The sequence below is a fragment of the Acidithiobacillus sp. AMEEHan genome (assembly GCF_030996345.1).
Classification (GTDB): domain Bacteria; phylum Pseudomonadota; class Gammaproteobacteria; order Acidithiobacillales; family Acidithiobacillaceae; genus Igneacidithiobacillus.
This window is the reverse complement of record NZ_CP118747.1, coordinates 905,561-960,819: the sequence shown is the minus strand read 5'-3', so window position 1 is coordinate 960,819 and position 55,259 is coordinate 905,561. Positions and strand designations below refer to the sequence as shown.

General features: G+C 60.7%; 59 protein-coding genes (2 of these 59 running past the window's edge). 26 read left to right on the top strand and 33 right to left on the bottom strand.

All coding sequences use genetic code 11. The annotated features are described in order from the left end of the window. Both glcE and glcF read left to right on the top strand, forming a co-directional pair. On the top strand, window positions 1-171 hold the final stretch of the coding sequence (glcE, locus tag ORD17_RS04935; protein WP_308389766.1) for a glycolate oxidase subunit GlcE. 897 nt of this gene lie to the left of the window's left edge; 171 of the gene's 1,068 nt are visible here — the last part of the coding sequence; the start codon falls outside the window, past its left edge; it ends in the stop codon at window positions 169-171. Window positions 172-180: 9 nt separating this feature from the next. After that, the gene (glcF, locus tag ORD17_RS04930) at window positions 181-1,401 is read left to right on the top strand and encodes a glycolate oxidase subunit GlcF (RefSeq protein WP_308389765.1); all 1,221 of its coding nucleotides are present in this window, start codon (window positions 181-183) and stop codon (window positions 1,399-1,401) included. A 122-nt stretch (window positions 1,402-1,523) separates the two neighbouring features. On the opposite strand, the gene dhaM is transcribed toward glcF, so the two are convergent. From dhaM to glpD, 6 genes are read right to left on the bottom strand one after another with little or no spacing between them, the layout of a single operon-like run. Next, window positions 1,524-3,827 (bottom strand): dihydroxyacetone kinase phosphoryl donor subunit DhaM, encoded by a 2,304-nt coding sequence (dhaM, locus tag ORD17_RS04925; RefSeq protein ID WP_308389764.1) that lies wholly within the window; start codon window positions 3,825-3,827, stop codon window positions 1,524-1,526. A gap of 2 nt (window positions 3,828-3,829) precedes the next feature. Beyond that, window positions 3,830-4,435, bottom strand: a complete 606-nt coding sequence (gene dhaL, locus ORD17_RS04920) for a dihydroxyacetone kinase subunit DhaL (protein WP_308389763.1) — start codon at window positions 4,433-4,435, stop codon at window positions 3,830-3,832. 10 nt (window positions 4,436-4,445) lie between these two features. Further along, complete coding sequence (gene dhaK / locus ORD17_RS04915) at window positions 4,446-5,447, bottom strand: dihydroxyacetone kinase subunit DhaK (protein ID WP_308389762.1); 1,002 nt, start codon at window positions 5,445-5,447, stop codon at window positions 4,446-4,448. Then, window positions 5,444-6,424: an MIP/aquaporin family protein gene (locus ORD17_RS04910; protein WP_308389761.1), complete on the bottom strand. Its 981-nt coding sequence runs from the start codon at window positions 6,422-6,424 to the stop codon at window positions 5,444-5,446. Before ORD17_RS04910 ends, dhaK begins: the two co-directional genes overlap by 4 nt. A gap of 1 nt (window position 6,425) precedes the next feature. Continuing rightward, window positions 6,426-7,931 carry a glycerol kinase GlpK gene (gene glpK / locus ORD17_RS04905; RefSeq protein WP_308389760.1) on the bottom strand — a complete coding sequence of 502 codons (1,506 nt, stop codon included), beginning with the start codon at window positions 7,929-7,931 and terminating at the stop codon, window positions 6,426-6,428. A 24-nt stretch (window positions 7,932-7,955) separates the two neighbouring features. Next, window positions 7,956-9,458 carry a glycerol-3-phosphate dehydrogenase gene (glpD, locus tag ORD17_RS04900; protein WP_308389759.1) on the bottom strand — a complete coding sequence of 501 codons (1,503 nt, stop codon included), beginning with the start codon at window positions 9,456-9,458 and terminating at the stop codon, window positions 7,956-7,958. Between the two features lie 185 nt (window positions 9,459-9,643). Here glpD and ORD17_RS04895 point away from each other — a divergent pair, with 185 nt between their 5' ends. From ORD17_RS04895 to ORD17_RS04840, 12 genes are all read left to right on the top strand, one after another. Then, entirely contained in the window at window positions 9,644-11,248 is a 1,605-nt protein-coding gene (locus ORD17_RS04895) for a hypothetical protein (protein WP_308389758.1), read from the top strand. Next, a complete protein-coding gene (locus ORD17_RS04890; protein ID WP_308389757.1) occupies window positions 11,229-12,704 on the top strand; it encodes a hypothetical protein in 1,476 nt (491 codons plus the stop codon). The genes ORD17_RS04895 and ORD17_RS04890 overlap by 20 nt, the downstream gene beginning before the upstream one ends. A 220-nt stretch (window positions 12,705-12,924) precedes the next feature. Continuing rightward, window positions 12,925-13,842, top strand: coding sequence for a ribokinase (locus ORD17_RS04885; protein ID WP_308389756.1), 918 nt, complete (start codon window positions 12,925-12,927; stop codon window positions 13,840-13,842). Beyond that, window positions 13,839-14,747, top strand: coding sequence for a substrate-binding domain-containing protein (locus ORD17_RS04880; protein ID WP_308389755.1), 909 nt, complete (start codon window positions 13,839-13,841; stop codon window positions 14,745-14,747). The genes ORD17_RS04885 and ORD17_RS04880 overlap by 4 nt, the downstream gene beginning before the upstream one ends. 11 nt (window positions 14,748-14,758) lie before the next feature. Continuing rightward, window positions 14,759-15,517, top strand: coding sequence for an ATP-binding cassette domain-containing protein (locus ORD17_RS04875; protein ID WP_308389754.1), 759 nt, complete (start codon window positions 14,759-14,761; stop codon window positions 15,515-15,517). Then, a complete protein-coding gene (locus tag ORD17_RS04870; protein WP_308389753.1) occupies window positions 15,510-16,466 on the top strand; it encodes an ABC transporter permease in 957 nt (318 codons plus the stop codon). Before ORD17_RS04875 ends, ORD17_RS04870 begins: the two co-directional genes overlap by 8 nt. Before the next feature lie 234 nt (window positions 16,467-16,700). Continuing rightward, the gene (locus ORD17_RS04865; protein WP_308389752.1) at window positions 16,701-17,972 is read left to right on the top strand and encodes a hypothetical protein; all 1,272 of its coding nucleotides are present in this window, start codon (window positions 16,701-16,703) and stop codon (window positions 17,970-17,972) included. Between the two features lie 23 nt (window positions 17,973-17,995). Then, a complete protein-coding gene (locus ORD17_RS04860) occupies window positions 17,996-19,276 on the top strand; it encodes an ABC transporter substrate-binding protein (RefSeq protein WP_308389751.1) in 1,281 nt (426 codons plus the stop codon). 73 nt (window positions 19,277-19,349) lie between these two features. Continuing rightward, complete coding sequence (locus ORD17_RS04855) at window positions 19,350-20,240, top strand: sugar ABC transporter permease (RefSeq protein ID WP_308389750.1); 891 nt, start codon at window positions 19,350-19,352, stop codon at window positions 20,238-20,240. Continuing rightward, window positions 20,240-21,082 (top strand): carbohydrate ABC transporter permease, encoded by an 843-nt coding sequence (locus tag ORD17_RS04850; RefSeq protein WP_308389749.1) that lies wholly within the window; start codon window positions 20,240-20,242, stop codon window positions 21,080-21,082. Before ORD17_RS04855 ends, ORD17_RS04850 begins: the two co-directional genes overlap by 1 nt. Before the next feature lie 3 nt (window positions 21,083-21,085). Continuing rightward, window positions 21,086-22,201: an ATP-binding cassette domain-containing protein gene (locus ORD17_RS04845; RefSeq protein ID WP_308389748.1), complete on the top strand. Its 1,116-nt coding sequence runs from the start codon at window positions 21,086-21,088 to the stop codon at window positions 22,199-22,201. 24 nt (window positions 22,202-22,225) lie between these two features. After that, window positions 22,226-23,557: a sugar porter family MFS transporter gene (locus tag ORD17_RS04840; RefSeq protein ID WP_308389747.1), complete on the top strand. Its 1,332-nt coding sequence runs from the start codon at window positions 22,226-22,228 to the stop codon at window positions 23,555-23,557. 3 nt (window positions 23,558-23,560) lie between these two features. On the opposite strand, the gene ORD17_RS04835 is transcribed toward ORD17_RS04840, so the two are convergent. The 5 genes from ORD17_RS04835 to dnaA form a co-directional block, all read right to left on the bottom strand. Then, a complete protein-coding gene (locus tag ORD17_RS04835) occupies window positions 23,561-27,040 on the bottom strand; it encodes an FAD-dependent oxidoreductase (RefSeq protein ID WP_374693390.1) in 3,480 nt (1,159 codons plus the stop codon). A 59-nt stretch (window positions 27,041-27,099) separates the two neighbouring features. Continuing rightward, complete coding sequence (gene gyrB / locus ORD17_RS04830) at window positions 27,100-29,499, bottom strand: DNA topoisomerase (ATP-hydrolyzing) subunit B (RefSeq protein WP_308389746.1); 2,400 nt, start codon at window positions 29,497-29,499, stop codon at window positions 27,100-27,102. Further along, window positions 29,496-30,542, bottom strand: coding sequence for a DNA replication/repair protein RecF (gene recF / locus ORD17_RS04825; RefSeq protein ID WP_308389745.1), 1,047 nt, complete (start codon window positions 30,540-30,542; stop codon window positions 29,496-29,498). Before recF ends, gyrB begins: the two co-directional genes overlap by 4 nt. Beyond that, window positions 30,542-31,639 (bottom strand): DNA polymerase III subunit beta, encoded by a 1,098-nt coding sequence (gene dnaN / locus ORD17_RS04820; protein ID WP_308389744.1) that lies wholly within the window; start codon window positions 31,637-31,639, stop codon window positions 30,542-30,544. The genes recF and dnaN overlap by 1 nt, the downstream gene beginning before the upstream one ends. Before the next feature lie 244 nt (window positions 31,640-31,883). Beyond that, a complete protein-coding gene (gene dnaA / locus ORD17_RS04815; RefSeq protein ID WP_308389743.1) occupies window positions 31,884-33,218 on the bottom strand; it encodes a chromosomal replication initiator protein DnaA in 1,335 nt (444 codons plus the stop codon). 144 nt (window positions 33,219-33,362) lie between these two features. Between dnaA and ORD17_RS04810 the strand changes: the two genes are divergently transcribed. Continuing rightward, complete coding sequence (locus tag ORD17_RS04810) at window positions 33,363-34,181, top strand: SDR family oxidoreductase (RefSeq protein ID WP_308389742.1); 819 nt, start codon at window positions 33,363-33,365, stop codon at window positions 34,179-34,181. Between the two features lie 211 nt (window positions 34,182-34,392). On the opposite strand, the gene ORD17_RS04805 is transcribed toward ORD17_RS04810, so the two are convergent. After that, window positions 34,393-35,124 (bottom strand): hypothetical protein, encoded by a 732-nt coding sequence (locus tag ORD17_RS04805; RefSeq protein ID WP_308389741.1) that lies wholly within the window; start codon window positions 35,122-35,124, stop codon window positions 34,393-34,395. Between the two features lie 62 nt (window positions 35,125-35,186). Here ORD17_RS04805 and ORD17_RS04800 point away from each other — a divergent pair, with 62 nt between their 5' ends. From ORD17_RS04800 to ORD17_RS04780, 5 genes are read left to right on the top strand one after another with little or no spacing between them, the layout of a single operon-like run. After that, on the top strand, window positions 35,187-35,972 hold the full coding sequence (locus ORD17_RS04800; RefSeq protein ID WP_308389740.1) for a hydroxymethylpyrimidine/phosphomethylpyrimidine kinase: 786 nt from the start codon (window positions 35,187-35,189) through the stop codon (window positions 35,970-35,972). Beyond that, the gene (gene thiE / locus ORD17_RS04795) at window positions 35,969-36,619 is read left to right on the top strand and encodes a thiamine phosphate synthase (RefSeq protein ID WP_308389739.1); all 651 of its coding nucleotides are present in this window, start codon (window positions 35,969-35,971) and stop codon (window positions 36,617-36,619) included. Before ORD17_RS04800 ends, thiE begins: the two co-directional genes overlap by 4 nt. Further along, a complete protein-coding gene (gene hemL / locus ORD17_RS04790; RefSeq protein ID WP_308389738.1) occupies window positions 36,609-37,886 on the top strand; it encodes a glutamate-1-semialdehyde 2,1-aminomutase in 1,278 nt (425 codons plus the stop codon). The genes thiE and hemL overlap by 11 nt, the downstream gene beginning before the upstream one ends. A gap of 9 nt (window positions 37,887-37,895) precedes the next feature. Then, complete coding sequence (locus ORD17_RS04785; protein WP_308389737.1) at window positions 37,896-38,285, top strand: HIT family protein; 390 nt, start codon at window positions 37,896-37,898, stop codon at window positions 38,283-38,285. A gap of 7 nt (window positions 38,286-38,292) precedes the next feature. Continuing rightward, a complete protein-coding gene (locus ORD17_RS04780) occupies window positions 38,293-38,565 on the top strand; it encodes a helix-hairpin-helix domain-containing protein (protein ID WP_308389736.1) in 273 nt (90 codons plus the stop codon). Here ORD17_RS04780 and rng read toward each other — a convergent pair. From rng to nadD, 8 genes are read right to left on the bottom strand one after another with little or no spacing between them, the layout of a single operon-like run. Then, on the bottom strand, window positions 38,562-40,067 hold the full coding sequence (rng, locus tag ORD17_RS04775) for a ribonuclease G (RefSeq protein WP_308389735.1): 1,506 nt from the start codon (window positions 40,065-40,067) through the stop codon (window positions 38,562-38,564). The two genes, ORD17_RS04780 and rng, sit on opposite strands and share 4 nt — an antisense overlap. After that, window positions 40,064-40,651, bottom strand: coding sequence for a nucleoside triphosphate pyrophosphatase (locus ORD17_RS04770; protein ID WP_308389734.1), 588 nt, complete (start codon window positions 40,649-40,651; stop codon window positions 40,064-40,066). The genes rng and ORD17_RS04770 overlap by 4 nt, the downstream gene beginning before the upstream one ends. 4 nt (window positions 40,652-40,655) lie before the next feature. Further along, complete coding sequence (locus ORD17_RS04765; RefSeq protein ID WP_308389733.1) at window positions 40,656-41,165, bottom strand: hypothetical protein; 510 nt, start codon at window positions 41,163-41,165, stop codon at window positions 40,656-40,658. Next, window positions 41,047-41,550 (bottom strand): hypothetical protein, encoded by a 504-nt coding sequence (locus tag ORD17_RS04760; protein ID WP_308389732.1) that lies wholly within the window; start codon window positions 41,548-41,550, stop codon window positions 41,047-41,049. The genes ORD17_RS04765 and ORD17_RS04760 overlap by 119 nt, the downstream gene beginning before the upstream one ends. Continuing rightward, window positions 41,547-41,981, bottom strand: a complete 435-nt coding sequence (locus ORD17_RS04755; protein WP_308389731.1) for a hypothetical protein — start codon at window positions 41,979-41,981, stop codon at window positions 41,547-41,549. Before ORD17_RS04755 ends, ORD17_RS04760 begins: the two co-directional genes overlap by 4 nt. After that, window positions 41,975-42,457 (bottom strand): 23S rRNA (pseudouridine(1915)-N(3))-methyltransferase RlmH, encoded by a 483-nt coding sequence (gene rlmH / locus ORD17_RS04750; protein WP_308389730.1) that lies wholly within the window; start codon window positions 42,455-42,457, stop codon window positions 41,975-41,977. The genes ORD17_RS04755 and rlmH overlap by 7 nt, the downstream gene beginning before the upstream one ends. A 1-nt stretch (window position 42,458) precedes the next feature. After that, entirely contained in the window at window positions 42,459-42,818 is a 360-nt protein-coding gene (gene rsfS, locus ORD17_RS04745; protein WP_308389729.1) for a ribosome silencing factor, read from the bottom strand. 18 nt (window positions 42,819-42,836) lie between these two features. Next, a complete protein-coding gene (nadD, locus tag ORD17_RS04740; protein ID WP_308389728.1) occupies window positions 42,837-43,481 on the bottom strand; it encodes a nicotinate-nucleotide adenylyltransferase in 645 nt (214 codons plus the stop codon). Between the two features lie 302 nt (window positions 43,482-43,783). Between nadD and ORD17_RS04735 the strand changes: the two genes are divergently transcribed. The 6 genes from ORD17_RS04735 (at window position 43,784) to ORD17_RS04710 (ending at window position 48,683) form a co-directional block, all read left to right on the top strand. Beyond that, complete coding sequence (locus ORD17_RS04735) at window positions 43,784-43,987, top strand: hypothetical protein (protein ID WP_308389727.1); 204 nt, start codon at window positions 43,784-43,786, stop codon at window positions 43,985-43,987. Window positions 43,988-44,140: 153 nt separating this feature from the next. Continuing rightward, window positions 44,141-45,379, top strand: a complete 1,239-nt coding sequence (locus tag ORD17_RS04730) for a carbohydrate porin (RefSeq protein ID WP_308389726.1) — start codon at window positions 44,141-44,143, stop codon at window positions 45,377-45,379. Between the two features lie 69 nt (window positions 45,380-45,448). Further along, window positions 45,449-46,369 carry a metal ABC transporter solute-binding protein, Zn/Mn family gene (locus tag ORD17_RS04725; RefSeq protein WP_308389725.1) on the top strand — a complete coding sequence of 307 codons (921 nt, stop codon included), beginning with the start codon at window positions 45,449-45,451 and terminating at the stop codon, window positions 46,367-46,369. Between the two features lie 77 nt (window positions 46,370-46,446). Then, window positions 46,447-47,262 (top strand): mechanosensitive ion channel domain-containing protein, encoded by an 816-nt coding sequence (locus ORD17_RS04720; protein WP_308389724.1) that lies wholly within the window; start codon window positions 46,447-46,449, stop codon window positions 47,260-47,262. Further along, window positions 47,262-48,161: a lysophospholipid acyltransferase family protein gene (locus ORD17_RS04715; protein WP_308389723.1), complete on the top strand. Its 900-nt coding sequence runs from the start codon at window positions 47,262-47,264 to the stop codon at window positions 48,159-48,161. Before ORD17_RS04720 ends, ORD17_RS04715 begins: the two co-directional genes overlap by 1 nt. A gap of 78 nt (window positions 48,162-48,239) precedes the next feature. Then, a complete protein-coding gene (locus tag ORD17_RS04710) occupies window positions 48,240-48,683 on the top strand; it encodes an Hsp20/alpha crystallin family protein (RefSeq protein ID WP_308389722.1) in 444 nt (147 codons plus the stop codon). A gap of 48 nt (window positions 48,684-48,731) precedes the next feature. Here the strand turns inward: ORD17_RS04710 and ORD17_RS04705 are convergent, their stop codons facing one another. The 13 genes from ORD17_RS04705 to ORD17_RS04645 all read right to left on the bottom strand — a co-directional run. Continuing rightward, on the bottom strand, window positions 48,732-49,070 hold the full coding sequence (locus ORD17_RS04705) for a thiosulfate oxidation carrier complex protein SoxZ (protein ID WP_308389721.1): 339 nt from the start codon (window positions 49,068-49,070) through the stop codon (window positions 48,732-48,734). Next, window positions 49,067-49,561 (bottom strand): thiosulfate oxidation carrier protein SoxY, encoded by a 495-nt coding sequence (locus tag ORD17_RS04700; RefSeq protein WP_308389720.1) that lies wholly within the window; start codon window positions 49,559-49,561, stop codon window positions 49,067-49,069. Before ORD17_RS04700 ends, ORD17_RS04705 begins: the two co-directional genes overlap by 4 nt. 66 nt (window positions 49,562-49,627) lie before the next feature. Beyond that, the gene (gene mnmE, locus ORD17_RS04695; RefSeq protein ID WP_308389719.1) at window positions 49,628-50,992 is read right to left on the bottom strand and encodes a tRNA uridine-5-carboxymethylaminomethyl(34) synthesis GTPase MnmE; all 1,365 of its coding nucleotides are present in this window, start codon (window positions 50,990-50,992) and stop codon (window positions 49,628-49,630) included. 1 nt (window position 50,993) lies between these two features. Continuing rightward, a complete protein-coding gene (yidC, locus tag ORD17_RS04690; RefSeq protein WP_308389718.1) occupies window positions 50,994-52,595 on the bottom strand; it encodes a membrane protein insertase YidC in 1,602 nt (533 codons plus the stop codon). After that, window positions 52,588-52,827: a membrane protein insertion efficiency factor YidD gene (gene yidD, locus ORD17_RS04685; RefSeq protein WP_308389717.1), complete on the bottom strand. Its 240-nt coding sequence runs from the start codon at window positions 52,825-52,827 to the stop codon at window positions 52,588-52,590. Before yidD ends, yidC begins: the two co-directional genes overlap by 8 nt. Continuing rightward, complete coding sequence (gene rnpA / locus ORD17_RS04680) at window positions 52,827-53,156, bottom strand: ribonuclease P protein component (protein ID WP_308389716.1); 330 nt, start codon at window positions 53,154-53,156, stop codon at window positions 52,827-52,829. Before rnpA ends, yidD begins: the two co-directional genes overlap by 1 nt. A 3-nt stretch (window positions 53,157-53,159) precedes the next feature. After that, on the bottom strand, window positions 53,160-53,294 hold the full coding sequence (gene rpmH / locus ORD17_RS04675) for a 50S ribosomal protein L34 (RefSeq protein ID WP_215872187.1): 135 nt from the start codon (window positions 53,292-53,294) through the stop codon (window positions 53,160-53,162). A gap of 89 nt (window positions 53,295-53,383) precedes the next feature. Next, a complete protein-coding gene (locus ORD17_RS04670; protein ID WP_308389715.1) occupies window positions 53,384-53,761 on the bottom strand; it encodes a hypothetical protein in 378 nt (125 codons plus the stop codon). A 4-nt stretch (window positions 53,762-53,765) separates the two neighbouring features. Then, on the bottom strand, window positions 53,766-53,900 hold the full coding sequence (locus tag ORD17_RS04665) for a hypothetical protein (protein ID WP_308389714.1): 135 nt from the start codon (window positions 53,898-53,900) through the stop codon (window positions 53,766-53,768). Continuing rightward, the gene (locus tag ORD17_RS04660) at window positions 53,900-54,121 is read right to left on the bottom strand and encodes a hypothetical protein (RefSeq protein WP_308389713.1); all 222 of its coding nucleotides are present in this window, start codon (window positions 54,119-54,121) and stop codon (window positions 53,900-53,902) included. Before ORD17_RS04660 ends, ORD17_RS04665 begins: the two co-directional genes overlap by 1 nt. Window positions 54,122-54,401: 280 nt before the next feature. Next, entirely contained in the window at window positions 54,402-54,716 is a 315-nt protein-coding gene (locus ORD17_RS04655; RefSeq protein WP_308389712.1) for a virulence factor, read from the bottom strand. After that, window positions 54,716-54,922, bottom strand: coding sequence for a DUF5397 family protein (locus ORD17_RS04650; RefSeq protein WP_308389711.1), 207 nt, complete (start codon window positions 54,920-54,922; stop codon window positions 54,716-54,718). Before ORD17_RS04650 ends, ORD17_RS04655 begins: the two co-directional genes overlap by 1 nt. A gap of 81 nt (window positions 54,923-55,003) precedes the next feature. Then, window positions 55,004-55,259: the final stretch of an O-antigen ligase family protein gene (locus tag ORD17_RS04645; protein WP_308389710.1), read on the bottom strand. 1,823 nt of this gene lie beyond the right edge of the window; 256 of the gene's 2,079 nt are visible here — the last part of the coding sequence; its start codon lies beyond the right edge, outside the window; its stop codon occupies window positions 55,004-55,006.

Below are 55,259 nucleotides of genomic sequence, written 5' to 3'. Positions count from 1 at the left end.
GCCTGGGCCGCGGCCCAAGGCGGCCATGCCACGGTCTTCCGAAACGCGCAGCAGGGCGTCGAGATCTTTCCCGACTTTCCGCCAGCGCTCCTCGCCCTGCAGCAGCGGCTCAAAGCGGCCTTCGACCCTGCCGGCATTCTCAATCCTGGCCGGTTCAAGCCGAGCCTATAGGAAAGACCGATGCAAACTCGACTCGCTCCGCGCTATCAAGGCAACCCCATCGCTCAGGAGGCAGAGGCGATTCTGCGCAGCTGCGTCCATTGCGGCTTTTGCAACGCTACCTGCCCCACCTACCAGGTCCTCGGAGACGAGCTCGATGGCCCGCGCGGACGCATCTACCTCCTCAAGGAGTTGCTCGCGGGGGAAGAGGCGCGGGAGACCACCCGTTTGCACCTGGATCGCTGCCTCTCCTGTCGCGCCTGCGAAACCACCTGCCCTTCAGGGGTGCGCTATGGTCGCCTCCTCGAGCTTGGGCGTCATCTGCAAAATTCTGCGCTGCCCCGCTCCCCGGATGCGGTACTCAAACGACGACTGATCCGCGCCATCATCAGTCAACTGCAACGCTTGCGTCCCCTCCTGGGGGTCGCGCAGGCTCTGCGGCCAATCCTTCGTGATCCTGTCGCCCGCACCCTGCCGGCCCCGACGCCTGTCCCCAGGCCCATCCCGGTCACTAGCCCTCGGCGCGGAAAGGTCCTTGCCCTCGCGGGTTGCGTGCAGAGTGTGGCAACCCCGCGTACCGAAGCGGCCTTGCAGGCGATTCTCGCCAAGCTGGGCTACACCTTGCTGCATGGCACCGGCGCGGGTTGTTGTGGGGCCCTGAGTCTACACCTGGACGCCTGGGAGGAGGCGCATGCGCAGATCCGGCGCAACATCGATGCCTGGTGGCCCGCCATCGAGGCTGGGGTGGATACCATCCTCATCAGCGCCAGCGGCTGTGGCAGTGTCGTCAAGGACTACGGCGAAATTCTCCGGAACGATTCGCACTATGCCGCCAAGGCTGCCCGCGTCGCTGCCCTGGCTCGCGATCCCTCGGAGTGGCTCTACGCCCATCGCGACGAACTCTCGCAGGCAACCGCGGAACAGGCACGGATCGCCTTCCATTCCCCTTGCTCCCTGCAACATGGCCAACGCATCCAGGGCCTCGCCGAAGCCATCCTGCAACGCCTGGGCTACCGCCTGTTGCCCGTGGCAGACAGCCACCTTTGCTGCGGCTCCGCCGGCAGCTACTCCCTCTTGCAACCGCAGCTGGCGCAGGAACTGCGGCGGCGCAAGCTGAAAAATCTCGAGGCAGAAAAGCCGCAGTGGATTGCCACCGCCAATGTCGGCTGCCAACTCTTCCTTGCCCAAGCGACGCAGACGCCCCTGCGCCATTGGTTGGAGCTGGTCGCCGAGCTTTTGTGAAAGCTGTCGCATTCCAGTGCTAACATGGCATTCCAAGCAAGCTGTTTACGGAAGCGCCCGATATGGGGCAAATATGGGCGGCGTCGCTCCCTACAGCAACTCTACGGCGATGTTCGCCTCGCTCATCTGCGCTCCTCGGCGTGCAGCGCCTGGAGAACCCCTGCGAAACGGTGGGGACTCATCGATAGGCGGCGTATGCCCAGCCGTACCAGCATCAAGGCGAGTCGGGGATCTCCCGCGGCCTCTCCGCAAACGGAAACGGGGGCATCGAGCTCTGCCAGAAGTCGCGCAATCAGACTGAGAACGGCATGCTCCCCGGCGTCAACGAGCGAACGCAGGCGGTCATCACCACGATCGGCAGCCAAAACATATTGGGTGAGGTCGTTGGTGCCCACCGACACGAAGTCCGTAATGCCACGGAAGCTGGAGGCCTCGAGCAACATCGCTGGCACTTCGGCCATGATGCCCACCGGCACGGGCCAGGCGTGTTCATGGCCCTGCGCTTGCAATTCCCCATGAACGGATGCCAGCAGCGATCGGATTTCGACGACTTCCTGCGGATTACTCACCATGGGAAGCATGATGGCAATCGCCTGACGGTAACCCGCGCGAAGAATCGCGGTTAGCTGCATTCGCAAAAAATCAGGACGCGCAAGCAAGGCACGAATGCCGCGCAATCCGAGGGCAGGATTTTGCTCTGCAGGCAAGTCGAGGAAAGGCAATGCCTTGTCGGCACCGGCGTCGAGAAGCCGGATGACCGACTGGCGCCCCGTCATGGCGAGAAGTATTTGCTGCAACTGACGGATCTGCTCTTCTTCACTCGGCATCTGCCATCGGTCCAGATAGAGAAACTCCGTGCGCAACAGTCCTATGCCGAATGCCCGCAAACGCTGGGCTTCGCGGGCCTCTGCCAGCGATCCGACATTCGCCCAGAATTCGATCTGCGTCGCATCGTCAACGCGCAAGGTGCCGGAAAAATCTGCCGGCAAAGCAAGGGGTTCGCCCTGTGCGTGGCGTGCTCGCAGCGCCTGAATCTGCTCTTCCTGAGGGGCGATGAGGATTTCTCCCGTAGCCCCATCCATCGCTGCCCAGACTCCGCTGCGCAAAGCGGAGTCACGGGCGTTGATGACGTAGGGAATTCCTGCAGCGCGAAGCAGGATTGCGGCATGGCTGTTCGCTGCACCCCGTCGATCGAGCACACCCAGCACCTGCGCCGGATCGAGATTGGCGGCCTGGGACGGCAACAAATCGTCCACCAACAGAAGGTGTGGGGTGTCCGTCGCGGTCTCCGCCTCCCTGACCCCAAGCAGTTCTTGCAATACTCGCCTGCCGAGATCACGCCAATCCGCCGCACGCGCGCGCAAGAGCGGCTGGTGCAGGGATTCGATTTCCTGCACGAGGGCTTCCACCGCCGCCACCCAGGCGTGGGCAGGTCCTTCGCCCTTTGCGAGTTCGGCGTCGATCAACTGCAGTAAACGCGGGTCTGCAAGTAAGGCGCGCTGGGCAGCGAGGATATCGTTCCCTTGTTCTTCCCCGGACACGACGCTGATTGCCTGCCGGATCCGTGCGGCCCCGTGGGCATCGGCAGGCTCTGCCTTTGGCAGGAAGTCCCGCAATCCATTCTGCGCTGCGAAGACCTGGCCCACGGCAATGCCGGGCACGACGCCCCGCGCGTGCGTTTCCTGGGCATCCTCGGCGGGGCCGCCAAACAGTGCATCCAGCCGCGCCGCCACACTCGGAGCAAGAGGCTCTTGACTGTATACGCAAAGCGTCTCGCCGCGCCGCAGCTCCAAGGCCAGTAGGGCGCTGAGGCTTCTGGCAGGCGCCAAGTTTGGTTCCGCGTTCGCCCGACCGATCCAGAGATCCACTCCCGCATCCCCCGCAAGCAGCACCAGATCGGCTGCGGGACGCAGATGCAGGCCAGCAGGGTCTTTCAGGGAATAACAGCGCTTGTGCAACGCTGCTGGCGCCGGCGTTGGCAGCCCCGAGCCCGCAGGACTGGTAGCACCTGGCAACGCACGCTGTTTTGCAGCCAGGGCATTTTCTGCTTCCTGCGCGACCACCGCGAGCTCCGCGCCAGCCTGGGCTGCCAATGCCCCAGCCATGGCGCCTTCCACGAATGGCGCCGAGCAAAGCGCCACGTTTTCCTGTTGTTCGGGCGGCAGAAATTCCAGGGCCATCTGCGCACTCAACAGGGCACTCCCCAAATCCATGAGGATCAGCACCGGCCGTGGAACGAGCGTCGCCAATGCCGCCGCGATGTGTGTGGCGTCGGTGCCGAGCTCCCGGCCATCGTCCCCCGCTCCCGCCGCCAGCACGATCGGCACGGAATCGCCCGTCACTTGCCGCAGCAGAGCTTCCGTTGCCTCGGCGAGGTCCTGGCTGTGGGAGACGAGCAACAGTGCAACCGGCAGCGAAGTTGCCACGCTCAGTCCCCCGCACGCGCCAGGCAGGTAAAGAGCAGGGCGGCGGAGGCAGCACCGGGGTCGGCATGGCCGATGGAGCGTGCGCCAAGATAACTGGCGCGACCCTTACGCGCCTGCAGGGGGATCGTCGCCGCGAGCCCGGCCTCTGCCGCCCGCGCCGCATCGGCAAAGCTGCCGCGCGCGACAAGTACCTCGACCGCAGGCATCAGCGCATCCAGCATGGTCTTGTCGCCAGCGCTGGCCTTGCCCAGGCGTTGTATGCCGGCGATACCACTCTGCAAACAATGTCCGAGATCCTCGGGTTGGAAGGTCGCCGCCGAACCCATGGCCTTGGCGGTCTCGAGGAAGAAGGTGCCATACAGTGGCCCAGAGGCGCCGCCCACGGATCCGATCAAGGTCATCGCCACTCCCTTCAGCAACTCTCCAGGGGTGCCCGAAGTGACGCTCGCCAATTTCTCCACTACCTTGCTGAAGCCACGGGAAAGATTGCTACCGTGATCGCCATCCCCGATTGCCGTATCCAACTGATCGAGGCTACTCCTTTCCTGCAACAGCCGCTCGTGAACGCAGCGCATCCACGCCATCAGGGCCTTGCTATCAAAGTCCATGGCACACTCCTCAAACACCCCAACGCAGCGCCGCGGTATGGACCGGAGCATCCCACCATCGCTGCAGATCGGGTTCCAGGCGCAGGACCGTGATCGCCACCCCGGCCATGTCCAGGCTGGTCATGTACGATCCCACCAAGCGCCGCTGGACATGCAGGCCGTAGTCACGCGCGATTGCTTCGGCCGCCCGGTACACGATGTAGAGCTCGAGCAAAGGCGTGGCCCCGAGGCCATCCACGAAAAGGAGCACGGGATCCCCTGGATGAAACGGTAGATCGCTCAGGATCGGCTCCATCAGCATCCGCGTCAGCTGATCCGCCGATGCCATGGGAATCCGTTGTCGCCCGGGTTCGCCATGGATGCCCACACCGAATTCGATCTCCTGGTCACCGAGCTGAAAGCCTTCCTGACCCGTGCTCGGATTGTGGCAGGGCCCGAGCGCCAGGCCCATGGAGCGCGCCTGCCCATTCACCCGTTTGCCGAGCGATGCCAAGTCCGCCAGCTTCATGCCCGCGGCCGCCGCGGCACCGCAGATCTTTTCCGCCAGTACCGTTGCCCCGACACCGCGTCGTCCCGCGGTGTAGAGCGAATTCTCGACGGCGACGTCATCATCGATCAGCACCTGCTCCACTGCCACACCCTCTTCCTGCAGGATATCCGCGGCCATCTGAAAGTTCAGTACATCGCCGGTGTAGTTCTTGACCAGATGCAGCACCCCGGCGCCGCCATGGGCGGCAAGGGACGCGGCCGCAATCTGGTCCGGGGTAGGACTGGTAAATACCGCCCCTGGACAAGCGGCATCCAGCATCCCTGCTCCCACGAAGCCGGCGTGCATGGGCTCATGGCCCGAACCGCCACCGGAGATGATCGCCACCTTGCCAGATATCGGCGCATCCTTACGCAAGACATAACTGGGGTCCGTGTGTACCTGCAGCAGATCCCCATGGGCGAGGGCCATCCCGGCAAGGGATTCGCTGACCACGGCCTCTGGATCATTGATCAATGCCTTCATTGTTTTGCCTCCTCTGCTTCGATTTGCGTGCGCACCTCATCCAGCGCTTTTTGCAACTTTTCCAGCTTGAAACCCAGACCCTTCTGTTCGACGCGCGGCTGCTTCTCCTGCAAGAGCTTGGCCCGAGCGCAGAGAGTGCGACTGATCATCCACTCGTAAGCATAGACGGCAATCGCCGCCCCGATGAGGGGGCCGACGATGGGTACCCACCAGTAGCCATGCGGACCGGGAAAGGCGTTGGCGCCCCAGCCCTGCAGCCAGCAAAAAAAGCGGGGACCAAAGTCACGGGCAGGGTTGATGGCGTAGCCGGTACCCACCCCAAAGGACATACCGATGGCCGCCACCGCGAAGCCGATCATCAGCGGCGCCAGATTGGCGCCGGGTCCGACATTCATGTTGTCGATGATGGCGAGAACAAAGAGCAAGAGAAAGAAGGTCGCCACTACCTGATCGAGCAGGGCGAGACCCATCTGATTGCCGTAGTACGCGGCCGGAAAGGTGGCAAAGATGCTGAAAGTGGTCAGCCCGCCGGGTGCCGCCCGCGACAGGACGTCATGGGTCAGATTCCACTTGTCGATAGCGAGAAAATAGTCGTAATAGACGATGGCGGCGCCAGCAAAGCAGCCGACCACCTGGGCAATCCAGTAAGGTGCGACCTTGCGCCAGGGAAAATTGCCGCGCAAGGCAAAGGCTAGGGTGACCGCCGGGTTGATGTGCGCCCCGGAGACTCCGCCTGCTACATAGACTGCCATGGCGACCGCCATCGCCCAACCCCAGGTGATCAGGAGCCAACCCCCGGCTCCCTGGAAAATCACCAGAGTACGATGCGACTCCGTCAAACCAACCACCGCCACCGCCACACAACCGGCGCCGAAGGCGAGCAGCACAAAACAACCCAGAAACTCGGCGATCATCTCCGCCCAGATGGAGTGCGCCCGCCAACCCGTTTTCACGCCCACAGCCACTGATGTATTCATCTCAGTTTCCCTCCACCCAAGCAAAGGAACGCTCTACCGCCTTCTTCCAGGAGTGATACAGGCGACCCCGATCGCCGTCTTCCATCTGCGGATTCCAGACATGGTCAACGCCCCAATTGGCGCGGAGATCCTCCGTGCTTTGCCACAGGCCCGTAGCCAGGCCGGCGGCATAGGCGGATCCCAGGGCGGTGGTTTCGACGATACGGGGACGTTGCACCGGCACGGCGAGCATATCGGCCTGGAACTGCATCAGCAGCTCATTCACGACCATACCGCCGTCGCTGCGCAAAGCTCGCAAACGGATACCACTATCCACTTCCATCGCCTCGACGACATCGCGCACCTGATAGGCCGTCGCCTCGAGGGCGGCGCGCGCCAGATGGGCCTTGGTGGCGAAGCGGGTCAGGCCAGCGATCACCCCACGGGCATCTTCCCGCCAATAGGGTGCGTACAGGCCGGCAAAAGCGGGAACGATGTAGACATCACCGTTATCCGGCACACTGCGCGCCAGCGCCTCGATCTGCTCGGCCAGGTCAAAAAAGTGCAGGTTATCGCGTAACCATTGGACCAATGCCCCGGCGATGGCGATGGAGCCTTCCAGGGCATAGTGGGTCGGCTCCTGGCCAAAGCGATAGGCCACCGTGCTCAACAAGCCGGCCTTGGAATGGACCGCTTCCGATCCCGTGTTCATCAGCAGAAAGCAACCGGTGCCGTAGGTATTCTTTGCCTCGCCGGGCGCAAAGCAGGTCTGCCCGACCAAGGCCGCTTGCTGATCGCCGAGCATGCCTGCCAGAGGCGCACCGCGCAGAGGGGCGGTGCGGATTTCACCATAGATCTCACTCGCAGAAACGATCCGTGGCAGACAGGAGGCGGGTATGCCGAACTCGGTGAGGAGCTCCTCATCCCAGCGGCAAAGCCGCAGATCCATGAGCAGGGTCCGGCTGGCATTGCTGACGTCGGTGATATGCAAACCGCCATCTTTGCCTCCGGTCAGGTTCCAGGCCAGCCAGGTGTTGATATTCCCAAACAGAGCGTCACCCTGCTCAGCCTTGCGCCGCGCTCCAGGAACGTTCTCCAGTAGCCAGAGTAACTTGAGCGCCGAAAAATACGTGGTGAGGGGCAAGCCAGTCTTCTCGCGAAACCACGCCTGATCCCGCTTTTGCAAGAAGCGACGCATCAACTGATCGGTGCGGGTATCCATCCAGACGATGGCCGGAGCGAGCGGCTCGCCACTGTGTCGGTCCCAAAGGACGGTGGTTTCCCGCTGGTTGGTGATTCCCACCGCAGACAGGTCGCCCGCCGTGAGGTTGGCGCGGGCCAAAGCGGCACCGACCACTTCATTGCTGTTGTTGAGGATCTCCAGAGGGTCGTGCTCCACCCAGCCTGGGTGCGGGTAGATCTGCCGGTGTTCCTTTTGCGACTGGGAAATGATCTTGCCGGCGTGGTCAAAAATGATGAAACGGGTACTGGTGGTCCCCTGATCGATGGCTCCGACGTAATTGGACATGTTATGTACTCCTTCTCGCGTTGCTCAGCGCTTGCTGATGGTTTTCTCCAGATATTGGCGCAGCCGTTGCTCGGTCCCGGAAGGTACGTGCAGGGAAAGCTTGGAACGTCGCCAAAGGATGTCCTCGGGGGTATTCGCCCATTCCTGCGCGACGAGATACTGTACTTCTGCCTCGTACAGCCCCCCGCCCAAATCCTCACCCAGTTCCTCCGGTCGCTGGTGGCCTGCCAGAATCCTCTCTGCGCGGGTGCCATAGGCGCGGGCATAGCGACGCAGCAAGGCGACCGGAAATCCGGCATATCGACTCGACAGCTGCTGCAGGAAACGGTCGAAGTCCGCGCCCGGGAAATCCCCGCCGGGCAGCGCCGCCGTCGCCGTCCAGGACTGACCCGTGGCCTTACCCAGCTCCGGCTCCAAAAGTTGCAGGGCATGTTCGGCCAGGCGCCGATAGGTGGTGATCTTGCCGCCGAAAACCGAGAGCACCGGCGCGCCGGGTCCTTTCTCAAGATCAAGGACATAATCCCGGGTCACCGCCGAAGCATTGGCCGCATGATCGTCATACAGGGGGCGCACGCCGGAATAGCTACGCACCACGTCTGCAGGAACGACGGGTTTTCGCAGATAACGGGAAGCACAGGCACAGAGGTATGCGGTCTCCTCGGGAGTGATCTGTACCTGCGCGGGGTCGCCGTCGTAGGGGATATCGGTGGTGCCGATGAGGCTGAAGGCACCCTCGTAGGGAATGACAAAAATGATCCGCCCGTCGGGATTCTGCAGGATGAAGGCAAAGTCCTCGTCATAGAGGCGGGGAACGATAATGTGGCTGCCCTTTACCTTGCGCACGCTTTTGTGGGTGGGTAGATGGAGCACCGTACCCAGGATGTCGCCCACCCAAGGACCGGCGGCATTGACCAGACAACGCCCAAGCAGTGTTTCCCGTTGGCCGCTGGCCGACTCGATTTCCGCATGCCAGACTCCATCGACGACGGCTGCCTTGCTCAGCGACGTGTGCAGCCGAATCTCCGCCCCCCGTTCCCGCGCGTCCATGGCATTGAGGATCACCAGCCGACTGTCCTCCACCCAGCAGTCGGAATAGCTGAAACCGCGCCGTATATTGTCCGCCAGAATCTCTCCCGCCGGATGTCGGGCAAAACGCAACGCCTGGGACGCGGGAAGACTCTGTCGTGGGGCGAGATGGTCATAGAGCCAGAGACCCGCGCGGAGCTTCCACCCGGCGCGGCTCCTTGGCCCTTCCGGCAGGATGAAGGTCAACGGCCAGATGATGTGTGGGGCGATGTGCAGGAGCCGCTCCCGTTCCATGAGCGCCTCGCGCACCAGGCGAAATTCATAATATTCGAGGTACCGCAATCCGCCGTGGATGAGTTTGGTACTGGCGGAAGAAGTGTGGGCGGCGAGGTCGTCCCGCTCGATCAGGGTAACGCTAAGTCCCCTTCCGGCAGCATCACGGGCTATACCCACGCCATTGATACCGCCACCGATGACCAGAATATCTTTTATATCGTTCATATCGACCCCTGGTTTTTTACTGCGGAAGCGTCCCGTCATTACGACGGGTATATTTATTGTAGAACAAAAAATAATGCGTACAGTTGGCAACTTATTTATATTCTGATAAGCACGATTGCCCCTTGTTATCCTATACTGTCAAGGATTGCGCAACGGCGCTTGGTGGAATAGCAATGACATCGGCAATGAGTCTGCTTTGGCCCGAGGGAGAGGCAAAACCGACCTCGACACCGGAAGCGGCAATTTTCCATGATCTCCATCTGCAGGAGATCTTTGACGCCGTCTGCGCGCCGGTAACGGATTTTGCGCTGGCTGATTGGTATCATGCCTTTCCCGGTAAATCGGCGGTCATTCGCCATCGCCAGGCCATTCTGCGCGATCTTTTACAGCCTTCGATGCGCAGCGTGTGGAGCAGCTTCACCCGGCGCATGCAGACCCTGCGCCGCCAGCTTGGGCAAGCGCAAAAACTCTACCATGATCGCCAGCGGCAACGCGTTCTTCTGGATGCCGTTTGCACGTATCAGACGGTCCTCCTTTCCTTGCGGGACGCTTTGGACGACGCCGCGCCAAAATCCGCTGCACTACGCAATGTACAGGAGGCGTTGCATCACGAATTACAGGCCCCGCAACGGCGGGAGATGCACGCTACTGCAACGGCGCTGCACGAGGAGCTGAATGCCCTGCGCTATGACCTGCAAATCTCCGGCAGTCACGTCAGCCTCTGGCGCCAATGTCTGCAACGCAATGTCGACCAGGAAATCATTCATACTTTTTCTCGTTTTCTGGCCACGCAAACGGACGAAGAGGACGAGCGGGAGGAACCAGGAAGCGGATGCATGGACCTCGATCCGGTGCAGGCTCGCGTCCTCGACGCCGTCGCCGAGCTGTTTCCCGAGCTGTTTGCTCGCCTGGCCAGCTTTTCTGAGCGTTGGGCACGGGCGAACCCGCAGGTTCCGTCGCAGGCCATCCCCGCCCTGGAAATGGCGCGCTACCCCTTCGTCTTTGTACCGCTTCTGCATTGGGAACGAGAGCTGCAATTCTATCTCGCCTTTCTGGACTTTCTCAGCCCCTTGGCAAGCGCGGGCCTCCCAAGCTGTGTCCCCGCACTCTGCGAGGAAGTAAAGCAGAGCCATGCCCAGGCTGCCTACGATTTGGCACTGGCTGCGCGCCTACGCGAGGAAGGACAAGAAATCCCTGTCCTGAATGATATCGACCTGTACGAGGGCGAGCGTATCCTGTTGGTCAGTGGCCCCAATCAGGGTGGCAAAACGACCTATGCCCGTTGTTTTGGGCAACTGCACTACCTTGCTGGCATCGGTCTACCAGTGCCCGCGCAGCACGCTGAACTCTTCGTTTGCGACGCTATTTATACCCATTTTGAACGCCGCGAAGACGCGGCAAGCCCGCGCAGCAAGCTCGAAGCAGACCTGCTTCGTTTACGTCACCATCTGGAGCGGGCGACGCCGCGCAGTATCTTCGTCCTCAATGAGCTGTTTCACTCCACCACCCTGGACGATGCCCGCTTTCTCAGTCAGGAATTGTTGCAGCGCCTGCGGCATCTCGACGCGCTGGTACTTTGGGTCAGTTTTCTCGATGAGCTCAGTCGCTCGGGTGCCGACGTCGTCAGCATTCTGAGCATGGTCGATGGCGAGGATGAGGACAAGCGCACCTTTCGCCTCCTGCGCAAGCCCGCCGACGGTCTGGCTCATGCCCTCTCTCTGGCCAGAAAATACGGCCTGGACTACCCACAACTCCTGGCAAGGATTGCCCATGCTGCCCCATCTTCTTGATCCGCAACTGAGTCTTTCTGCGCTTCCCACCAGCGCGCAGGAGCAGCGCCTGGTCGAGGATCTGGGACTTGCTGCCCTGTTTGCTGCCATGGCCGAGGACGATGAAGAACGCCGGGAGATCGTAGAGCGGGTGATCCTCCGCTGGCGCTCTCGCGATGCGGCAACATTACGCTACCGGCAAGATGTCTTGACCGACTTGAGCGCGCAGCCAGAACGCGCCGAAGCCATTTTCGCCATCGCCCAGAACAGTCTGGACTTACCCGGACAAAGTCATCAATTTCTGCTCTTCAGCAAATCTCCCAGTCGCCGATTACGGGCCAACACTGAGCTCCTGCAGGAATTGCTGCGCCAACTGCAAGCCTTGCGTGACCTGGGCAGAGAAGAAGGTACCTTCCATTCGGACGCCCTACGCAAGCTTTTCTCCCACCTGCAGCAAGAGATTGACGAGGGTTTTCTGCAAGCAGCGCAGGAAGCGCTGGCCGCGTTGCAACTGGACGAAGGCCTGCGCAGTGCCGCAGGGGTGGACGCCTTGGGACGCTGTGTCCCAGAGGCCTTACACGGTGGCATTGGCAGCCAGGGCTGGTTGGGAAAACTCTGGCACACCCAACACGAGGACGCCGGCTTCAGCATCGCTGACCGCGATGAGGCGGGTCAGACAGCGCTCGGCAAACTGCGAGAAGGCCTTCTTACGCAAACGGCGCAGGTTCTCGATGATGCAGTCGCGCGGGTGCTGCAGTTTTTTCGCCTGCTCCGCGACGAACTGCATTTCTATCTTGCCGCCATCACGCTACAGCAAAAACTTCAGCAACGAGAGATGTCCTGTTGTCTGCCGGAACTGCGGGATGGTGGCGGGCTGCTGAGCGTCACAGGCCTCTATTCGCCGGTCCTGCCTCTGCGCGGGGAAGACGCGGTGACCAACGACATCGATGCCAGCCATAGCTCCTTGATCATCATCACGGGTGCCAATCGCGGCGGCAAATCGACGCTACTGCGCGCCATCGCTATCGCCCAGCTCTATGCAGAAAGTGGGCTCTACACTTTCGCGAAAACCATGCAGATCAGCCTGTGCCGAGGAATTTTCAGTCATTTTCCCCAGGAGGAGGATGCTAAGCTGCAACACGGAAAATTTGCCGAGGAACTGCAACGCATGCAGGACATCGTACCCCATCTCCAGAGCGGAAGTCTGGTACTGTTCAATGAATCTTTTGCTGCAACCAACGAGCAGGAGGGAGCAGAAATTGCCAGGCAGATCACCTTGGCCCTGCGCGACGCCGGCGTCCGCCTGATCTTCGTTACCCATCTGTATCGCTTTGCCAAAAGGCTTTTTGATGAAGAAGGAGAGAATATTCTATTTTTACGCGCCAGCGGGGAGCCGGAACAACAGCGCTTCCAATTGCTTCCCGGCGCCCCGCAGGCGAGCAGCTTTGCCCAGGAGATCTATCAAAAAATTTTCTGAAGCGAAGAACTATCGCAATCAATCAATATAATTCATTGTTAACTTTATTACTCGGCAAAAATCATCAATTATTTCTATAATTGTTTTTCTTGCGCAACATCTTGCTGTGTCCTATACCTAAAAAGCCGTAAAGAAGTCGAAAAACAGGATATCGGGGAGATAATAGTGCGGATGACTCATTCCGTAGAGGATTTTTTACGCAATAATTGGCAGCAAGAAAATGTTGGCCGTTATTGGTAGTTGTAATGTTGATCTGGTGTTCCGGATCGACCGGGTACCGGGACCTGGGGAAACGCGAATTGCCAGTAATTACAGTCGGCATCATGGCGGCAAAGGCGCAAATCAAGCCGTGGCCGCGCGCCGTGCGGGAGCGGCGGTTCGGCTTATCGCCCAACTCGGCGAAGACGAGGCGGGGGAGCTTTTCTACCAATCCTTGGCTGCCGAGGGAATCGATCTCAGCGGCGTGCACCGCAGTTCGTTGCCTACGGGCTCCGCGTGTATCCTGCTGGAGGATTCCGGCGAAAACCGCATCACCGTCTACCCGGGCGCCAACCGCGACCGTCTCCAGCATGATCTCCAAACGCAGCTGCGCGATGCGGTTTTCGTGCTGGCGCAGCTCGAAATCGACCCGGAATTGGTTCTGCATGCGGCTCGGATCTGCCGCGCCCGAGGAATCCCCTTCGTACTCAATGCATCCCCGGTACAGGATCTTTCTTCAGAACTCCTGTCTTTGACCGATTTGCTCGTCATCAACGCCCAGGAGGCGGCGCAGATCGTGAATCAAGCGCTCGACCCGGGCAACGCCATGGACGCCGCCAGAGAACTGGCGCATGCACGCATGGGCGCGGTCATTACCCTTGGCGAGTACGGACTGGTGTGGGCCAGCGGCACCGAAGCTGCCCGCCTGCCCGCCTATTCGGTAGAAATAAGCGACAGCACAGGCTGTGGCGATGCCTTTGCCGGTGTTTTCGTTGCCAGCCTGGCAGCCGGGGCATCCTTGTCGGCCAGCGCTCAGCGGGCGAACGCCGCTGCTGCCCTCACAGCCACCGTCATCGGCGCGCAAGACGCCCTGCCACGACAACCCGAAATCGAACAGTTTCTCGCTTCCCACACCCCGCTAACGGAGGATCGATCATGAAAGCCAAAAAACCCGCCGCCCTGCTCCTTGCCACCCTCGGCAGTCTCGCTCTGCTTGGCACCGCCACCGCTGCGCCGCAGTACACCTTCGGTCTGCTGCTCTCGGCCATGACCCCCTATTTCGCTACCATCAAAAGTGGTGCCGAAACTGAGGCAAAAAAACTGGGAGTGCAGCTCCTGGTCGAAAACGGCAACAATGACTCCGCCACCCAGTCCAACCAGGTCGACACCCTCATCGCGCGTAAGGTCAACCTGCTACTGATCAACCCTACCGACGCCAAGGCCCTCATTCCCGCCGTGGAAAAGGCCAACGCAGCACATATTCCGGTGGTGTTCATCGATCGCAAGGCAGACGGCGGCCATGCCATCGCCTACTTTGCCTCAGATAATACCCAAGCCGGCGCCCAAGCCTGCCAATTTCTCGCCAATCGCCTGCATGGCAAGGGAAACCTGTTCCTGTTGCTAGGTATTTCCGGCGCCTCGGCCACCAATGAACGCACCGCCGGCTGTGACTCCGTGCTGCAACGCTATCCCAATATCCATGTCGTTGCCCGGCAATCTGGTCACTTCAGTAGGCGAGGCGGCCTGACGGTAACGCGCGAGGTCCTGATCGCGCATCCCAATCTGAATGCCATCTATGCCGAGAACGGTCAGATGGCCATTGGCGCCGTGCGCGCCGCCGAGGCGGCTGGACACCTCAAAAACCTCAGCATCGCCATGATCGGCAGCGGCAGTGCCGGTGAAACGCAGTTGGTCAAGGAAGGAAAAATCGCGCTCAGCGTCGCACAGCAACCGGCGGTCATGGGCGCCTTGGGGGTCGAGGCCGGATACAACTACCTGAAAACCGGTACGGTCTTCGTGCCCGTCCCGCTCCACATGGACTACGCGCCCGGCCAGCGTCCGTGAGCGCGGCGGTCATGACCGACAGTGTACCGCTCCTGGAGTTGAGAAACATCGGCAAACGCTTTGGTGCCGTGTACGCGCTGCGCGGCATCGATCTGCAGATCGCCCCGGGAGAGGTTCTCGCCCTACTCGGCGACAATGGCGCCGGCAAATCGACTTTGGTGAAAGTCATCGCCGGCGCTCACGCTCCCAGCAGCGGGGAAATGTTCCTGCAAGGGGAGCGGGTGTCGTTGTTCGATCCGCGACACGCCCACGACCTGGGGATTGAGACGATCTACCAGGATCTGGCGGTTGCCGAGAATCTCGATGTCGCAACCAACATCTTTCTGGGTCGCGAGCGTAAATCGCAGGTTCTCGGATTTCTGCCGGTCCTCGCACGGCGGGAAATGCGTCGCGAGGCGGCAAAGGCCCTGCAAAACTTGGCCATTGAGCTACCGCTGCGGCAGGTGGTGGGGGAACTGTCCGGCGGGCAGCGGCAGGCAGTCGCCATTGCCCGCGCGGCATACTGGCAGGCACGTCTGGTCATCATGGATGAACCCACGGCGGCGATCGGCGTTGGCGAGCACGAGGCCATTCTGAAACTCATTCAGAACCTTGCGCAGTCCGGGGTGGCGGTCATTCTGGTTACCCATACCATGCCCGACGTCTGGCAGGTGGCGACGCGCATCGTCGTGCTGACCCGCGGTGAAAAGGCCTTGGAAGGCAGAACCGAAGAGTTGACGGAGGAGCGCGTCGTGCGCGCCATGCTCGTCGGGAGAGAAGCTCGTGCCTAACGAACTGCGCCACCATCCCATTGTGCAGACCATTGTCGACCAGGGTGTGTTGATCGCCTTCGTGCTCCTGGTGGTATTTCTCGCCTTCGTGGCACCGCACTTCGTATCCACGGCCAACGCCTTCAGCATCCTCATCGATGCCGCGCCCCTGGTCCTTCTCGCCCTTTGCGAACTGGTCGTCATGCTGGTGGCGGGCATCGATCTCGCCGTAGGAGCCATCGCCGGATTCACCGGAGCCATCGCCGCCACCATGATGCTGCAGGGGATTCCCTGGCCCATTGCCACCCTTCTGGCGCTCCTCGCAGCGACGCTTGCCGGCACCCTGCAAGGACTCATCATCAATTACCTGCGGGTGACCGATTTCATTACCACCCTGGCGGGCTTGTCCATCTTCTCCAGCCTGACCCTGATCATCACCGATGGCGAGCCGATGAATATCAACGCCAATGGATTCAACGCCCTCGGTGAGGGGCACCTGCTCGGGGTTCCCACACAAATATGGATTGCCGCGTTCATCGTGGTTCTGGTGGCGCTTTGGCTGGGCCTCACGGCATCCGGGATGCACCTCTATGCCATTGGCGGCAACCGTACCGCTGCCTACCGCGCCGGCATCCGCGTGCGCCGTCTGCGCAGCCTCGCCTATGCTTTCTCCGGTGTCTCGGCAGGCATTGCCGGGGTGATTCTGGCGGCACAACTTGCTACCGCGGATCCCAACGCCGGACGCGGGCAGGAACTACCAGCGATCGCCGCAGTGGTCATCGGCGGCGTTTCCCTCTTTGGTGGTCGCGGTTCAGTCTGGGGCGCCGTACTCGGCGCCCTGATTTTGAGCACCATCCTCGACGGTCTGGTGCTTCTCAACATTTCTCCCTTCTACACCGAGCTGGTGGAGGGAATCGTCATTCTTCTGGCGGTCATGATGGGCCACCTGAGAAAAAGAAGCAGCAACTGATCGCTGCTCAGGAGGGGAAAACCCCTCGCGCAAAACGGAGGAGTACACCATGAACACAAAAAACCCTGCATACCCAGACTACGGCCCCGTGCCGCTCTCGTCAGCGCGACGCTGGCAGCCACCTTACTGCTGGGCGGCTTTGCCCTGCCTGCCTGCGCGGCCGATGACAGCCACTCCCTGATTCCCAGCAACAAGGTCCTGGAAAGTGATCTCGGCGGTACCAAGATCTCGGCCATGCTGGGGCTGATCAATTTCAGCTACCTCAACCATGGACACACCACGCAGGACACTCATTCCATGGCGTTGGGCGGACACCTGTACCTGCATAGTCCATCCTACGTAGGCTTGAGTCTGGGCGTGGGCGGCGATTTTGCCACCTGGACCGGCTTTTATCAGCATGAAGATCCCGAGCTCACGGGCCCCTATCCAAGCCACGGCATCGCCATCCTGCGTCTTGGCTACCTGCAGTACCATTACGGACCAGTGGTGGTACGTGGCGGGCGGGAATTCATCAACACCCCCTATGCCAACATGGACTACTACACGTTCAATCCGCGCGCCTTTACCGGGGTCGCGGCGGTCTGGGACGTTCTCGGACATCCGCAGGATGCCAATTGGGCCGGTAATGGGCCATTGACCCTGAGTGGCTCGCCCGCCACCGTCAGCGTGATGTTTGCCCGGGAGTTCAGTTATGCCAGTCGTTACAGCGCGACTTTCACTACTGGTAACCGCTATACCGACGCCCATACCAATGGCTTCTATACCGTAGGGCTACGCTATCAGTCGCCGTTCTTGGGCAATCATATCGCCGTGCAATTGTGGGACTATAATTTCTACGGCTTTGCCAACATGTTCTACGGTCAGGCGAATTTTTCCGCGCCCATTGAGCAGAATCTGGCTCTTCTGGCCGGTTTTCAGATGATAGCCGAGGGCAATTCCGGCGCCGGAACCAACTTTCTCCATGCCCTCAATGCCAATTCCGTCGACGCGCACATCTATGGCGGCCGGCTCGGGGTGGAATTTGGTACCGAACATGACACGGTGGCGTTAGTGGGTAATTACAGTCCCATCAATTACGATTCCTTTCGCCATGGCGGTCTGATCCATCCCTACAATGATCTGAGCGGGACGGAATACACCACCACCATGCAAACCGGGATCTCCGACTTTGGACCCGGATATGCCTATGGAATTGCCAGCAATTTTGGCTTTTTGCAACACAAACTGCTGGTCAATGCCAGCTTCATCCGCTACGTGGCACGCTACGGCTATGGCGGCAGCGCCTACAGTTATAATGGTGCCTATGGCTTCCCCACCGGCGAGGCGGTGCCCAACCAGAAGCTCTGGTCCATGGACGTGGGCTTCTCTTACAATCTGGCGAGCGTGCTGCGCGGCTTGACCGTGGCCGACTACACTGACATCTCTGTCGCCCAGAATGAGGCCAACTATCCGCAATACCACAATCCGTATTTCAGCAACCGTTTCTACCTGAAATACCACTTCTAAAACGAGCAGAGGAGAATACGATCATGAAACAACCTACAAAGAGATTGCTCACCCTGGCCATCCTGGGCATTGCCGCCCTCGCGGCAGAGCCGGCCCTGGCCGACCAGACTTCCCTCAGCGTCATCAATTGGTGGACGGCCGGCTCGGAAGCCAAGGCAATGAACGTGCTGGTGCAGATGATGAAAGCACAGGGGGTGAACATCAAAAACGACGCCATCGCCGGCGGCGGCGGCGCGCAGGCGCGTACCATCCTGAAAACCCGTTTGATGGAGGGAGAGACGCCCGGAGCTGCGCAGATCAAGGGTGTGGAGATCCAACAGTGGGGCCATACGGGTCTGCTTGCCAATGTCGATGCCGCGGCAAAGGCTGGTGATTGGGACAAAAACATCCCCACGGAAATCGACAATTACATGAAATATAAAGGTAACTATGTAGCGGCGCCGATGGATCTGCATCGTCTGAACTGGCTCTGGTACAACCGCGCGGTACTTGCCAAGGCGGGCATCAAGACCCCCCCCAAGGATTGGGATGAGCTGATTGCCGACCTCGCCAAGGTACAGGCCAAAGGGATGATACCGATGGCCGGAGGCGGCAATGGCTGGATGATTGCCACGGAATTTGACCCCATCGCTCTGGAAACCGGGGGACCTGCGTGGTACCGCGACGTCTTCGTCAAACTCGATGCCAAGGCCATCGACAGCCCGACCATGGTCAAGGCCTTGGAGCGCCTGCGCCAAATCGAGCAATACACCCCGAAGTCGCTGGCAGGACGCACCTGGAACTATGACACTGGCCTCGTTGCACACGGCCAGGCAGCCTTCCAGATCATGGGCGATTGGGCCAATGGCCAATTCGAGTTCCTTGGGGTGACCCCCGGCGGTCCCAAAGTCGGCTGTGTCGCTTTCCCCGGCACCGCCAACGACTTCATCTACAATGTCGACAGCTTCATCTTCTTCCGCCAGCATAGTGCCGCCGGACGGGAAGCGACGATCAAACTGGCGGAAACCATGACCAGCCCCAAGTTCCAGCTCTTGTTCAACAAATACAAGGGCTCGATTCCCGATTTGATGAACGTATCACTCAAGGGCTACAACCCCTGTCAATTGAAGTCACGTGCGCAGTTTCTCACGGCAAGCAAGGAGCACAACCTCGTTCCGAGCTTCTCGCAGAACATGTCGACCTACGGCCCGCCCACTGGCGCTTTCATCGACTCTCTCGATCAGTTCTATACTTCGAACGAGAGCCCCCAGGCGGCAGCCGCGTCGATGGCAAAGCGTGTAGAGGTGGCCAAGAGCCAGGACTAGGAAACGCAGTAGAGGGCAGGCATCCCGACCAAAACGGACGGGATGCCGTTTTGTCTCAAACAAAGGGAGCTTCATGGCACATTCAATGATGCAGCGTAGCGGTGGCAAGGACCAGGTCATAGCGGGTCTGATGCTGTCGCCTACCGTACTGGCGGCGATTTTTTTCATCTACGCCTTTATCCTGTGGACCATCTGGCTGTCGCTGACGCGATCCACGATCCTGCCCAGCAATCATTTTGTGGGTCTTGCCAACTATCGAGATCTCTTCGGCAGCAGCCGCTGGTGGCGCTCGTTGAGTAACCTGGGGATCTTTGGCGGACTGTATGTCGCTATATCCATGGCTATTGGTTTATTTCTGGCCATCCTCCTCGACCAGCGGATCCGCGGAGAACGTCTATTTCAGGTGATCTTTCTCTACCCCATGGCCATCTCCGCGGTGGTGACCGGCGTCGCCTGGCGTTGGCTGCTCGATCCCAATTTTGGTGTCCAGGCGATCGTTCGCTCCCTGGGTTTCAGTCACTTTCAGTTTGCCTGGATCGATGATCCCGACTTTGCCATCTATACCGTGGTCATTGCCGCCGTCTGGCAGACTTCGGGCTTCATGATGGCAATCTTTCTGGCCGGCTTGCGCGGCATCAGTCCGGATATCGTCAAGGCGGCGCGCATCGACGGTGCCGGCACGCTGCGCATTTATCGGCGGGTCATCCTGCCCAATCTGGCCCCCACCTTTTTCGTCGCCTTCATTCTCAGCGCCGGATTGGCCATCAAGGCCTTCGGTCTGATCATTGCCCTCACCGGCGGCGGCCCTGGCTACAGCACCAATGTTCCGACGATTTTCATGTATGTTTTTTCCTTTGAGCGCGGCGAGATGGGGGTGGGGGCGGCCAGCGCCTTGATCATGCTGGCGATCATGATGGTGGTGGTGGTTCCCTTTGTGATCCTCGATGCACGGAGGAAAGTCTGATGCGCCGTTTGTCGATCTACTTCCTGCTGACGCTTGCCGCCCTGTTCTTTCTCTTACCGCTCTACATCATGCTGGTGACGTCCTTCAAAACCATGCCGGAAATCTACAGTCAGGGCATCCTCGCCCTGCCCCGGCAATTTGATCTCTACGCCTGGCGCCATGCCTGGAGCGGGGCCACCATCGGCGCCAGCGATCAGGGCATTCATCCGTTTTTCATCAACTCGTTTGAGCTGGTGATTCCGGCGGTCATCATCTCCACCGCAATCGGCGCCATCAACGGGTACATCCTCACCCACTGGCGTTTTCGTGGCGCCAACATCATTTTCTATCTGCTTCTTCTCGGCACCGTATTTCCCTTTCAGATCATCTTGTTGCCGATGGCCTGGGTGCAGGGAAAATTGCATATTGCCGGCACCCTGATCCCTGGTTTGGTCATGGTCCATATCATCTATGGTTTGGCCTTTACCACCCTCTTTTTCCGCAATTATTACGTCAGTATTCCGCACGATCTGGTACGTGCGGCACGGGTCGATGGAGCCGGATTCTTCCGGATCTTCTGGCGCGTCATGTTGCCCCTGAGCACGCCCATCATCATGGTGACGGCAATCTGGCAGTTCACCATGATCTGGAACAATTTCCTCTTTGGCGTGGTATTTACCAACAGCGACCAGCAGCCGGTTACGGTTGCCATCAACGATTTGGTGGATACCGTCACCAGCGTGCATATGTGGAATGTCGATATGGCGGCAGCGCTGATTGCTGCCATACCCACTCTGGTGGTCTATTTATTGGCCGGAAAATATTTCGTGCGCGGCCTGACCGGCGGCGCGGTAAAAGGATAACCCATGGGTAAGCTCATTTTGCAGGACATTCACAAAAGCTATGGTAAGGATGAAGTCCTGCATGGCATCAATATCGAAACCGGAGAAAATCAGTTTCTGGTGCTGATTGGCCCTTCCGGCTGCGGCAAGACGACCCTGCTCAACATCATTGCCGGTCTGGAACAGGAAAGTGGCGGTGACATCCTGCTCAACGATCGCCACCTGAATGGACTTAGTCCCAAGGACCGGGACATTGCCATGGTCTTTCAGTCCTACGCCCTCTATCCATCGATGAGCGTGCGCAACAACATCCTTTTCGCCCTGGAAAATCGCAAAGTGCCCAAGGCGGAGCGAGAGCAGATCCTGATGGATGTCGCGCGCATGCTGCAAATCGAACATCTGCTTGGCCGCCGGCCCCGCCAGCTTTCCGGGGGGCAGCAGCAACGGGTCGCCATCGGCCGCGCCATCGCACGTCGTCCCACTCTCTTTCTCTTCGATGAGCCCCTGTCCAACCTCGACGCCAAATTGCGGGTGGAAATGCGTAGCGAGATCAAGCGCCTGCACCAGCAACTGCAAACCAGCATGGTCTACGTCACCCATGATCAGATCGAAGCGATGACCATGGGCGATCTCATCGCCGTGATGAATGAGGGCGTCATTCAACAACTGGGGAGTCCCGAGAGTATCTACAACGATCCGGCCAACCGCTTCGTGGCGGGTTTCATGGGCTCTCCGTCCATGAACTTCCTCCCCGTGGTGCCGCGAGAAGAGGCGTCGGGGCTGTGCCTGCGAGTGGCTGGCAGCGATGGCGATGGCAACGTCCTTCCCCTCCCGGCAAAAATGCAGGGGGCCCTGCGCGGCCAGTTGGGACGGCGCATTACCCTGGGCATTCGCCCCGAGCAGATCACCGATCCTGGCAGTGCGCGGGAAGGCGAGTCCTTGCACAGCATCGAGCTCGGCGTCGAGCTGCTCGAGCCCACCGGTCCCGATACCCTGGTCTTTACCCGCCTGGATGGCCACAGCCTGGTGGCACGGGTGCATCCGAGTACCCGGTTACAGGTCGGATCGCGCTGTACGCTGAGTTTTCATATGGAGCGAGCGGTCTTTTTCGATCCCGATAACGGCTCCCGGCTGGCGTAACCATCCTCGCAACAGGGCATAGGTATGCAACGCGGCGCTACTTCCTTTGCCCTGATTGCCGGAATTACCGGGCTTGGTGGCCTGCTCTTTGGCTATGGCACAGCCATCGTTGCCGGAGCCCTGCTTTTTCTGCGCCAGGTCTTTTCCCTGGATGCCCGCAGTGCTGGCCTGTTTGTCGCCATCGCCCTGGCCGCCGCAGCCCTAGGGGCTGCCCTCGCTGGCGTGCTGGCCGATCGCTTTGGGCGACGACGGGTCATTGCCCTCGCAGCCCTGCTCTTCGCTGTGGGCTCCCTGCTGGCGGCCCTCGCCGACAGCATCCCGCTGCTCTTTCTGGGGCGCGCTTGTCTTGGTCTCGGGATCGGACTCAGCTCGACCGTCACCCCGCTCTATCTGGCAGAAATCACGCCGGCCAGACAGCGTGGCGCCATCGTCACCATCAATCAGCTCCTCATTACCGTCGGCATCCTCGTCGCCTATCTGGTCAATCTGGCCTTTGCCCACAGTAGCGCCGGGTGGCGCTGGATGTTCGGGCTGGGAGCGGTACCGGCCGTGATATTGTTATTGGGCGTTCTGTTGTTGCCGGAAAGTCCACGCTGGCTGCTGCAGATGGGTCGCTCCGAGGCGGCCATGCGGGCTCTGCAGGGGCTGCGCCTCGACCCCGCCGCCGTGCAGTGGCAGGAACTGGCCGCCAATAACGCCGGGCAGCGGAGTCTGCCGTGGCGAGCGCTGCTGGAACATCGGCGACCCTTGCAGATCGCCCTGTTGCTGGCCATCTTTCAGCAGATCACGGGCATCAACGTGGTGCTTTACTTCGCCCCCATCATCTTTCATGCCGCTGGCTTCGCCTCGACCGACGGCGAGATCCTGGCCACGGTGGGGATAGGTACGATCAACTTTTTCGCGACCCTGCTCGCGCTGCGCTGGCTGGACCGGATTGGACGACGGCCGCTGCTGTTGACCAGCTTTCTGGGCATGTTCGGGAGTTTATTGACCCTTGCCAGTTGTATGCTGGCACAGGCGCAGGGGGCCTTTCTGTATCTGCTGGCCTTTGCCGTGGCGGCCTATGTGGCCTTCTTTGCCATTGGCATCGGTCCGGTGTTCTGGCTCCTGATCAGCGAGATCTTCCCCACCGGCCTGCGCGGGCGGGCCATGGGTCTGGCGACCATCGTCAACTGGCTCAGCAACATGCTGGTCACCGGGGTATTCCTCAGTTTGATGCACTGGTTGGGGGAGGGCCAGACCTTTTTCCTCTATGCCTTGGCCTCCCTCATTGCCGCCTGGTACACCTGGCGCCGGGTACCGGAAACCCGCGGCCTGACCCTGGAAGAGATCAGCGCCTCGTTGCTGCGGGACTGAAGCTCAGGCGTCGGCGCGCTCCAGTACATGGTCCAGCCAATGGCTGGAAAGACGCTCAAGCAGGCGGTTCTGTCCTTGCCGGGCGGTGAGGTTATCGAGATCGACCCAGGCCAGGGGTTGATCCTGACCGGCACAGGTGAACACGGCCTTGGTACGTTTGCCGGTTTCCGGATCGACCTGCCACTGCAGGCATTGGGCGCAAACGCCCTTGAGCATGCACTGCATGGGGCTGCCGACAGTCGCCACGGCTTCCAAGTGCGGCGGGAAAACTTCTGCCAAATCGCCGCGCAGGGCCGACTGGAAGCCCTTGAGAAGGCCCGTGGAGCCCATGACCATGAGACGGTCGACCTCCTTCAGGGAGATACCGGCAGCTTCACCCGCCAGCTTGCCGGCAGCGTAATCGCGCAGCAACTGCACCATGTCACTGGCTTCGACGCTGCGGTCCTGGGGACGCCGCGCGGCGATCAACGGACCTTTGGCGGTGCACCAGAGAATCTGATCCGCCGCCGCCTCCAGTTCCTCCTGATGGTCGAGCTCGCTCGCCTGGGTGAAGGCGGCCACATAGAGCACCCGGTTACCCGCAGCCCGCAGGGCGGGGCCGATGTCGAGCATCACTGCCGCTCCCCAGCGCCCGGCAACGATAGCGATGGTCTTGCCTTGGGGAATATCCGTCGGCGCTCCCGTCGGTCCCATGAGCAGGACCGGGTCACCTTCTTGCAAGCGACCGGCGATGCGCGGCGCCGTACCCCATTGCAGGACCATCAGCCGGATCAAGTCGCCTTCCACTCCAGCACCGCTGACGGTGAGGACCGGGATCTGCAAGCGGGTTTTGTCGACCACGGGGCTGCCGGTTTCAAAGGTCTGCAGACGGAAAAACTGCCCGGGGGCAAAGTTCTTGGCCGCCGCGGGCGCCTCGACCCAGAGTTCGCATACCGCTGGGTTGCTGCGATCGATGCGACGAATCCGGGCGCTGAGCCGAGAACGCAGGCGCTCCTGAAAAGCAGAGAGATCATTCCTGGGAGCCGGAGGGAGGATTTCCATTGCGGCCAGCACATCGGGATAGCTACGCTTGGCGGAGGCGATGGCCTTGACCACACTGCCGTGATACACCGGATGGGTATCGCCGATAAAGCTCACCCGATGCCCAAGCGCATCGTGGTAGGAAGTGAAGGGACCCGGCTCCGGCGCCTTACAGTGCTCTGCCACCTGCACCGCCTGCATACTGCGGTCGCCATGGGCGAGATAGGGCTGGAAATGGTCGCCATCGAGCTGCAGCGTACCCGGATATTCCCGCTCGTAGATGGTATTTGGCACCGTTCCGGCGGCAACGAAAACCCCGCGCGCAGGCAGACAGAGCTCTTCACCCGTCGCCACCCAACGGCCCTCTTCCTCCCGCAGCTTGCGAAAGACCATGCTTTGCACATGCCCGTAGGAATCGAGCTCGGCGCGCAGGGGATCGACGCCTTCCTGATAGAAGAGTCCTTCCTGCATCGCCTTGATGAGTTCTTCGTGGTTACGGGTATAGGCCGGGGACTGGCGCATGCCCTTGCGGTAGGCCAGGGTGACACCACCCCAGGCGTGCAGCAGGGGAATGAAATTGGGCGCCTCACCAGCAGCGGCAGCGCGCTGCCGCTCGGCCCGTACCGCGCGTCCGTGGGCGAGGAATTCGTCGAGGATGCCGGCATCTTCCGCGGATAACCCCGCACGCAGCTTCTCCTCACCCATTTCCGCCAACAGGACTTCGTAACGGGCCAGGACTTTTTCCACCTGGCGGATATAGTAGGCCTGGACTTCGGTGGCGGTATCCACTGCCGTCAGACCACCGCCAATGACCACCGCGGGCAGACGCACCTGCAGGTTGGCGAGACTGCTTTCCTTCCCCGCCCCGGTGAGCTGCAAGGCCATGAGAAAATCGCTGGCCTGACGCATACCGCGGGCGAGGCTGCCGGGCAGGGACAGGACACGGGGCAGGCCAGCGCCGGTAGCCAGGCAGACATGATCGAAGCCCAGGTCCCAGGCATCTTCCAGACGTAGGGTGCCGCCAAGGCGCACGCCGCCAAAAATCTGGAAGCCCGGGCGGCGCAGCAGGCTCAGGTAGATCAGTTTGAGGAAATTCTTGTCCCAGCGCACGGTGATGCCGTACTCGGCAACGCCGCCAAAACCCAGGAGGATGCGCTCGTCGAGGTCTTCCTGCAGGGCATCCCAATCCCGCACCGGCGCCGTCAACAAGGACTCCGGCAAGGGCTCGATCTTGAGCCCATCGACCCCGACCACGGTACACCCCGCCTGCAGGAGGTGGTGCGCCATGGTGAAGCCGGCCGGCCCCATGCCGGCTACCAGGACCTTGCGACCGTTGTCGCTGGCCGCGCTGTACTGTTCCCGGCGCAAGGGATTCCAACGCGTCAGCAGATCATAGATCTCCACGCCCAGGGGCAGCTCCAGCACATCGGTGAGGATGCGGGTTTCCACCTGGGGAATGTTGACCGGGTCCTGTTTCTGGTAGACGCAACCCTTCATGCAGTCATTACAGATGCGATGGCCGGTGGCCGGCACCATGGGATTGTCGACCATGATCATTGCCAGCGCCGCAATACTGAAGCCATCCCGGCGCAGGATCTGCATCTCGGAGATCTTTTCTTCCAGCGGGCAGCCGGTCAGGGTCACGCCGAGGGGATCGACCTTGAAGCCCAACTCCGGCACGCCCTTTTTCTCGGGGAAGCCACGGGAGCAGAAGTCGCCATCGTGGTCGTGACAGTAGAGGCAGTAATGCACCTCGCTCTGCGCGCTGCGCAGGTCCATGCGCAGATCGGTGAGATGGAAGGCATCGCGCCGGCGCCACTGCGCGGGATCAGCCGCCAGGGGATGATCGGGACGTTCGGCAAAGTGCTGCAGCGGGACGAGATGCTCGTGATCCATGCGTTCCGGCAAGCGAAAACTCGACCAGCCCTGTACTGCAAGCTTGGCCAATGGATCGCTCAGGGCCAGGGCACACCACTGGGTGAGGCGCTCGATGGACTCGGCATATGCGGCCTCGTCAGCCAACCAGCCCATGCCCAGGCGGGCAATCGACCACTCGCGGTCGTCGGCGGGCAGACCGCTGGCATGAATCTGCTGATCCAGCCAAGTCTGGAGATCGGCAAAGCTGGCGGAGAATTCACCGCGAAAGCGGCGACCCCGGCGCAGTACGAACTGCTTTTTGAAGTCCATGACCACATCCTGATCACGGATCTTGCTCTGCAGGGCTTGGTTGGCATCGGCAATGGCAAAAAACTCGACGAGGAAATTTTCCAGATGCGGTGCAAGCGCAAGCAACAATTCACTGCGTTCTTGGCCGTCCTGTGCGGTGCGCCCGGCGCGATGATCGAGCAGGCGTTGCGCCAGATTCGCGTCCCGTTGCCGCAGTGCATCGAGAAAGGCGGCATCCAGCGCTTGCGTCGTCTCCGCCTGCAGATAGTTTGAAAATGCGAAATCACTCAGCTTCAAAAAAGGTACTCCCTGCTTTCCCCGCCGGCCGAAGCCGGACATTTTGCCTTTCCCTGTGCTTAGATGTCGAGTCGCGAGACATAGCGGGCATTCTCTTCGATGAAGCGTCGGCGCGGCTCGACGGCATCCCCCATGAGCATGGAAAAGACCTCGTCGGCGGCAATGGCATCTTCCACATCCACCCGCACCAGGCGCCGATTCTCGGCATTCATGGTGGTTTCCCAGAGCTGCTCCGGGTTCATCTCTCCCAGACCTTTGTAACGCTGAATCTCGACACCGCGGCGGGCGTCTGCGAGCAACCATTGCATGGCTTCCCGGAAACGCCGCACGCCAGTGCCTTTTTCCCCACGCTCGATGCGCGCTCCCCGCCCCAGGCCGGCTTCGACCTCAATGGCATATTTGCGCAGTTGCCGAAAATCGTGGCTCGCAAAAAATTGCGGATCCAGATAGCGCTGTTCACGGCTGCCATGCAGCTTGCGACTGACCAGCAAGCGCGGTTCCTCGGCGCTACCCAGCCATTCGATCTGCCAGTTTTCCCCCGCCAGGGCGGTTTCTCCCATCTCCATTGCCAGGGCTTGGGCATAGGCTGCCCACTGCGCGTCGCTGGCGTCCTCCAGTGGTGCAGGCACACTGGCCATCGCCCAAAGCAGCGCTTGCGGGTAGCGACGCTCCAGTCGGGTCACCAGGGCATCGATCGTCTGATACTGGCGCATCATGGCAGCGAGGGTCTCTTCCGTGACGCTGCGCCCCGCCTCGGCATGGAAGGTCGCACCCTGCATGGCCAGTTCCCGCAGATAGCTGGCCAGCTCGGCATCGTCCTTGATATAGCGTTCGTCACGGCCCTTTTTCACCTTGTACAGCGGTGGCTGGGCAATGTAGACATGGCCGCGCTCCACCAGCTCTGCCATTTGCCGGTAAAAGAAGGTGAGCAGCAGGGTGCGAATGTGACTGCCATCGACGTCGGCGTCAGTCATGATGATGACCCGGTGATAGCGCAGTTTGGCAACGTCGAAATCTTCCTTGCCGATACCGGTACCGAGGGCGGTGATCAGGGTACCGATCTCATCCGAGGAGAGCATGCGATCGAAGCGCGCCCTTTCGACGTTGAGGATCTTGCCCTTGAGGGGCAGGATGGCCTGGTGACGACGGTCACGACCTTGCTTGGCCGAGCCACCAGCGGAGTCACCCTCGACCAGATAGATCTCGCACTTGGCTGGATCCTTTTCCTGACAGTCGGCCAGTTTGCCCGGCAGATTGGCGACATCCAACGCGCCTTTACGGCGGGTCAGTTCCCGTGCCTTGCGCGCCGCTTCCCGCGCCCGCGCCGCTTCGATGATCTTGGCGGCGATGGCCTGGGCCTCCTTGGGGTGCTCATCGAGGAAGATGGTCAACGCCTCGGTCATCGACGACTCGACAATCGGTTTGACCTCGCTGGAAACCAGCTTGTCCTTGGTCTGCGAGGAAAACTTGGGATCCGGCACTTTGACCGAAAGCACCGCCGTCAGACCCTCGCGGGCGTCGTCCCCGCTGGCGGCAATCTTTGCCTTGGCCAGCAGTCCTTCGCGCTCCATGTACTGGTTCAAGGTGCGGGTCAGGGCACCGCGCAGGCCGGCGAGATGGGTGCCGCCATCCGCCTGCGGGATGTTATTGGTAAAGCAGAGCACCGTCTCGCTGTAACTGTCGCTCCATTGCAGCGCCGCTTCGACGGTGACCCCATCGCGCTCTCCGCTCAGGGTGATGATGGAGGGATGGATGGCAGTACGGTTGCGATTGAGATGTTCGACAAAGGCGCGGATGCCCCCCTCGTAATGAAAATTTTCTTCGCGCCCTTCGCCGCGCTCGTCGACCAGACGGATGCGCACTCCGGAGTTCAGAAAGGCCAGTTCGCGCAGGCGCTTGGCGAGGATATCGAAGTGAAAACGGGTTTGCGCAAAGATCTCCGGCGAAGGCAGGAAACGGATCTCGGTGCCATGTTTGCGCGAAGCCTCTCCCTGCGCCAGCGGCGCCAGAGGCTCGCCATCGCGGTATTCCTGGGTCCAGACATGACCATCACGCTGAATGCGCAGACGCAACCAGCTCGACAGGGCATTGACCACCGACACACCGACGCCATGCAGACCACCGGAAACCTTGTAGGCATTGTCGTCGAATTTTCCGCCGGCATGCAGTACCGTCATGATCACCTCTGCGGCCGAGCGCCCTTCCTCGGCGTGGATGTCTACGGGGATGCCGCGCCCGTTGTCGGTCACACTCAGCGACTCATCCTCGTGGATGGTGACGACGATCTGGTCACAATAGCCTGCCAGGGATTCATCGATGGCATTGTCGACGACTTCAAACACCATGTGATGCAGACCGCTACCATCGTCGGTATCACCGATGTACATGCCCGGACGCTTGCGCACGGCCTCCAGCCCGCGCAGAACCTGAATGCTGGAAGAATCGTAGTTTTTCGTCATTGCATTTCCTCGATCAATCGACCTGCGTGCAGGTGAAAAATGGTGCCGCCGGGCTCGGCGGGTGACTCGGTGCCGGCAGCGAAAATTTGCGTCTGCAGCGCCTGGAGTTCCTGCATCCACCAGCGGCGCGCGCAGGAATCGAGTTCTGCGGCAAAATCATCGATGAGAATCACCGGCAGGGCGGCGCCGGCGTCGCGTTGCACGGCAATCTGGGCCAACCGAAAGGCAATCCCCAGCAGACGCAACTGACCCCGCGACAATTGCTCCGCCGCCACCTGGCGCTGGACACGAAATTGCAGGCGGGCGCGATGCGCTCCACTATGGGTATAGGCGAACTGCTGATCGATACTACGATCCCGTTCCAGAGCCTCGGCGAGGTCGCCAGTCCATCCGGGATGCAGCACGAAATCCACTGGCTGATCTGCTTGTGGGCTGGCGGCCCAGATGCGCTGGAATTGGGCCTGCAAAGCCGCAATGTGGCTGCTACGTTGCTCCTGAATGTGGTTGCCGAGGCGAATCAGGGCCGTATTCCATGCCTCTGGGGGAAGCCCCTGACGCAAGGCCGCATTACGCTGGCGCAACGCTTGGCGATACTCGCGTAGAGACACGCCGTAGCGGCGATCGGCATAGTACAGACCCCAGTCGAGGATGCGACGACGCTCTTCGGCAGTACCGGAGACAAAGTGCGCATTACCTTCGTGCCATGCCTGCAGCGGCAGGGCGTCGAGCAATTCCCAGGCACTGCGAATGCGTTCACCGTCGCGGGCGATTTCCCGTTCCTCCCCCTGCCAACGCATCCCGATAAACGCTGCGAGGCTGTCACTCAGGCGAGCACCTAGGCGATAATGCGCCGCTCCATCACGAATCAACTGCCGCTGTCCGCGGCGCCAGCTTTGACCAGTGGCGAGCAAATGCAGGGCTTCCAGTACCGTGCTCTTCCCAACGCCATTGGCGCCGATCAGCCAGTTCCAGCCGGGCTGAGGCCGCAGCGAGAGATGGCAGATGCTGCGTAAATTTTCGATCTGCAGCTCCACGATGGGCATTACAAGCGGATGGGCATGACGATATACAGGGGATTATCGCTTTCCTGAGAGCGGATCAATGCGCTGCTGCTACTGTCTCGAACCTGGATCAGCAATTCGTCGCTGGCAAAGATGTTCTGTGCATCCAGCAGGTAGCGGGTGTTGAAGGCGATCTCCGTGGCTTCGCCATGCAGCACTGCCGGGACACTGATTTCTCCTTCCTCCTGCTCTTCATTGCGACTGCGTAGCACAAGATTTTCGGGTTGAAATTGCAAGGTGCAGACCGGGTTCTTGTCGCTGGCGATGACGTCGATCTGCTGCAGGGCGGTTTTCAGCGTTGGCCGGTCGATGATGCACTGAGTGAATTGGCCAACCGGGATGACCCGACGGTAGTCCGGATAGTTGGCATCCACCAGGCGGCTGGCGAACTCCTGTGCCTCCTGCTGCATGCGGCAACCTTGTTCATCAAAGCTCCAGGCAACATCGCCACTACCGACGATCCGTAACAGTTCCAGCACCGTTTTGCGCGGCAGGATGCCTTGGTAAGGCGCGGCATCGGAGCTGTGGGCAAAGGGAATTTCCACTCGCGCCAAGCGGTGTCCGTCGGTGGCAACAAGGCGCATCTTCTGCTCGCCAATTTCAACAAAAACACCGTTGAGAAAGTAGCGAGTATCGTTATGTGCCATGGCTGTGGCGGCTGCCGCCAGGGCTTGTTGGAAATCTTCGCCATCGCAGTTACCGGAGATACGCGCCGCGCGCTCTTCCATGATGGGGAAGTCCTGCGCAGGCAGGGTAGGCAGGGTGAAACGGGCGGAACCGGAACGCAGGGTCAGGCGTTCTCCGTCTTTGTGCAGGAAAATCTCACTGCCATCCACCAGGGTACGACAGATATCATACAATTTGCGGGCGGGAATTGCGGTTTGCCCGCCTTCTTCCACCTTCAGTTCCAGTTCTGTCCGAAGCTGGATTTCCCCGTCGCTGGCAATCAGCTGCAGTCCTCTTTCCGTGCTCCGCAGCAACAGATGCGACAGGATCGGCTGAACCGGCCGGCGATTGGCAATGTTGGCCGTAGCCGCGAGGAGGGGCAGGATCTCGTCTTTCTGCACACGAAGCTTCATCGGGTCTTCTCCCAAGAGAATAATAATAAATTTTCTTTCTTTTTCTTATAGTGATTATTAATGACAAACTTATCTGTGGATAACCGCTTTATCCCTTTGATCGGTATACTACCTGCAGGATGGCAAGCCAGGCTGACAGCCTGTGGACAAGTCGGTATGTTCGGGGGTGATTTTACCCGTGGATTCCGTCCCCAGGCCAGTACCGGTCTTGTTCCGGGGGTTACCCACAGCTTGTTCCGGATTCTCATCCGCCCAGTACCCGCAGGATGTTGTTGTAATCCTCGGCGACCTGGGGGTCGCTCTGGCGCAATTTTTCGATCTGCCGACAGGCATGCAGTACCGTGGTGTGGTCGCGGCCACCGAAGGCCTCGCCGATCTCCGGCAGGCTGTGCGAGGTGAGTTCCTTGGTCAGGGCCATGGCCATCTGTCGTGGGCGGGCGATATTGCGACTGCGCCGTTTCGACTGCATCTCCGAGCCGCGAATGTGAAAATAGTCGGCGACCACCTTCTGGATGTTGTCGAGGCTGATCATGCGCTTTTGCACGTCGATGAGATCGCGCAGCGCCGCCTTGGCCGTCTCCACACTGTAGGGCTTGCGGGTGAAATTGACGTGAGCGATGACGCGGCGCAGCGCACCCTCCAGCTCGCGTACATGCGAGCGAATCTTCTCGGCAATGAAAAAGGCAACTTCCTGGGGCAATTCGATTCCGGCCTCCTCGGCCTTGCACAAGACGATGGCCATGCGGGTTTCCAGATCGTGGGGTTCGATAGCCACCGTCAAGCCCCAACCGAAGCGTGATTGCAGACGCTCTTCCAGACCCTCGACTTCTTTGGGATAGCGATCGCAGGTGATGATGATCTGGTGGCCACTGTCGAAGAGGGCATTGAAGGTGTGGAAGAATTCTTCCTGGGTACGGTCCTTGTTGGCGAAGAACTGGATGTCGTCAATGAGCAGGGCGTCGAGCTTGCGGTAGCGCTGCTTGAATTCGGCGGTGCTGTTGTGCTGCAGGGCGCGCACCATGTCCATGATGAAGCCTTCAGAGCTGATATAGAGGATCTTGGCTTGCGGATTGTTGCGCAGGATCTCGTTGCCGACGGCATGCATCAGGTGGGTTTTGCCAAGACCGACACCACCATAGATGTACAGCGGATTGTAGGATTTTCCCGGATGTTCAGCCACCTGGCGCGCTGCCGCCACCGCGAGCTGGTTCGATTTCCCTTCGACGTAGGCCTGAAAGGTGAAACCGCTGTTGAGATGATGACCGTGTGCGCGACGCTCCGGCGCGGATGCCGGCTTTTCTTCGCTTATGGGCGCAGGCGACTGATGCAGGGCGACGCGCAGGCACAGACCTGGGAGGATTTCATTCAGCTCTTTTTCCAGCAGTTCGCGGTAATGATTCTGCACGCGATCACGGACAAAGCTGTTGGGCGCCAGAAGCAACAGTTCTTCGGCGTGCAATTCGGCCTGCAAAGGCCGCAGCCAAGTGTTGTACTGCTGGGGGGACAGCAACATTTCCATGCGGACGCTGAGGGCGCTCCATAGTGCTACACCATCCTGGCTTGCGGTTTCCTTACTCATGGGGTCCTTGTCGCAGGTACAGAATCCATTTTCATGCAGTGTTCGGCGCGCTAGGCTAGCCGCCATTGCATGCGCCGGAGTATACGTCATGGCCCTCTTGGCTGCCAGTGAAGCGCCGGGAGACAGCGCTTAGGAGATTGTTTCATGAACCCTTTTTCTGCGTCCCGGCGACCCGCAGGCGCCATTGTCATCACCGGCGCCGGTAGCGGTATCGGCGCCGCGCTGGCGCGCTGCTACGCGCGGCCAGGTCAGTCGTTTCTGCTTCTGGGGCGACGCCAGGCATCGCTGGCGCAGGTGGCGTCCGAGTTGCGCCAGCAGGGGGCTGATGTGGAGCTGGCGACGGTCGACGTGCGCGACCCTGAGGCCCTGGCGCGAATTGCCGCGGATTTTGCCAAACGGCACGGACCCATCGCGCTGCTGATCGCCAATGCCGGCATCAGTGTGGGGAGCTCGTGTGAGCTGGCGGAAGATTGCGCCATATTTGCCGATGTCATTGGCACCAACCTCCTCGGGATGCACTACAGTATCGCCGCTTTTTTGCCGTATCTGCCCGCGCAGGCGCAGGTCGTGGGTATCGGCAGCGTGGCAGGGTTTCGCGGTCTGCCCGGGGCGGCGGCCTATGCGGCGTCCAAGGCCGCAGTGGCGGTCTATCTGGAGAGCCTGCGCCTGGATTTGCGCGCGCGGCGGATTTCGGTCACTTGCATTGCGCCGGGCTTCATTGACACCCCAATGACCGCCGACAATCCCTATCCCATGCCCTGGCTCATGGATGTTCAACGCGCTGCACGAAAGATGCGGCGCAGCATCGACCGGCGCCGGCGTTTGGTCGTGATGCCTTGGCAGATGGCTTGCCTGAGTCTGGCGTTACGGATCATGCCGAGCTTCCTTTACGAGCGGCTGTGGCCGCAGCGCCTGGCATCCAAGCCACGCCGCTCGGATTCGTTTTCCACAAAGAAAGAATGACTGGCTTGCATGACGTTCTTTGAGACAGTTCTGCGAGATGTTTCATATCTTATTGTTTTATATAGTTCAGTTTATGAAATAATCCGTAATCCTGAAAGGTTCGGTCAAAAAACCATCATTGACAGCCTTGTCATACAGATTTTGTCCACAAAGTTATCCACAAGAAAACGCCCTCAGCGAGGAGGGCGTGGCAAGACGGATACGTCGCGCGTCAGGCGGCAAGTCTGGGCTTGAGCAACCAGAGTTGGATCAGGCTCAGAAACATCTCCAGCAGCGCGATCGGGCAGGAGAGCGCACCACCAATCAATACCAGCCAGACGAAGGCGGGATTCTGATGGGTGAGAAACCAGCCGGCGAAATCGACCGTCATGGCAATGAAAGGCAGGATGATCAGCACATACTTCGGTGCTGCCGGAAAACGGGCCTTGCTGAAGATCCAGCCGGCAATCCAGAAGATCACCCCGAGCATGGTGAGGTGGATCATGCCATTGAGCAGCATGGTATTGATGCTCATGCCTGTATCGACCTGTGCCACTTTCTTCACGTCGTCATAGGTCGCCAGAGGCGGATTGTGCAGCACCTTGCTCATGGCAACGCTGTGGCATTTCAGGCAGTTGCCGGCGATCAGCGGTTTTATGCTGCTTTCGTACTCCTGCTGGCTCTCCCCATGGGCAATCCAGTGATTGACTGCCTCGGTCATCTTTGGCTGTTCGCTGGCCGGCATCCCGGCAAAGCTCATCATCCGCGGTAAAACCGACTGTATGGTAGAAGAGCTTCGATTGCCGTAATAGTGTTGCGTTACCGCCTGTACGGTCAGCCCCTGCTTGCCACCCACGGTGACATAGACGTATGCCTCCGCCACCAGTAGTCCCAAACCGACCAGGAAAATGAAGCCGGTATGGACCAGTTTTTCTGCTATACTCAGTTCCGGCAATTGCCGCATAGTGAAACCCTCCCGTTTTTGCTTTTCGCCGAAGATAGCAAGCAAATATCTTGCCGAGACCCATGCCCTGTCCAGCCCCTCTCTCTCGTCCCGTAGTCCTCAGTATTGCTGGCGCTGACCCGAGTTCGGGGGCGGGGCTGCAGGCAGACCTACTGACGGGCGCCGCCATGGGCGTGCATGTCTGTACCGCCCTGACCGCCTGGACGGTACAGGACTCGCGCGGGGTGCTGCGGGTGCAGACCCTGGATGCCAGCGACACGCGTGCCCAAGTGGAGACCCTGCTGGCAGATTTTTCCGTTGCCGCGGTCAAGATCGGCCTGATTGGCTCACTACCCATGGCGGAAATGCTGCGCGATGTTCTTCTCGTTCGGAGCGATCTGCCCCTGGTGATCGATCCGATCTGGCGTGCCGGTGGCGGCCAGGAGCTCGCCGATGCTGCCTTGCGGGACTTCCTGCGCGAAGAACTCCTGCCCCTGGCGCGGATTGCCACCCCCAACCTTCCCGAGGCACTGCAGTTGACAGGAGCGGACACGGCGGACAGGGCCGCGCGCGACTGGCCGGGCGACTGGCTCCTGATCAGCGATGGCCACGGCGCCGCCGCGCAGCTCGACAATCGCCTGTATCTGCGCGGCAAGCTCGCCGCCTGCTACCCGCAGCCGCGACTGCCGGGCAGCTATCATGGCACAGGTTGCACCCTCTCTACCGGGATCGCGGCGGGTCTTGCGTGCGGCCAGTCGGTGCCCGACGCCGTGGCCGTCAGCCTTGCCTTTACCCATGCGGCGGTCGCGAAGGCCTATCGGGCAGGGCACGGCCAATTCTTCCCCGACCGCTGGGCAGCGCGACCATGACGCGGGAGCGGATACGCGGCCTCTATGGCATTACCGATGGCCGTCTGCAGGGCGAGGCGCTATTGGAAACGACCGAGATCGCGCTGCGCGCCGGCCTGCGTTTGCTGCAGTATCGGGACAAGACACTGGAGGATGCGCGGCGGATACAGGAGGCCGCCGCCCTGCTGGCGCTCTGTCGGGCCTATGATGCGCTGCTGGTCATCAACGACGATCCCCGGCTCACGCGCCGCGTCGGGGCGACCGCGATCCATGTGGGGGAGGAGGACCCGGGGATTGATGACTTGCGCGCCTTTCTGGGGCCAAAGGTGCTCATTGGCGTGTCTTGTTACAACGATCTCGAGCGCGCCCGCCGGCTCGCTGCCACCGGCGCCGACTATCTCGCCTTCGGCGCAGTCTACCCTTCCCCGACCAAGCCCAAGGCGCGCCACGCTGATCTTTCTCTATTTCGGGCCGCGAGGCCACTCGGCTTGCCCCTGGTAGCCATTGGCGGCATCACGCAGGATACTATGGCAGAGGTTGCTGCCGCCGGTGCTGATGCCGCCGCCGTCATCTCTGCCCTCTTTGGGGCAGCCGACGTTGCTGCTGCGGTCCAGTGTTTGCAGGCCCCTTTTCTCTGGCACCGCGAGGAGAGACATCATGACCAGTAACGCCGAGCTGTTTTCTGCTTCGCAACGCCGCATTCCCGGTGGTGTCAATTCGCCTGTGCGCGCCTTTCGTGGCGTGGGCGGCGATCCCCTCTTCATCGCTCGGGCCGAAGGGCCCTACCTCTGGGATGTCGAGGGACATCGCTACATCGATTATGTCGGTTCCTGGGGACCGATGATCCATGGTCATGCACATCCGGAAATCCTTGCTGCGGTGGCAGCGGAAATGCAAAAGGGTCTGAGTTTTGGGGCCCCTACGGCGATCGAGCTGGAACTGGCGGAAACCGTCTGCGCCCTGATGCCCAATATCGAGATGCTGCGCATGACCTGCAGTGGCACCGAGGCGGTGATGACCGCCATTCGCCTGGCCCGCGGGTACAGCGGACGGGAACGCATCATCAAGTTCGAGGGCAATTACCACGGTCACAGCGACAGTCTGCTGGTGAAGGCGGGATCCGGCGCCCTCACCCTGGGGCAACCCTCCAGCGCCGGGGTCCCGGTAGAGTTGAGCCGCGAGACTCTGGTCCTGCCCTACAACGATCTCGATGCTGTCGCGGCGGTGATGAGGGAGCAGGGAGATCAGATTGCAACGATCATCGTCGAGCCGATTGCCGGTAACATGGGCTGTGTTCCACCGCTGCCGGGATTCCTGGAGGGCCTGCGCAGTCTCTGCGATACCCATGGCAGTCTACTGATACTGGATGAGGTGATGACCGGCTTTCGCGTCGCCCCTGGCGGCGCCCAGGAGCTGTACGGTATTCGCCCGGACATCACCACCCTCGGCAAGATCATCGGCGGTGGCTTGCCGGTAGGCGCCGTTGGCGGCAGTCGCAAGATCATGGAAACCCTGGCGCCCAATGGCCCGGTCTATCAAGCCGGTACCCTGGCCGGCAATCCGCTGGCGATGGCGGCCGGGCTGCGTACCTTGCAACTGCTGCAGGAGCCGGGTTTCCACCATCGTCTGGCGACGCAGACGGAAAAGCTCTGCAGCGGTCTGGCACGCGTGGCGGCGGAGGCGGAAATCCCCCTCTTCATCACCCAGGTGCCAGGTATGCTGGGTCTGTTCTTCACGGAAGGACCCGTGCAGACCTTCCAGGATGTCATGGCCGCCGACCGGGAACGCTATGGGCGTTTTTTCCACTTTCTCCTCGCCGAAGGCGTCTATCTCGCTCCCAGCGCGTACGAAGCCGGCTTTCTTTCGTCTGCCCACGACGACCCTATCATCGACAGCACCATCAGCGCCGCGCGCAAGGCGCTGCAGCAACTATAGGAGCCCTGCATGACCACCCTGTTCAGCAAGATCATCCGCGGCGAGATTCCCGCCGAAAAGATTCTGGAAGACGACCAGTATTTGGCCTTTCTCGATATTCGTCCGATCCGCCCCGGCCACACCCTGGTGATCCCCAAGATCGAGCACGACTATATCTTTACCCTGGACGACGAGACCTTGGCCGGTCTCCTGCCCTTCGCCAAGCGCATCGTGCCCGCTCTCGAACGGGTCACCGGCTGTCTGCGCGTGGGAGTGATGGTGGCTGGCCTGGAGGTGCCGCATACCCACGTGCACCTGATCCCGATGACCGCCATCAGCGATCTCAACTTTGCCCTGGCGCGCGAAAGCAGCGCAACAGAGCGCGCCGAGCTGGGAGCCAGGATCCGCGCCGCCCTCTGAGCTCGGCATGCGCTCGCGCATCGTCTTTCTGGTCTTGAGCCTATGCTTCCTCGGCTCTGCCGAGGCGCGGGACAAGCTCGACTGTCCGCAGCAGATCAACATCAACACGGCAGATTTCAATGGCTTCCGTTGCCTCAAAGGTGTGGGCAAGAAGCGCGCCGAAGCCCTGCTCCAATATCGTGCCCAGCACGGCCCTTTCGCGAGCCCCATGGGTGTAGCGGCGGTGCTGGGAGAAAAACTGGCGCTGCGCTTGCGCTACCGTCTGCAAGTCGGCAACTAAAGAAAAACGATGTCGTATTGTTCCTGGGTGTAGGTGCTCTCGGCCTGCACCTTGATCGGTCGCCCGATGAATTCCTCCAGCGCGGCGAGGCTGGTGCTTTCTTCGTCCAGCAATTTGTCGACCACCTGCGGTGAGGCCAGGACGATGAAGCGCTCGGTGGGATAGGCGCGGGTCTCGCGCACGATCTCGCGCAGAATTTCGTAACACAGGGTCTCTGCGGTCTTCAGGAAACCGCGTCCCTGGCAGTAGGGACAAGGCTCGCAGAGGATCTGCCGCAGGCTTTCCCGGGTGCGTTTGCGGGTCATCTCCACCAGTCCAAGGGCGGAAATCTGGGTAATGGTGCAGCGCGTGCGATCACTTTGCAGGGCCCTTTCCAGGGTGCGGTGGACGCGGCGCTTGTGCTCCTCGTTGTCCATATCGATGAAATCGATGATCACCATGCCACCGATATTCCGCAGCCGCAGTTGGCGGGCGATGGCCGCGGCGGCCTCGAGATTGGTCTTGAGAATGGTTTCTTCCTGGTTGCGCCGACCGACGAAGGCCCCAGTATTGACGTCTACCGTGGTCAGCGCCTCGGTCTGATCGATGATCAGGTAGGCGCCGGATTTGAGGGTGACCCGACTTTCCAGGGCGCGGTCGATTTCGTCCTCGACATTGTAAAGATCGAAGATCGGTCGCTCGCCGGCGTAATGCTCGATACGATCGGTAACCTCGGGGATGACTTCGCGGCAGAATTGCCGCGCCGCCTCATAGGCCTCGCGGCTGTCGATGCGCACCCGTTGGATGTTGTCGGACATGACATCGCGCATGACGCGCAGGGCGAGGTTGAGGTCCGCGTGGATGAGCTGCGGCGCCCGACTCTGAGCGAGATCCTCCCGGACGTTTTGCCAGAGACGCTGCAAGAATTTGAGATCGGTTTCGAAATCTTCGGCGCCCACCCCTTCGGCGAGGGTGCGGATGATAAAACCTCCGGCCTCTTCTTCCGGCAGCAGGGACTTTAGTAAATCCTTGAGACGACTCCGCTCTTCCGGTGACTCGATGCGGCTGGAGACGCCAATGCGCGGCGAGTAAGGCATGTACACCAGATAGCGCCCAGGCAGGGTAATGCGGGTCGATAGACGCGCACCTTTGCTGCCCAGAGGATCCTTGATTACTTGGACGAGGATTTCCTGCCCCTCGTGCAACAGGGTGGATACGCTGCGCAAGTCGTGGAGATTGACACTGCGGGTTTCGATATCGGTCTCCCCCTCCTGCTGCAGCGCCTCCTCGTTTTCCGCCCCCTGAATGTCGGCGGCATGCAGGAAGGCCGTGCGTTCCAGTCCGACATCGATGAATGCCGCCTGCATGCCCGGCAGCACGCGGCGCACGATGCCCTTGTAGATGTTGCCAACCAACCCCCGATGGCTGCTACGTTCTACCTGCAGCTCCTGCAGTACACCATTGTCGACTAGGGCAACGCGGATTTCCTGCGGGGTGACATTGATCAGTAGTTCTTCACTCATGCCGTACCTGCAAATGGGGGCGGAGGAAGGCCGAGCTGGCTGAGCAAGGCCGCGGTTTCCGCCAAGGGCAGGCCCATCACGCCGGAATAAGAACCGCGCAGACTGCGCACGAAGACCGCCCCCAGACCCTGGATGGCGTAGGCTCCGGCTTTGTCCTGTGGTTCGCCACTGGCCCAGTAGCTGTCTGCCTCAGCGGCGGAAATTCTGCGTAGAAAGACGCCATTGCGCGATAAGGTCTGCCATACACGCTGACCGTCGGTGATGGCGACGGCGGTAAGAACCCGATGCCAGCGCCCTGCGAGGGCGGCGTAGATTTCTCGCGCCTCGGCGGCATCAGTGGGCTTGCCGAACACCCGATCCCCCAGGCAGACCAGGGTATCGGCCCCTAAGACCAGGGCGGTTTCACCACTGTGCAGGGCAGCGCGGGCCTTTTCCCGCGCCAGACGGCGAACGAACTGCACGGGGGGCTCGCCGTCCCTCCGGGACTCGTCGATGCTTGTGGGCCGGAGTTCGGGCGCGTAGCCCAACTGCGCGAGAAGCTCGCGTCGGCGCGGCGAAGCCGACGCAAGGATCAATTGCGGCATGCGCTCAGGCGCCGCTGGGTAGGAGAATCTGAGCCATGCCGCTGGCCACCCCGGCACCGGAAGCCAGGGCCAGCCGAGAGTCGGGGATGCCCGCTTGGCGCAATCCCTGGAGAATGGCCTCTGCCCGTTGGGTCGCCAGATTGAGCCCCCCCGGTTGCCCGGAGACCCGCACCAGGATCTGTGCCGCCGTGATCCCTTTCAGCGTTTCAGCGACGGCGCGCAGGCGCTGCTTCCCGTTGGCGGACAGTCCTTGATCCGAAGAAAAGAGGGCAGAAACCGGCATATTCAGCTCGGTGCCATATTTTCCCTGCCGCAGGTCACCGTAGGCGGCCAACGCCTGCAATGGGGCCGGCGCTGCGGCGGGCGCCGCCAGCGCCGAGCTGACACTCGTCGAGTTACTCGTACTCGCTGCCGTGCTGGGTTGCATCGTCGCCAGACTCTGTTCCTCTTGCTGTAACAGTTGTTTCTGCTGCTGAATCTCCTGTTTCAGGCGGGCGCTGCGGGCACCCTGCATGGTCCGGTTCGCCAATTGCTGGCGAAGCTGCGCATATTCCGCCTGGAGGGACTGGTATTTTTTGGTTCAGGGTCGCCAGTTGCCGGGTCAGAACTTCCTTTTCCTGACCACTGTTGGTGCTTGCCTGTGCTTCCCGCAGACCATGCAGGCGGGCTTCGAAGATGGCCTTGTCGACGGCAAAAAGGGGCGGATTGACCTGATCGGCGGTCATCTGTTGCAGATCTCGCTGCAGACCGGCCGACTGCTGCGGGGTAAGATGCGCGGATTTCTGCAGGTTTTGGAATTGCGCATAGGCATGTTGCAGGGCTGCTGTGGTGTTTGCATCGGCCCAGGCGAGGGCAGGCAGGAGAAGCAGGGTGCTGGCGAGCAGGCTACGGCGAATCATGGGTTCGTCTCCTGAAGCTGCTGACGGGTGGCGGCGATTTTTTCTTCTAGACTGGCGATTCTCCCTTGCAGATCGCGTATCTGCCCCTTGAGCTCCTGGTTGCTGTCGCTCGTCGGGCTCTGATCGAGACGCTGCTGGATGTTGTCGAGACGAATGCGGGTCAGCTCGGTCTGGCGTTCGGCATAGAGATAGTCGCCCCGCTGCTGCGCTGCTTCGGCCGCTGCCAGGGCTTTCCGCGCAGGCTCCAGCTGTTGCGCGGGCACCTGCGGAGATAGGGAAAAGATGCGGATGCGCGCGGCCTGCACGGCGATGGCATTACTGCTGCTCTGTTGCGGCGTGGGCACGACCATCTGCGCGCAGGCACTCAATCCCAAAGACAGGGCCGCGACCACTCCCAGTCGGGGCAAGACTCGTTGATAACACTTCACCATCCACTCTCCTCTCCGCCACGATGATAGGGCAGGCCTGTGCGGATACTCCAGGCACGATACAGCTGCTCGGCAAGGACCACGCGCACCACCGGGTGCGCCAAGGTCAATGCCGAAAGGGACCAGCGCCAGTGAGGTCGCAGCGCCGGATCGATGCCGTCCGGGCCGCCGATCCACAGGGTGACGTCCTGCTGATCGTTGATCCAAGCGTCCATTTTCTGCGCCAGCTCTTCACTGCGCAAGGCACGACCCGTAACCTCCAGGGCCACGATCTCACTGTTTTTGAGGCTGCTGGCAAGCAGACGTTCACCTTCTTCCCGGCGCCAGCGTGCCGGATCGTTCTGCCGCCCCCGTGGGGCCAGAGGCAGGCTGCGCCATTCCAACTGCACCGGGGGTGGGATGCGTCGCCGATATTCTTCGACCGCCGCATCCACCCAATTCGGCATGCGGGTCCCCAGCGCGAGGACCAACAGGCGCACGTCAGCCCTCGTGGCCTTGGCTGCGCACCTTGGGCAATTCGCCCCACAGCCGCTCTATCTGATAGAAGTCGCGGGTCTCCGGTCGCATCAGGTGAACCACGACATCGCCCAGATCGACCAACATCCAGTCGCTGCCGGACGCTCCTTCCTTGCCCAGAGGGCGCACTCCCTCGCCACGTGCCCTGTCGATCACGGCGTCGGCGAGGGCGCGAAGCTGGCGGTCGGAGTTGCCAGAGGCAACGATCAGATAATCGGTGATATCGGTTTGTTGACGAACGTCGATGCTTTGGATGTCGATGGCCTTGTGTTCATCGAGGGCGGCGATACTGAGATCGCGCAGCATTTCGGGCGTGATGGGCAAGGTCGGTGTTCCTCCAGGTTACGCTTCGTGGTAGAGCCGGTGCTCAGCAATATAATCCAAGACCGCTTCGGGTAATAGAAAGCGCGCACTGCGTTCGCCGGCGAGAAGACTGCGGATCTGGGTCGCCGAGATCTCCAGGGCGGTGACCGTGTGAAAGGCGATCTTCCCCAGAGAATGCTGGTGCAGCTCGCCGAGACTCTGCACTCGCCTCTCATACAGCACCTGCCGCAGGGCCTCGGGCAGCTCGGCCATGGGCCAGCCGGGCCGGCCGATGACCACCAAATGCGTCAGATCGAGGATTTCCTGCCAGTCTTTCCAGGTATCGAAGCGCAGAAAGGCGTCCATTCCGATCACCATCGCCAGGAAACCGTGAGGATCGTTGGCGCGGAGGTGGCGCAGGGTGTCGACGGTGTAGGACGGACCGCTTTTTTCGACCTCGTAAGCCAGCACCTCCAAGCCCGGAGCCTGCTGCGCGGCGATACGGGTCATGGCCAAACGGTGCTCCGCAGGTGCCCAAGGGCTGTTCCGGTGCGGTGGATGGCCGGCAGGAACCAGAGTCGCCTCCGCCATGCCCAAGGCTTCGCGGACTTCTTCCAGCGCGCGCAGATGCCCGTAGTGAATGGGATCGAAAGTACCACCCAGAATCAGCCGTTTCTTCTGCATGAATCCAGTGTAGTGGATGGCTCTACGTGAAGAAAGTGGTTTTTATGGCTTGATCACACTGGGGAACGGCTCTCTTTGTGGCGGGAAGAAAGATTTCGTCTATTTGACCGACGAGAAGCCCTAAGAGATGACAGCCACGTGAGGTCAACACCATGTCACATTCTTTCCGCAGAAACCGTCAAAGGTCCACTATAGAAGATCTTTTACAAGTTGCGAGTCGATTGCCTTGGTGGATAAATATCCTACTGATTCCTATATCTTATGTCGGGCTTCATCTGTGGCATTTACACTTTGAAGGACTGATGCACAACGTCGTCGCGCCCCTGCATTTGCCAAAAGGAGCCAATCCTGCAGATGACATCAATGTGGCGGTGCAAAACAGCATACACAGCGCGGTCATCTTTGTCGGATCGCTGTTTACCGAAGTGTTTCAGTATCTTTTCCCGGTCATATTCCTGCTGGGCGGCTTGGTCTCCTTTCTCCGGGCGAGGAAAGCGCCCTTGTAGCTTGCCGGTGATCGACAATTTTGTCGTCGGAGCGCCGGGCATCGGTGGCTGAAGCAAAGCCCGGCCATGACAACAAATAGGAATGAGAAGCGTTATTGACTAGGGTCAGGGACTGCGGCATAGTGGCGCCGTCTTTCCTGATCTGAGCGTGTCATGAAATACAAGTCTTTTTCTTTTCTGATGGTGCTGTGGAGCGGCGCAAGCGTTGCGGCGGGATTGCCCGGACCCGGAGCCGACTCGCCGATACCCTATCAAAGCGGATTGGCGCCGCGCTATCTGACCGATTTCCAGCACATCGGCGAGGGTTTCTCCTGGTCGGCACACCTAGACACAGAGCTCTTTGCCAGTCTCGCTGGCGGAGTTCGCCGGGGCACGGCGAACACCACGGCAGGCCAGCTGGGGCTGCAATGGGACAGCGCCAAGGCCGGCGCCTGGCGTGGCGGGCTCTTCACAGCGTCGGTGTTCGGTATCTACAGCTCTGCCGAAGACACGGCCTACAGCGGCGATCTGCAGACCGCGAGCAATATCTATGCGCCTTCCGCAGTGCGGCTCTATGAGGCCAACTACCGGCAGCAATGGACGGACTGGCTGGCCACCCGCGTGGGCTACACCGATTTCAATCTCTATTTCGACGTGGCCAGCAACGCCTTGCAACTCTTGAATGGTTCCTTTGGTCTCGACCCCAGCCTTTCCGGCAATGTGCCGGCACTACCGACCTATCCCTACTCTGGCCTGGGGTTCATCGTTCATACCCATGGAACGAACTGGAGCAGCAAGGCAGGGGTGTTTCAGGGCGATGCCATACATCAGTATCGTGGCGTCTTTGACCGCGGCTATCTGGCGATCTGGGAGGGGGCCTTGCACTGGGGGCAGGAAGAAGGCGAAGACCCGGATGATGGTACGGACGAATATGGAAAGTACGTTTTCAAGGTCGGCGCCTGGCACTACGATCAGCCGCGTGCCCCCGACTTTAACCTGAGTCCGACGACGAACGGCATCTACGGTATCGTGGAAGCGCACTGGCGGCTTGCCGATGCCGAGCTGGCGCCCTTCATCCAGTGGGGCAAGGCCTTTGGACGGGAGAATCTGGTTCCTTGGTACCTGGGGCTGGGGGCGCGGCTCAGTCATTTTCTTGCCGCCCGACCGGACGATACCCTTTCCGTGGGCATGGCCCGGGCAGCGCTGCGACCCGGCGTGGTGGCAGCCGGCTTCGAGGACGAAGCGCAGCCAGCGGCGATCTATCCGGCCGAGACCAGTTATGAGATCACCTACGTCGCGAAGATCAATGAGTACCTGAGTCTGCAGCCCGATCTGCAATATATCACCAAACCAAACGGCGTATACCCTAACGCTACTGTTGGATTGTTGCGTTTGCACCTGGAGTTTTTCTGATCAGATTGACAAGGAGGGATTGGCGCGCGAATATTATGCAACCAAGTTGCATTTATGGAGAATGCCGCAATGTCTGTCGTCTCGTCGCTTCTGTCCCCTCGCCATCTCCTCGGCGTTGCCTTGGCCGGCAGCGCCCTCTTTGCTGGTACTGCCCAAGCTGCCGATCTGCTGCGTGCCGTTGGCGTGGAAAATGAGTATGCCAACGTCATTTCCCAAATTGGTGGCCCGTACGTGCAGGTACAAGCCATCGAGAGCAATCCCAATACCGATCCCCACACCTTTCAGGCGAGTCCCTCGATTGCGCGTGAGGTAGCGCAGGCGCAACTGGTGGTCCGCAATGGGCTGGGTTATGACTCCTGGGCAAAGAAGATTCTGGCGGCCAATCCGAATCGCAGCAGAAAGGTCATCGTGGTGCAGGACCTCCTGGGTCTGCCGGAGAGTACGCCCAACCCGCATCTGTGGTACAAACCGGAAACCATGCCCAAGGTGGCGGCGGCAGTGGCGGATGCCCTCGGCGCCATGTTGCCGGAGCATCGTGCCTATTTTGCCGCGCAGGTGAAGAAGTTCGATGCTTCCCTGCAGCCCTGGTACCAGGGTTTGGCGTCGTTCCGCAAGGAATACCCCCATACACCGGTTGCGGTGACGGAACCGGTAGCCGACTACATGCTTCAGGCAGCCGGCTGCGAGATCAAGACCCCGTGGTCCTTGCAGGCGGCGATCATGAATGGCACCGACCCAGCGCCACAGGATGTCAGCCTGCAGAGCGAGCTGCTCGGCAAACGTCAGGTAAAGGTGTTTTTATACAATCAACAGGTCACCAGCAGCCTGACCCAATCGTTTCTGGCCCAAGCGAAGCAGGCCCACGTTCCGGTGGTGGGGGTCTATGAGACCATGCCTGCGGGTTACGATTACCAAGGCTGGATGATGGCCGAGCTGAATGCGCTGCGGGCGGCGGTCGTACACGGAACCTCGACGACGGTATTGCACTGACGGCTCGCTCCCGGCGCCTTGCCATGGGCGCCAACTGCTTTTAGGCTCCTCGGATCGAATTCCGTGGGGCCATTTTCATGTCCATTTTTCCATTTGCCTCGCTTTCCCCCTGGTCGGGGCCACTCCACGAGCGTCTTTGGGCCTGGACGGGGCATATTGCTGCAGCATTGCTGGTATTGTTGGTCGGCTTGTGGTTGGCGCGCTGGCTGGGACGTCTCAGCGCGCGTACCCTGGAGCGCGTACACCACGACCTCACGGTGGCACGTTTTCTCGAATCCCTGATCAAGATCTCCCTTTATATTGTGGTGGTCATAGCGGCCCTTGGCCAATTGGGAGTACAGACCACTTCGCTCCTGGCGATGCTCGGCGCCGCTGGCCTTGCCATCGGGTTGGCATTGCAGAAGTCCCTGGCGGACTTTGCCGCTGGCGTACTGTTGCTGATCTTGCGCCCCTACAAGGTGGGCGACAGCATCGAGGTGGTCGGTGTCTCAGGCACGGTCGAGCGCATCCATCTCTTTCAGAGCGTCATCAACAGTTTCGACAATCGCCAGCTCTTCGTGCCCAACAGCAAGATTCTCAGTGACGTGCTCATCAATACTTCCGTACTTGGCCAACGGCGTATCGACCTGCTGATTACTCTCGCTCCGCAGGCGGACCTGCTGCGCGCCAAGCAACTGTTGGCAGAGCTCTGCGATGCCGATGAGCGGATTCTCTCCGAACCTGCCCCGGCGATTGGCGTGCAGGATCTCACCGAACTGGGTGTTCAGGTCTACCTGCGCCCCTGGGTACGGGCGGCGGATTACGGCGGCACACGCAGTGATCTCCTGGAGGCTATCAAGATGCGTTTCGATGCCGAAGGCATCGAACTCGCCCTGCGGCTGATCCCCGTCTGATGTCTGGCAAACGCGCGGATTTCTGGCTGGCCGCCGCGGTGGAAGGGGTATTGCGGTTGCTGGCGCGCGCGCCGCGCCCGCTCCGGGTCTGGGCCGGCAACCGCCTGGGAGACCTGGCGCGTCTCCTCGTCGCGCGTGGCCGACGGGTGGCGCGGAGAAATCTGCAGATCGCCTATCCCGAACTGGATCATCGGCAGCGGCGGAATCTGCTCGCCCAGCATTTCCGCCAACTGGGTCAGGCATTCGTAGAACTGGGGCCGCTCTGGTTCTGGCCCTTGCCGCGAAGTTTGCGCCTGATCCGTTCGGTGCGTGGCGCCGAGGCGGTCGATGCGGCGCTGGCGCAAGGCAAAGGGGTGATTCTTTTCACCGCGCACCTCGGTGCGTGGGAGGCGGCAGTGCAATATATTGGCCAGCGCTGGCCGGTGACGGTACTTTATATGCCAACCCGCAATGCCGCCATCAATGCGCGGATGGTCGCCGGTCGCGGACGCAGTGGTGCCCGTCTGGTGGCCAAAGAGGGCGGCATCCGCAGTCTGCTGCAGGCTCTGCAAAGGGGTGAGGTGGTGGGCGTCCTCCCTGATCAGAATGTGGACCCCCGCGAGGGGGTCTTTGCCCCCTTTTTTGGTCGTCCTGCCTGTACCACGCCGCTGCTGGCACGCCTGGCGCAACGACGGGGCAGTCCAAGCTTTGGACTCTTCGCCTATCGCCTGCCGGCCGGGCGCGGTTTCGAGATCGAGATCGTGCCCCTGCCAGACGGGTTTCCGAGCGGTGATGACGTGGCCGATGCGGCGACCATGAATGCCACCCTCGAGACGGCCATTCGTCGCGCGCCGGAACAGTACTGGTGGGTGCACCGACGCTACAAGGATCCCGCCCCTGGTTGGGATTACCCCTATTGACAAGCTCTTGAAAAGCGCAAAACCGACCCCAGATTTAGGACGGGTCAGCGAGGACCATCGTTCAAGAGGAGAGTCATCATGAGTGAAAAGGCTGTCAGTAACCCATCCGTACGCGTTGTCGATCCCGTCGAGCAGATCTTTGATGCCGTGCTCCCTGGCTTCTTCCGTCCCTTGCAGGGAGCTTCCGCATCGCCGCGGCCAAACGTCGCCCATCTCGATGTGATCGATCGCGACAACGAAATCGTCGTCAAAGCGGAGATTGCCGGTGTCGACAAGGACAAGCTCGACATCCAGGTACACGGCAACCAGGTCTACATCAGTGGAAGCAAAGAAGAGGACAGCAGCAAGGAAGAGGGTAAGTACATCTACCGTGAGCGACGCTACGGCGAGTTCGCCCGCACTATCCAGCTACCGGTGGATGTCGACGCCAGTCAGAGCAAGGCGGCATATAAAGACGGGGTGCTGGAACTGACCCTGCCCAAGGCGGAGTCGGCCAAGCGGCGCAAGATTGCCGTCGAATAGTCGGCTTTTCGCTCAGCTGCAGAGCGAGGGGGGCGTTGCCCCCCTTGCTTATTCAGTGAGGCGCAGGAATTTTTGCCCTGAGCCCGTCTGTCCCCGGTTGTTGCGCCAGTGTGCGGAGATCATTCCACTCTTTTCGACCCGCAGAGGAACGGCAAGATAGGGGTTGGCGCTGCTCATGCTGGAGAGATCGAATCGGCAGAAGGTCTCGCCATCCAGGGCAAAGGTCACCTCTTCGATGAACAGGGCGTTATCCCCGCTTTGCGAGGGGTGCAGGATCAGCGCCCGGACCTCGATGATCTCTCCCCGTTTCGCCTTTTCTGGCAGGGCAATCTGTACGTCTCCGAGGCGCCGTGTCAGCCGGCTTCCCAAGGTATTCAGCACGCTCATTCTGCGGCTCCTGTACGTTTGACATGCACCCACTCGGGCTTGGCTGCAAAGATATCTCCACGGTTGCTTTGCGCAATGACGCGCAGCGGGCTGTCGTGTAATACCTTGATTCGTTGGTAACAGGCTGCCTTGCCATTGGCAGGACTGCAGTGAAAGATGCTCGCTAAAGGCGTGGGGTTGTGATCGACCAGCACATAGATCCGCGCAATGTAATCGTCATCCGTCATCGGGTGATCCACGGACACGGATACCGGCACGCTGAGCGCATCATCGACTTCTTTGGCGCTGCGAACATGCACACGATCGGACTCCGGCACTGTGCGCATCTGAAACAGATCCTGCAGGACTTGTTCGACGCTGCTGGCAGCAAAGGACTGCGCGGGCCAGCCTTGGGCATTTGCCGCCAGGGCGATGCGCGTGCCAATCAGCGAGGCCCCCAGGGCAAGGCCGCTGCCCATGGCGCTGAGACGCAGGAAATCCCGTTTGTGCATGCTGTACTCCGCAATTCAGGCGTAGGCTTACAGAATAGTCGAGACGGACATCGCTGACAAAAAATTCTACTTGCCGATACAAAAGCGCGAAAAGATTTCCCCCAGGATCTCCTCCACATCCACTACCCCGGTGATCTGGCCAAGGGCGTTGGCGCTTTCCCGCAGCTTCTGCGCCAGAAGCTCTTCGCCAGTATCCAGGTGCAGAAATTGTGCTGCCTCGGCAAGCTGTTCCTGGGCCTCTTCGAGTGCCAGTACGTGGCGCTGGCGTGCCGACCAGGCGCTGTCGTCATTTTCACCCAGGCGTTGTCGCAGGTGCGAACGCAGTTCCGCCAACCCCTCGCCGGTGCTGGCAGAGATGCGCAGGGCCGGCACCCCCAGGTCGGGGGCGACGAAGTCCGGACGGAGATCGATCTTGTTCCACAGTACGGTGCAGCGCTTGGCATCGAGCTGCGCCAACAGATTCGTATCTTCTGACCAGCTGTCTCGACTGGCATCGAGCAGGAGGAGAATTTCTTCCGCGCTCTCGAGCAGCGCGCGACTGCGGCGGATCCCTTCTTGTTCCACCGGGTCAGTGCTGTCACGCAACCCGGCCGTGTCCAGGAGTTCGAGAGGCAGTCCATCGACTTCGATCTCTTCGCGCAGGACATCGCGGGTGGTTCCGGGAATCGGGGTGACGATGGCGCTGTCGCGTCCGGACAGGGCATTGAGCAGGCTGGATTTGCCGACATTGGGGGCGCCGAGCAGAAGGATCCGCGCCCCGCGCGCCAAGCGCGCGCTGCTGCGACTCTGTTCCAGAATCCGGGCCAGGTTTCTTTGCAGTTGATGGAGTTGCGCCGCCAGACTCTGCAGGTGCTCGTCGCCGAGATCTTCTTCGCTGAAATCGAGGCCGGCCTCGGCAAGGGCGAGGGTCTGCAGGATGGCCGCACGCAGCGCCTCGACAGCCGCGGAAAAGCGTCCCTCCAGGCTGGCCAAAGCCGCGCGTGCCTGGGATTGGCTGCGGGCATGGATGAGATCGGCAACCGCCTCCGCCTGCGCCAAATCCAGGCGCTCGTTGAGAAACGCGCGCTCACTGAACTCGCCGGCCCGAGCCGGCCGCGCGCCCTGGCGCACGGCGTATTCGAGCAAGGAGCCGAGGATGACCGGGCTGCCGTGACCCTGCAGCTCCACCACGTCCTCGCCGGTGTAACTATGCGGCGCGGGAAAATACAGGGCGATGCCATGGTCGATCTGCTCCCCTGGCGCCAGAAAGAACTGCCGGAGATAGGCGTAGCGCGGGCGCCAGGGTTTGTCTTGGGGCAGGCCGCAGAGCGTATTGGCAATCGCCAGCGCATCCGGGCCGGACAAACGGAGAATGCCGACGCCGCCGACCCCCGGCGGAGTGGCGATGGCGACGATGCTGTCGCCCAGCTGGTAGCGCCCGCGGCGCGACACCCTAGCTCTCTTTCATGACGTGGCGGGTGATCAGATACTGCTGGATGATGCCAAAGACGTTGTTGGTCAACCAGTAGAGCACCAGACCCGCAGGAAAGAAAGAGAAAAAGATGGCGAAGGCGACCGGCAGGATCGACATGATCTTTTTCTGCACGGGGTCCATGGGCGCAGGGTTCAGGCGTTGTTGCAGGAACATGCTGATCCCCATGAGCAGCGGCAGGATGTAATACGGATCGGGTAGTGCCAGGTCGTGAATCCAGAGAATGAAGGGCGCCTGCCGCAACGACACGCTCTCCACCAGCACCCAGTAGAGGGCGATGAAGACTGGCATCTGAATGACCAGGGGCAGGCAGCCCGCCATCGGGTTGACCTTCTCCGTACGATAAAGCTCCATCATCTTGGCGCCCATTTGTTGACGGTCGCCATTGGTCTCTTTCTTGATCTGCTCCAGTTTGGGCTGCAGCTTACGCATGTTGGCCATGGAGCGGTAACTGATCGCCGAAGGGTAGAAGAAGATGATCTTTACCGCCAGGACTAGGAGGATGATGGCGAGGCCCCAGTTGCCGCACCAGGAATGGAACCAGGTCAGCACCCCGTGCATGGGTTCGGCCACGATGGAGAACCAGCCGTAATCGACGGTCTGCTCCAGACCCCGTCCCAGGCGCGCAAGCTGGTTCTGCAGCTTGGGCCCGAGATACAGTTGCTGACGCAGGCTATAGCTATGCCCCGGCTGCAGGGTCGGCAGGGCCTGCTGCACACCGGCGACGTAGTTGCTGCCTGCCGGACGCGCGTAGAGTTGCACGGCGGCATGTGCTTCCGGTAAGACCGCTTGCAGAAAATAGTGATCGGTCATGCCCGCCCAGCCTGGGCCACCATGCTCCTCCGGGTGGTCGCGAAGATCCGAAAAGCCTTTCTCACTCAGGCTGCCATGGTGCATCAGGACCGCGCCGGTAAAAATCGACATGAACCAATGGCTCTGGGTACGGTCATTGCGCAGAATCTGGTCGAAATAGCTGCCTTTCCACGGCTCCTTGCCGGTATTGGTGATGCGGATGTCTTCGTTGATCAGATAGGTGTGTGGATCAAACGAAAAGGTTTTTTCGATTTTCAGCGGGCCGGCCTGGCCGTTCAGGGTGATGGGCCCGCCGTCATTGACGGCCTGCGGGGCGCTGAAGTCGGCGCGCAGAATCTGCCCGTCGGTGCTCAGGAAGCCGCTTTGCTGTGCCGTCAATCGCGCAGCGCTACTGTCCAGAATGGGATAAGGCGCTTTGTTGTCCACGGCAATGGGATATTGGCGCAGGCCGAGATTCTGGATATCACCGCCGTGCAGATAGATCTTGCCGGTATAAAGATCCGTCTGGAAAGAGACACTGGGCCCCTCGCCCACCGCATGGCTCGTCACCGCCGCAATCGTGCTAGGCGCAGCCGGAACGCTGCTGGTAGGCGCAGGCGATTGGGTAACCGGCGTTGGCTGGGCGGCTGACTGGGTGACCGCCGTTGGCGTTGCCTTCGGGCTGGGTTTGGGATGGGGTGCCAGCCACTCGAAGAGCACCAGGACGATAATCGAGAGGACGACGGCGAGGATGGTACGTTGGCTATCCATGAGGCTCCGAAAACTCAGGGTACGGGGTCGTACCCCCCGGGTGAAAAGGATGACAGCGAGCGATGCGTTTGACACCCATCCAGGCGCCGCGCAGGACACCATAGCGTTCTATGGCCTCGCAGGTGTAATGCGAACAGCTTGGATGGTAGCGGCAATTCTGCCCGAGAAAGGGGCTCAGGACGAGTTGATAGGTATGAATCAGGGCGATGGCGCCGCGACGAAGCATGGCCATCAGCGCAACACGCTATCCAAGCGCCCACGCAGCACGGCATAGGCCGCGTCGCGCGCGGCCGGACGCGCCACGACCATGAGATCGCAAGGCAGAGAACGGCCGGCGCTCAGCCGAAACGCCTCGCGCAGGCGTCGTTTCAGACGGTTGCGGAGCACCGCCTTGCCGACCTTCCGGCTGACGGCGAAGCCAATGCGCGCATGCCCCAGATCGTTGTCCAGACGGTAGAACACCAATTCGGGAAAACTGCGCTTTTTCCCCTCGCGCAAGGCAAGGCGGATTTCAGCCTTGTTGCGCAGGCGGTCGTCACGGGTGAACGACTGTCGGCTCATCCCTCAGGGACAGAGCTTGTACCGGCCTTTGGCGCGCCGCCGCTTGAGGACCAGGCGGCCAGACTTGGTCGCCATGCGGGCGCGGAAACCGTGAGTGCGCTTGCGATGCACGACGCTAGGCTGAAAAGTGCGCTTCATGATGATCTACCCCAAAATTTCGTAAGGGCACAGAAGATAAGGAGAAGGACGGCCAAAGTCAAGGCAGGGAAGGGGATCTGCCAGAGCCCTCAACCTGTGCCATGCCAGCGCTCGATGGCCTCCAGTACCGGTTCATCGAAACGCTCCGGCGGGGCCTGGCGCACCCAGTCTTTCGCCTGCTGAATGCGCTGCGCCCGGGTGAAGGTATACTGCAACTGCTGAAAAACAGGATCATCGGCCAGATAACAGTGGATATGCTCTGCCTGCCGCCGCAGTTTCCACGGCTTGCCCCTCCCCTCTACCCGGCACTGCAGGGTTTTCTTTTCCACGGTCAGGACTTCCACTGCTTCGATGGCCGTCACCACGTCGCTGTAAGGCTGATGGCGCAAGTGAAAGAAGCGATCCCCCGGCTCGGCGTCGCGCATATCCAGATAACGGTAGTGGGCATCCCCGCAAGTTTTCAGCATCGCGTCATCCATGGGCTCCGCCAGCATACAGCCACCAGAGTACGACAATGATTGCCGCGCTGGCCAGGGTGATGGCACCGCTGATCAGGAGCAGTTTGAGTAGGGCTCGCGCCTCGGCATACGCAGGATCTTTTGGCATTACCCATAGGAGTCTCTGTGTGCGGCGGAGTTCAACGCCCTTTCCTCCGTCAGAATGTGCGACACGCCATGAAAAACCCCCAGAGCCTGCGTAGTGAGGATGCAGTCGCTGTCGACGGCCTGTTCCACTACTTTCACTGCCCGCACATGACGTTTTCCGGCATCGCGGTCCATCGCGTAGACGAGGATGTTCGTGTCGATGGAGATGCGCTTAACGTGCATGCGCGTATGGTCAAGGGCGATCCCCGCGAGCATAACCCATCCGCCACCTCCACAGTCTCCCCCTCTGCCGTACCCATGGCGGTGAAGATCGATCCTGACCTGAAGGCGCGCATGCAGCGTTTGGGAGAGGTACGGAAGAGGCTGATACCACGGACTGATAGGCAACCAGTCCATCCTTCGCGTCAACGATCTGACCGGGGAAAGCATGATTGCAGCTATTGTGGATTCCTCGATGCCTGCCTGCAAAGGTTATCCTTTCGACTGAGCATGCGACAAGCCGCTAGGCTCGATATATTGCGGCCCTCATTCCGCTGCCTCGACGCTTCACTCGATCCGTGAAGTCCGACCACTGTTCTACCCGAAATGCCCGGATGTCCCGAACGGATGAGGGAAACCAATCCATCTCTGTCAGCTTGTCGATGGCATCCATCAGATTTGCCATATCCTCGTCCTCACAGACATAGAGGCTTCCTTGGACCCACCGAAAGCCATATCCAGCAAGAGCTGCCCCAATTTCGGCATAGGCCACCGACACCCCTTTGGGATGGCAGGCCGCCGTTTCTTTGACGACGAGATCAAAGGCAATTGCAAACATTACTCAGCTTCTGGATCGTCTAGGACGGAGCGGAGGGGATATTCTAGATGTTCTCCTGTTGACGGCACCTCTATTTCTACCGTCCATCCGTGATCTGTCGAGTGACCTTCCTTGACGACTTGGTAAGCCACCCCGAAAGGACCGAACTGGCGGAAGCTGCCGATCAACTCAGGATGAGGAAAGCTTTGCTTAGCACTCGGCTGCATAGGACCTCCTATGTCTAAGCACGGATATTATCCTTTTGATTGACCATGCGACAAGCGGTTAGGCTCGATATATTGCGGCCCTCATTCCGCTCGTGTCGATGCCTGGCCGCCCGGCTTTTGCGCCTGCACGATCTGCCGCAGCAGGGTCAGGGTGGGAGTAAAGTCCGGCGATGCCTTGAGGCTGATCAGCAGGGTCTTTTCCGCCGCCTTGGGGTCGTGGGCCAACTGCCATTGGTTGCGGGCAATGACCCATTGCAGGAGGGCGCGAGGCTCGGGGAACAGGGGCCGGTTCAAGCCCGCCTGTAAGAAGGCGATGCCTCCTGCCACCTTGCCATGA

Excerpts from the sequence above, each read along its gene's own strand:
- glcF (WP_308389765.1), top strand. The coding sequence starts at position 181 with ATGCAAACTCGACTCGCTCCGCGCTATCAAGGCAACCCCATCGCTCAG.
- dhaL (WP_308389763.1), bottom strand. The coding sequence starts at position 4,435 with ATGGACTTTGATAGCAAGGCCCTGATGGCGTGGATGCGCTGCGTTCAC.
- dhaK (WP_308389762.1), bottom strand. The coding sequence starts at position 5,447 with ATGAAGGCATTGATCAATGATCCAGAGGCCGTGGTCAGCGAATCCCTT.
- ORD17_RS04910 (WP_308389761.1), bottom strand. The coding sequence starts at position 6,424 with ATGAATACATCAGTGGCTGTGGGCGTGAAAACGGGTTGGCGGGCGCAC.
- glpK (WP_308389760.1), bottom strand. The coding sequence starts at position 7,931 with ATGTCCAATTACGTCGGAGCCATCGATCAGGGGACCACCAGTACCCGT.
- glpD (WP_308389759.1), bottom strand. The coding sequence starts at position 9,458 with ATGAACGATATAAAAGATATTCTGGTCATCGGTGGCGGTATCAATGGC.
- ORD17_RS04895 (WP_308389758.1), top strand. The coding sequence starts at position 9,644 with ATGAGTCTGCTTTGGCCCGAGGGAGAGGCAAAACCGACCTCGACACCG.
- ORD17_RS04890 (WP_308389757.1), top strand. The coding sequence starts at position 11,229 with ATGCTGCCCCATCTTCTTGATCCGCAACTGAGTCTTTCTGCGCTTCCC.
- ORD17_RS04885 (WP_308389756.1), top strand. The coding sequence starts at position 12,925 with ATGTTGGCCGTTATTGGTAGTTGTAATGTTGATCTGGTGTTCCGGATC.
- ORD17_RS04880 (WP_308389755.1), top strand. The coding sequence starts at position 13,839 with ATGAAAGCCAAAAAACCCGCCGCCCTGCTCCTTGCCACCCTCGGCAGT.
- ORD17_RS04875 (WP_308389754.1), top strand. The coding sequence starts at position 14,759 with ATGACCGACAGTGTACCGCTCCTGGAGTTGAGAAACATCGGCAAACGC.
- ORD17_RS04865 (WP_308389752.1), top strand. The coding sequence starts at position 16,701 with ATGCTGGGGCTGATCAATTTCAGCTACCTCAACCATGGACACACCACG.
- ORD17_RS04860 (WP_308389751.1), top strand. The coding sequence starts at position 17,996 with ATGAAACAACCTACAAAGAGATTGCTCACCCTGGCCATCCTGGGCATT.
- ORD17_RS04855 (WP_308389750.1), top strand. The coding sequence starts at position 19,350 with ATGGCACATTCAATGATGCAGCGTAGCGGTGGCAAGGACCAGGTCATA.
- ORD17_RS04850 (WP_308389749.1), top strand. The coding sequence starts at position 20,240 with ATGCGCCGTTTGTCGATCTACTTCCTGCTGACGCTTGCCGCCCTGTTC.
- ORD17_RS04845 (WP_308389748.1), top strand. The coding sequence starts at position 21,086 with ATGGGTAAGCTCATTTTGCAGGACATTCACAAAAGCTATGGTAAGGAT.
- ORD17_RS04840 (WP_308389747.1), top strand. The coding sequence starts at position 22,226 with ATGCAACGCGGCGCTACTTCCTTTGCCCTGATTGCCGGAATTACCGGG.
- gyrB (WP_308389746.1), bottom strand. The coding sequence starts at position 29,499 with ATGACGAAAAACTACGATTCTTCCAGCATTCAGGTTCTGCGCGGGCTG.
- recF (WP_308389745.1), bottom strand. The coding sequence starts at position 30,542 with ATGCCCATCGTGGAGCTGCAGATCGAAAATTTACGCAGCATCTGCCAT.
- dnaN (WP_308389744.1), bottom strand. The coding sequence starts at position 31,639 with ATGAAGCTTCGTGTGCAGAAAGACGAGATCCTGCCCCTCCTCGCGGCT.
- dnaA (WP_308389743.1), bottom strand. The coding sequence starts at position 33,218 with ATGAGTAAGGAAACCGCAAGCCAGGATGGTGTAGCACTATGGAGCGCC.
- ORD17_RS04810 (WP_308389742.1), top strand. The coding sequence starts at position 33,363 with ATGAACCCTTTTTCTGCGTCCCGGCGACCCGCAGGCGCCATTGTCATC.
- ORD17_RS04805 (WP_308389741.1), bottom strand. The coding sequence starts at position 35,124 with ATGCGGCAATTGCCGGAACTGAGTATAGCAGAAAAACTGGTCCATACC.
- ORD17_RS04800 (WP_308389740.1), top strand. The coding sequence starts at position 35,187 with ATGCCCTGTCCAGCCCCTCTCTCTCGTCCCGTAGTCCTCAGTATTGCT.
- thiE (WP_308389739.1), top strand. The coding sequence starts at position 35,969 with ATGACGCGGGAGCGGATACGCGGCCTCTATGGCATTACCGATGGCCGT.
- hemL (WP_308389738.1), top strand. The coding sequence starts at position 36,609 with ATGACCAGTAACGCCGAGCTGTTTTCTGCTTCGCAACGCCGCATTCCC.
- ORD17_RS04785 (WP_308389737.1), top strand. The coding sequence starts at position 37,896 with ATGACCACCCTGTTCAGCAAGATCATCCGCGGCGAGATTCCCGCCGAA.
- ORD17_RS04780 (WP_308389736.1), top strand. The coding sequence starts at position 38,293 with ATGCGCTCGCGCATCGTCTTTCTGGTCTTGAGCCTATGCTTCCTCGGC.
- rng (WP_308389735.1), bottom strand. The coding sequence starts at position 40,067 with ATGAGTGAAGAACTACTGATCAATGTCACCCCGCAGGAAATCCGCGTT.
- ORD17_RS04770 (WP_308389734.1), bottom strand. The coding sequence starts at position 40,651 with ATGCCGCAATTGATCCTTGCGTCGGCTTCGCCGCGCCGACGCGAGCTT.
- ORD17_RS04765 (WP_308389733.1), bottom strand. The coding sequence starts at position 41,165 with ATGCAGGGTGCCCGCAGCGCCCGCCTGAAACAGGAGATTCAGCAGCAG.
- ORD17_RS04760 (WP_308389732.1), bottom strand. The coding sequence starts at position 41,550 with ATGATTCGCCGTAGCCTGCTCGCCAGCACCCTGCTTCTCCTGCCTGCC.
- ORD17_RS04755 (WP_308389731.1), bottom strand. The coding sequence starts at position 41,981 with ATGGTGAAGTGTTATCAACGAGTCTTGCCCCGACTGGGAGTGGTCGCG.
- nadD (WP_308389728.1), bottom strand. The coding sequence starts at position 43,481 with ATGCAGAAGAAACGGCTGATTCTGGGTGGTACTTTCGATCCCATTCAC.
- ORD17_RS04735 (WP_308389727.1), top strand. The coding sequence starts at position 43,784 with ATGCACAACGTCGTCGCGCCCCTGCATTTGCCAAAAGGAGCCAATCCT.
- ORD17_RS04730 (WP_308389726.1), top strand. The coding sequence starts at position 44,141 with ATGAAATACAAGTCTTTTTCTTTTCTGATGGTGCTGTGGAGCGGCGCA.
- ORD17_RS04725 (WP_308389725.1), top strand. The coding sequence starts at position 45,449 with ATGTCTGTCGTCTCGTCGCTTCTGTCCCCTCGCCATCTCCTCGGCGTT.
- ORD17_RS04720 (WP_308389724.1), top strand. The coding sequence starts at position 46,447 with ATGTCCATTTTTCCATTTGCCTCGCTTTCCCCCTGGTCGGGGCCACTC.
- ORD17_RS04715 (WP_308389723.1), top strand. The coding sequence starts at position 47,262 with ATGTCTGGCAAACGCGCGGATTTCTGGCTGGCCGCCGCGGTGGAAGGG.
- ORD17_RS04710 (WP_308389722.1), top strand. The coding sequence starts at position 48,240 with ATGAGTGAAAAGGCTGTCAGTAACCCATCCGTACGCGTTGTCGATCCC.
- ORD17_RS04705 (WP_308389721.1), bottom strand. The coding sequence starts at position 49,070 with ATGAGCGTGCTGAATACCTTGGGAAGCCGGCTGACACGGCGCCTCGGA.
- ORD17_RS04700 (WP_308389720.1), bottom strand. The coding sequence starts at position 49,561 with ATGCACAAACGGGATTTCCTGCGTCTCAGCGCCATGGGCAGCGGCCTT.
- yidC (WP_308389718.1), bottom strand. The coding sequence starts at position 52,595 with ATGGATAGCCAACGTACCATCCTCGCCGTCGTCCTCTCGATTATCGTC.
- yidD (WP_308389717.1), bottom strand. The coding sequence starts at position 52,827 with ATGGCCATGCTTCGTCGCGGCGCCATCGCCCTGATTCATACCTATCAA.
- rnpA (WP_308389716.1), bottom strand. The coding sequence starts at position 53,156 with ATGAGCCGACAGTCGTTCACCCGTGACGACCGCCTGCGCAACAAGGCT.
- rpmH (WP_215872187.1), bottom strand. The coding sequence starts at position 53,294 with ATGAAGCGCACTTTTCAGCCTAGCGTCGTGCATCGCAAGCGCACTCAC.
- ORD17_RS04670 (WP_308389715.1), bottom strand. The coding sequence starts at position 53,761 with ATGCTGAAAACTTGCGGGGATGCCCACTACCGTTATCTGGATATGCGC.
- ORD17_RS04665 (WP_308389714.1), bottom strand. The coding sequence starts at position 53,900 with ATGCCAAAAGATCCTGCGTATGCCGAGGCGCGAGCCCTACTCAAACTG.
- ORD17_RS04660 (WP_308389713.1), bottom strand. The coding sequence starts at position 54,121 with ATGCACGTTAAGCGCATCTCCATCGACACGAACATCCTCGTCTACGCG.
- ORD17_RS04655 (WP_308389712.1), bottom strand. The coding sequence starts at position 54,716 with ATGTTTGCAATTGCCTTTGATCTCGTCGTCAAAGAAACGGCGGCCTGC.
- ORD17_RS04650 (WP_308389711.1), bottom strand. The coding sequence starts at position 54,922 with ATGCAGCCGAGTGCTAAGCAAAGCTTTCCTCATCCTGAGTTGATCGGC.